Source organism: Rothia sp. CCM 9417 (assembly GCF_048513575.1).
GTDB lineage: Bacteria > Actinomycetota > Actinomycetes > Actinomycetales > Micrococcaceae > Rothia.
In genome coordinates this window covers 1-57,671 of sequence record NZ_JBLXXT010000006.1, presented here as the reverse complement: position 1 = coordinate 57,671, position 57,671 = coordinate 1, and the positions used below count along the sequence as shown (strand labels likewise).

General features: G+C 55.5%; 49 protein-coding genes and 1 pseudogene (1 of these 50 running past the window's edge). 34 read left to right on the top strand and 16 right to left on the bottom strand.

Annotated elements, in window-relative coordinates; genetic code table 11:
• On the top strand, positions 1-179 hold the 3' portion of the coding sequence (locus tag ACN082_RS07780) for a DUF1846 domain-containing protein (protein ID WP_419100293.1). Its footprint begins 1,315 nt before the window's first position; only the last 179 of its 1,494 coding nucleotides appear in the window; the start codon falls outside the window, past its left edge; its stop codon occupies positions 177-179.
• Between the two features lie 89 nt (positions 180-268).
• Here ACN082_RS07780 and ACN082_RS07775 read toward each other — a convergent pair whose 3' ends face one another.
• From ACN082_RS07775 to ACN082_RS07765, 3 genes are all read right to left on the bottom strand, one after another.
• Positions 269-652 (bottom strand): cupin domain-containing protein, encoded by a 384-nt coding sequence (locus ACN082_RS07775; protein ID WP_419100292.1) that lies wholly within the window; start codon positions 650-652, stop codon positions 269-271.
• Positions 653-758: 106 nt separating this feature from the next.
• Positions 759-1,376, bottom strand: a complete 618-nt coding sequence (locus ACN082_RS07770; protein ID WP_419100291.1) for a lytic transglycosylase domain-containing protein — start codon at positions 1,374-1,376, stop codon at positions 759-761.
• A gap of 137 nt (positions 1,377-1,513) precedes the next feature.
• Complete coding sequence (locus tag ACN082_RS07765) at positions 1,514-4,378, bottom strand: multicopper oxidase domain-containing protein (RefSeq protein WP_419100290.1); 2,865 nt, start codon at positions 4,376-4,378, stop codon at positions 1,514-1,516.
• A 97-nt stretch (positions 4,379-4,475) separates the two neighbouring features.
• Here ACN082_RS07765 and ACN082_RS07760 point away from each other — a divergent pair, with 97 nt between their 5' ends.
• The 5 genes from ACN082_RS07760 to ACN082_RS07740 are packed head-to-tail and all read left to right on the top strand — an operon-like array spanning position 4,476 to position 9,301.
• Positions 4,476-4,979: a DUF456 domain-containing protein gene (locus ACN082_RS07760; RefSeq protein WP_419100289.1), complete on the top strand. Its 504-nt coding sequence runs from the start codon at positions 4,476-4,478 to the stop codon at positions 4,977-4,979.
• 21 nt (positions 4,980-5,000) lie between these two features.
• Positions 5,001-5,483: a hypothetical protein gene (locus tag ACN082_RS07755; protein ID WP_419100288.1), complete on the top strand. Its 483-nt coding sequence runs from the start codon at positions 5,001-5,003 to the stop codon at positions 5,481-5,483.
• 6 nt (positions 5,484-5,489) lie between these two features.
• Positions 5,490-6,782: a glycosyltransferase 87 family protein gene (locus tag ACN082_RS07750; protein ID WP_419100287.1), complete on the top strand. Its 1,293-nt coding sequence runs from the start codon at positions 5,490-5,492 to the stop codon at positions 6,780-6,782.
• A gap of 46 nt (positions 6,783-6,828) precedes the next feature.
• Positions 6,829-7,977 carry a lysostaphin resistance A-like protein gene (locus ACN082_RS07745; RefSeq protein WP_419100286.1) on the top strand — a complete coding sequence of 383 codons (1,149 nt, stop codon included), beginning with the start codon at positions 6,829-6,831 and terminating at the stop codon, positions 7,975-7,977.
• Between the two features lie 10 nt (positions 7,978-7,987).
• Positions 7,988-9,301 carry a M18 family aminopeptidase gene (locus tag ACN082_RS07740; RefSeq protein WP_419100285.1) on the top strand — a complete coding sequence of 438 codons (1,314 nt, stop codon included), beginning with the start codon at positions 7,988-7,990 and terminating at the stop codon, positions 9,299-9,301.
• A gap of 295 nt (positions 9,302-9,596) precedes the next feature.
• Here the strand turns inward: ACN082_RS07740 and nadE are convergent, their stop codons facing one another.
• Complete coding sequence (nadE, locus tag ACN082_RS07735) at positions 9,597-10,418, bottom strand: ammonia-dependent NAD(+) synthetase (protein ID WP_419100284.1); 822 nt, start codon at positions 10,416-10,418, stop codon at positions 9,597-9,599.
• A 184-nt stretch (positions 10,419-10,602) separates the two neighbouring features.
• On the opposite strand from nadE, the gene ACN082_RS07730 reads away from it, so the two are divergent.
• Positions 10,603-11,325 (top strand): DUF4870 domain-containing protein, encoded by a 723-nt coding sequence (locus ACN082_RS07730; protein ID WP_419100283.1) that lies wholly within the window; start codon positions 10,603-10,605, stop codon positions 11,323-11,325.
• 203 nt (positions 11,326-11,528) lie between these two features.
• Here ACN082_RS07730 and ACN082_RS07725 read toward each other — a convergent pair whose 3' ends face one another.
• On the bottom strand, positions 11,529-11,954 hold the full coding sequence (locus tag ACN082_RS07725; protein WP_419100282.1) for a low molecular weight phosphatase family protein: 426 nt from the start codon (positions 11,952-11,954) through the stop codon (positions 11,529-11,531).
• 270 nt (positions 11,955-12,224) lie between these two features.
• Here ACN082_RS07725 and ACN082_RS07720 point away from each other — a divergent pair, with 270 nt between their 5' ends.
• Positions 12,225-12,566, top strand: coding sequence for a hypothetical protein (locus ACN082_RS07720; protein ID WP_419100281.1), 342 nt, complete (start codon positions 12,225-12,227; stop codon positions 12,564-12,566).
• Between the two features lie 352 nt (positions 12,567-12,918).
• On the opposite strand, the gene ACN082_RS07715 is transcribed toward ACN082_RS07720, so the two are convergent.
• From ACN082_RS07715 to ACN082_RS07705, 3 genes are all read right to left on the bottom strand, one after another.
• Positions 12,919-13,650 (bottom strand): CE1759 family FMN reductase, encoded by a 732-nt coding sequence (locus ACN082_RS07715; RefSeq protein WP_419100280.1) that lies wholly within the window; start codon positions 13,648-13,650, stop codon positions 12,919-12,921.
• 3 nt (positions 13,651-13,653) lie between these two features.
• Positions 13,654-14,817, bottom strand: a complete 1,164-nt coding sequence (locus ACN082_RS07710) for an LLM class flavin-dependent oxidoreductase (protein WP_419100279.1) — start codon at positions 14,815-14,817, stop codon at positions 13,654-13,656.
• 333 nt (positions 14,818-15,150) lie between these two features.
• Entirely contained in the window at positions 15,151-17,127 is a 1,977-nt protein-coding gene (locus tag ACN082_RS07705) for a M13 family metallopeptidase (RefSeq protein ID WP_419100278.1), read from the bottom strand.
• Positions 17,128-17,390: 263 nt separating this feature from the next.
• Here ACN082_RS07705 and ACN082_RS07700 point away from each other — a divergent pair, with 263 nt between their 5' ends.
• The 3 genes from ACN082_RS07700 (at position 17,391) to ACN082_RS07690 (ending at position 20,834) form a co-directional block, all read left to right on the top strand.
• Positions 17,391-18,182 (top strand): hypothetical protein, encoded by a 792-nt coding sequence (locus tag ACN082_RS07700; RefSeq protein WP_419100277.1) that lies wholly within the window; start codon positions 17,391-17,393, stop codon positions 18,180-18,182.
• Between the two features lie 158 nt (positions 18,183-18,340).
• Entirely contained in the window at positions 18,341-19,837 is a 1,497-nt protein-coding gene (locus tag ACN082_RS07695; protein WP_419100276.1) for an MDR family MFS transporter, read from the top strand.
• 10 nt (positions 19,838-19,847) lie between these two features.
• Positions 19,848-20,834: an aldo/keto reductase gene (locus tag ACN082_RS07690; RefSeq protein ID WP_419100275.1), complete on the top strand. Its 987-nt coding sequence runs from the start codon at positions 19,848-19,850 to the stop codon at positions 20,832-20,834.
• 25 nt (positions 20,835-20,859) lie between these two features.
• On the opposite strand, the gene ACN082_RS07685 is transcribed toward ACN082_RS07690, so the two are convergent.
• Positions 20,860-21,804 (bottom strand): Ltp family lipoprotein, encoded by a 945-nt coding sequence (locus tag ACN082_RS07685; RefSeq protein ID WP_419100274.1) that lies wholly within the window; start codon positions 21,802-21,804, stop codon positions 20,860-20,862.
• 422 nt (positions 21,805-22,226) lie between these two features.
• Here ACN082_RS07685 and ACN082_RS07680 point away from each other — a divergent pair, with 422 nt between their 5' ends.
• From ACN082_RS07680 to ACN082_RS07670, 3 genes and pseudogenes are all read left to right on the top strand, one after another.
• Positions 22,227-23,516, top strand: a complete 1,290-nt coding sequence (locus ACN082_RS07680; RefSeq protein ID WP_419100273.1) for an adenylosuccinate synthase — start codon at positions 22,227-22,229, stop codon at positions 23,514-23,516.
• Between the two features lie 215 nt (positions 23,517-23,731).
• The gene (locus tag ACN082_RS07675) at positions 23,732-24,223 is read left to right on the top strand and encodes a hypothetical protein (RefSeq protein WP_419100272.1); all 492 of its coding nucleotides are present in this window, start codon (positions 23,732-23,734) and stop codon (positions 24,221-24,223) included.
• Between the two features lie 48 nt (positions 24,224-24,271).
• Positions 24,272-24,628 (top strand): annotated as a pseudogene (locus ACN082_RS07670) (adenylosuccinate synthetase); the annotation flags it as partial.
• Positions 24,629-26,172: 1,544 nt separating this feature from the next.
• On the opposite strand, the gene ACN082_RS07665 reads toward ACN082_RS07670, so the two are convergent.
• Together ACN082_RS07665 and ACN082_RS07660 are read right to left on the bottom strand one after the other, a co-directional pair.
• Positions 26,173-26,400: a hypothetical protein gene (locus ACN082_RS07665; RefSeq protein ID WP_419100271.1), complete on the bottom strand. Its 228-nt coding sequence runs from the start codon at positions 26,398-26,400 to the stop codon at positions 26,173-26,175.
• 523 nt (positions 26,401-26,923) lie between these two features.
• Complete coding sequence (locus tag ACN082_RS07660; RefSeq protein WP_419100270.1) at positions 26,924-27,262, bottom strand: hypothetical protein; 339 nt, start codon at positions 27,260-27,262, stop codon at positions 26,924-26,926.
• 612 nt (positions 27,263-27,874) lie between these two features.
• Between ACN082_RS07660 and ACN082_RS07655 the strand changes: the two genes are divergently transcribed.
• Positions 27,875-28,906, top strand: a complete 1,032-nt coding sequence (locus tag ACN082_RS07655) for a magnesium and cobalt transport protein CorA (protein ID WP_419100269.1) — start codon at positions 27,875-27,877, stop codon at positions 28,904-28,906.
• Positions 28,907-28,916: 10 nt separating this feature from the next.
• On the opposite strand, the gene ACN082_RS07650 is transcribed toward ACN082_RS07655, so the two are convergent.
• The 3 genes from ACN082_RS07650 to treR all read right to left on the bottom strand — a co-directional run bounded on the left by ACN082_RS07650 (position 28,917) and on the right by treR (position 33,107).
• Positions 28,917-30,437, bottom strand: coding sequence for an MFS transporter (locus tag ACN082_RS07650; protein WP_419100354.1), 1,521 nt, complete (start codon positions 30,435-30,437; stop codon positions 28,917-28,919).
• A 124-nt stretch (positions 30,438-30,561) separates the two neighbouring features.
• Positions 30,562-32,217 (bottom strand): alpha,alpha-phosphotrehalase, encoded by a 1,656-nt coding sequence (locus ACN082_RS07645; protein WP_419100268.1) that lies wholly within the window; start codon positions 32,215-32,217, stop codon positions 30,562-30,564.
• 155 nt (positions 32,218-32,372) lie between these two features.
• Complete coding sequence (treR, locus tag ACN082_RS07640; RefSeq protein ID WP_419100267.1) at positions 32,373-33,107, bottom strand: trehalose operon repressor; 735 nt, start codon at positions 33,105-33,107, stop codon at positions 32,373-32,375.
• A gap of 187 nt (positions 33,108-33,294) precedes the next feature.
• On the opposite strand from treR, the gene ACN082_RS07635 reads away from it, so the two are divergent.
• The 3 genes from ACN082_RS07635 (at position 33,295) to ACN082_RS07625 (ending at position 36,975) form a co-directional block, all read left to right on the top strand.
• A complete protein-coding gene (locus tag ACN082_RS07635) occupies positions 33,295-33,471 on the top strand; it encodes a hypothetical protein (RefSeq protein WP_419100266.1) in 177 nt (58 codons plus the stop codon).
• Between the two features lie 258 nt (positions 33,472-33,729).
• Positions 33,730-35,568, top strand: coding sequence for a dihydroxy-acid dehydratase (gene ilvD / locus ACN082_RS07630; protein WP_419100265.1), 1,839 nt, complete (start codon positions 33,730-33,732; stop codon positions 35,566-35,568).
• A gap of 210 nt (positions 35,569-35,778) precedes the next feature.
• The gene (locus ACN082_RS07625) at positions 35,779-36,975 is read left to right on the top strand and encodes an RNase H family protein (RefSeq protein WP_419100264.1); all 1,197 of its coding nucleotides are present in this window, start codon (positions 35,779-35,781) and stop codon (positions 36,973-36,975) included.
• Between the two features lie 88 nt (positions 36,976-37,063).
• On the opposite strand, the gene ACN082_RS07620 is transcribed toward ACN082_RS07625, so the two are convergent.
• Positions 37,064-37,693, bottom strand: a complete 630-nt coding sequence (locus tag ACN082_RS07620) for a DedA family protein (protein WP_419100263.1) — start codon at positions 37,691-37,693, stop codon at positions 37,064-37,066.
• A 603-nt stretch (positions 37,694-38,296) separates the two neighbouring features.
• On the opposite strand from ACN082_RS07620, the gene ACN082_RS07615 reads away from it, so the two are divergent.
• From ACN082_RS07615 to ACN082_RS07590, 6 genes are all read left to right on the top strand, one after another.
• A complete protein-coding gene (locus ACN082_RS07615; protein WP_419100262.1) occupies positions 38,297-38,902 on the top strand; it encodes a type I-E CRISPR-associated protein Cas7/Cse4/CasC in 606 nt (201 codons plus the stop codon).
• On the top strand, positions 38,899-39,606 hold the full coding sequence (gene cas5e / locus ACN082_RS07610) for a type I-E CRISPR-associated protein Cas5/CasD (protein WP_419100261.1): 708 nt from the start codon (positions 38,899-38,901) through the stop codon (positions 39,604-39,606). Before ACN082_RS07615 ends, cas5e begins: the two co-directional genes overlap by 4 nt.
• A 356-nt stretch (positions 39,607-39,962) precedes the next feature.
• Complete coding sequence (locus ACN082_RS07605; protein ID WP_419100260.1) at positions 39,963-40,799, top strand: NlpC/P60 family protein; 837 nt, start codon at positions 39,963-39,965, stop codon at positions 40,797-40,799.
• Between the two features lie 200 nt (positions 40,800-40,999).
• The gene (locus ACN082_RS07600; RefSeq protein ID WP_419100259.1) at positions 41,000-41,824 is read left to right on the top strand and encodes a transporter substrate-binding domain-containing protein; all 825 of its coding nucleotides are present in this window, start codon (positions 41,000-41,002) and stop codon (positions 41,822-41,824) included.
• Positions 41,825-41,857: 33 nt separating this feature from the next.
• Positions 41,858-42,535, top strand: a complete 678-nt coding sequence (locus tag ACN082_RS07595; protein WP_419100258.1) for an amino acid ABC transporter permease — start codon at positions 41,858-41,860, stop codon at positions 42,533-42,535.
• The gene (locus ACN082_RS07590; protein WP_419100257.1) at positions 42,528-43,277 is read left to right on the top strand and encodes an amino acid ABC transporter ATP-binding protein; all 750 of its coding nucleotides are present in this window, start codon (positions 42,528-42,530) and stop codon (positions 43,275-43,277) included. The genes ACN082_RS07595 and ACN082_RS07590 overlap by 8 nt, the downstream gene beginning before the upstream one ends.
• 111 nt (positions 43,278-43,388) lie before the next feature.
• Here ACN082_RS07590 and ACN082_RS07585 read toward each other — a convergent pair whose 3' ends face one another.
• On the bottom strand, positions 43,389-43,910 hold the full coding sequence (locus ACN082_RS07585) for a hypothetical protein (RefSeq protein ID WP_419100256.1): 522 nt from the start codon (positions 43,908-43,910) through the stop codon (positions 43,389-43,391).
• 87 nt (positions 43,911-43,997) lie between these two features.
• Between ACN082_RS07585 and ACN082_RS07580 the strand changes: the two genes are divergently transcribed.
• From ACN082_RS07580 to ACN082_RS07535, 10 genes are all read left to right on the top strand, one after another.
• Complete coding sequence (locus ACN082_RS07580) at positions 43,998-44,417, top strand: GNAT family N-acetyltransferase (RefSeq protein WP_419100255.1); 420 nt, start codon at positions 43,998-44,000, stop codon at positions 44,415-44,417.
• 267 nt (positions 44,418-44,684) lie between these two features.
• On the top strand, positions 44,685-44,891 hold the full coding sequence (locus ACN082_RS07575) for a cold-shock protein (RefSeq protein ID WP_419100254.1): 207 nt from the start codon (positions 44,685-44,687) through the stop codon (positions 44,889-44,891).
• Between the two features lie 298 nt (positions 44,892-45,189).
• Positions 45,190-45,468 carry a WXG100 family type VII secretion target gene (locus tag ACN082_RS07570; protein WP_419100253.1) on the top strand — a complete coding sequence of 93 codons (279 nt, stop codon included), beginning with the start codon at positions 45,190-45,192 and terminating at the stop codon, positions 45,466-45,468.
• 135 nt (positions 45,469-45,603) lie between these two features.
• The gene (locus ACN082_RS07565; RefSeq protein ID WP_419100252.1) at positions 45,604-47,424 is read left to right on the top strand and encodes an RDD family protein; all 1,821 of its coding nucleotides are present in this window, start codon (positions 45,604-45,606) and stop codon (positions 47,422-47,424) included.
• An 806-nt stretch (positions 47,425-48,230) separates the two neighbouring features.
• Positions 48,231-49,511, top strand: a complete 1,281-nt coding sequence (locus tag ACN082_RS07560; RefSeq protein WP_419100251.1) for a hypothetical protein — start codon at positions 48,231-48,233, stop codon at positions 49,509-49,511.
• Positions 49,511-53,836, top strand: coding sequence for an FtsK/SpoIIIE domain-containing protein (locus tag ACN082_RS07555; protein ID WP_419100250.1), 4,326 nt, complete (start codon positions 49,511-49,513; stop codon positions 53,834-53,836). Before ACN082_RS07560 ends, ACN082_RS07555 begins: the two co-directional genes overlap by 1 nt.
• Before the next feature lie 30 nt (positions 53,837-53,866).
• Positions 53,867-54,649, top strand: coding sequence for a hypothetical protein (locus ACN082_RS07550; RefSeq protein WP_419100249.1), 783 nt, complete (start codon positions 53,867-53,869; stop codon positions 54,647-54,649).
• Positions 54,650-54,679: 30 nt separating this feature from the next.
• Positions 54,680-54,949: a hypothetical protein gene (locus ACN082_RS07545; protein WP_419100248.1), complete on the top strand. Its 270-nt coding sequence runs from the start codon at positions 54,680-54,682 to the stop codon at positions 54,947-54,949.
• Positions 54,949-57,171 (top strand): alpha/beta hydrolase, encoded by a 2,223-nt coding sequence (locus tag ACN082_RS07540; protein ID WP_419100247.1) that lies wholly within the window; start codon positions 54,949-54,951, stop codon positions 57,169-57,171. The genes ACN082_RS07545 and ACN082_RS07540 overlap by 1 nt, the downstream gene beginning before the upstream one ends.
• Positions 57,172-57,269: 98 nt before the next feature.
• The coding region (locus ACN082_RS07535; RefSeq protein WP_419100246.1) for a hypothetical protein at positions 57,270-57,671 on the top strand (402 nt) is incomplete at its 3' end.

Sequence of the window (57,671 nt, the reverse complement as noted above, 5' to 3'; positions counted from 1 at the left end):
CAGCGGCCCATGATGAGGATGCCCGCGCCGCCCTAGAGCAGCTTAAGAACCTGCGTGGGGTGGATGTTCACACCACCACGATTCTTGGGTCTGTGGATGAGGGTATTTTCCGTTCCTTGGGCATGCTGGTGACCAGCGACCCTAAGTTTCAGAAGAAGTCGCTCTACCAGAAGCGCTAGATTCTGAGCGCTCATAGAGTGAGATGGCCCCGCCCCTTATTCTGGCACCCGCACGGTGCAGAAGACCGGGCGGGGCCTTTGCTGTATAACTAACCCCGGTAAGTGGCGTCGTCCACGGGTTCACCCCAGGTGACGAACTCACCGGCCTGGTTGAAGGGGGTCACCGCAATGTGGGTCATGGGCCCTTCTGCGGTGGCCCCGTGCCAGTGGTTAACACCGGGTTCAAAGAAGAAGGCCTCGCCCGGGGTGAGGGTGCGGGGTTCTTGGCCCTCAAGCTGGTAGATGCAGCTTCCAGAGGTCACCACAATGAGCTGGCCAACATCGTGGGTGTGCCAGTTAGTGCGTGCCTCAGCTTCAAAGGTGACGGCTAGTGACTGGAGCTGGCTACTGGGGGCCAGCGGGTGCATGTAGGCTTTGCCGGTAAAAGCGCCTTCGGGTGCGGGCTTGCCCAGGGGGAAGAGGGAATCAGTCATGGGATCTCCTTACAGTAGGTTTAGCTCCATTATCCCGCGCTGACTTAGCCTAGGCACTCTATTTCATGCTCTGCTCAGTGTGTTCTGCAGGCAGGTGCGGCAGGTTTTAGCCAACCAGCCTGGCCTGTGTAAATTCAGGGGAGGGGGAGCAGGTCACTGCATATTTGGTGGCGGCCAGTTCATCAATTTTTGCCACATAGTTCTGGGTTTCAAAGTAGGGGGGAATACCCTCGTATTCTTCTACCGCGCCGGGGCCAGCGTTATAGCCAGCTAAGACGAGATCTTGCAGAGGAGTCTGGTCCTTAGCGTAAGGAGCTAGCCGCTCTGAAAGATAGGCCAGGTAGCGGCCCTGCGCGGCAATAGAATCTTCGGGGCTATCAATATCGCCCTTGCCCCAGATGTCCCAGGTGTCCTGGGTGAACTGGGCCAGACCGTGCGCACCCGCGTGGGAACGCGCGGTCAGCCGCCAACCAGATTCGGTTTCGAGCTGGGCCGCTAAAACACCCGGTCGCAAACCGGCTACCTGAGCGGCCCCTTCAATATCATCACGAAGCTCAGTGGGGGCGTAGGTCAAATCGGTGCGCCCGCAGTAGTCCTCGTAGGTAGCAGAAAGCCCCACGACACCGACACCCATCAGCACCGCTGATGAAAGAATGTGCCAGTGCGCAAGCAACCCCGCGCCGATGCGCAGGGCGATTTTGGGCTTGGTGCGTTCAGTAGTCATTAGTAACAGCCTACTTGAAAACCGACCCTGAGAGCGGGCCAAAAGCCCCCTGATACCCCCGAAGGTGACGTACCCAACCCCCACAAGATGCCCCCGGCTCTAGTAGAGCCGGGGGCATCAGGTTTCTTATCGAATGACTAGTCGGTGACCTTAATCTGACCGCGAGCGCCACGTTCGGCGGCCGCGAAGTCGTGGTTGACGAAGGTATAGGTGCCTGCCTCGGTGAAGGTCATCTCCACGAAGCCACCTTGGGCGGGGGCTAGGTCGAGGGCTTGGGAGGCCCCCTTGGTGGTGCCGAAAGCGTCCCTTCCGCCTTGGAGTAGGTAGCCGCCCTCCTTGTAGACGGTGTCGAATTGGCTACCGACTATGTGGAAGCTGAGGTCGCCTCCGGGGCCGGCGTTGAGTACCCAGATGCGCACGCGCTCACCGGTTTTTGCTGTCAGGGGGTCGCGTAGGTATTGGGTGGCGTGGCCGTTCCAGAGGGTGAGGGTGGGGGTGCCTGCTGCCAGGCCTTCGGGTGAGATGTTGGTCAGTATGCCTTCGGGGGTGTCACCGGCCTGGGTGAGCGCGACTTCGCTTTGGACGAGCAGGTATTCGCGGTCTACCGGGGGCAGGTCCGGTGGGTCGATGACTACCGCGCCGAACATGCCTGCAGCTAGGTGGGTGCTCATGGGCATGGTGGAGCAGTGGTAGAGCCAGATGCCTGAGGTGGCAGCCTCGAAGCGGTAGACCAGGGTTTCACCGGGGGCTATGGTGCGCATGGGCTGGTCGGGGGCTACGGTGCCGGCGTGGAAGTCGATGGAGTGCCCCATACTGCCCTTGTTGACCAGTGTAATTTCAAAAATATCGCCGACTTTGCCGTGCAGGGTGGGGCCCATGTAGGAGCCCTTGTAGGTCCAGGCGTTCAGGGTGGTGCCGGGGGCTATTTCGCGGGTGAGTTCTTGGACCTCGAAGGTTTGGCGGTGGACGGTGCGCCCGTCGATGTTTTCGCCCTCGGGGACGGGTGCTAGGGCGGCGTCCCGGCTCTGGTAGTTTGCTGAGATGTCGCCTTGCAGGTCAATGTCGGTGGGGGAGAGTACCTGGCCTGCGGCGGTGTGCCCGGCCTGCTGACCGCCGGTGCCCTGAGTGCTGGTAGCGCCGGTGGCAGTTACCTGAAAGGTCATGCCCATGGCCCGGTGGCCCATGACGGAGCACCAGCCTTCCAGATCCTGGGTGATGGTGCCGACCTCTACGGTCTTTGTTTCCCCGGGGTTGATGCGCCCGGTGGAGGTGCCGTTGGCAAAGGTCAGGTCGTGGGCGTTCTTGGTATCGGTGTTGTGGACTTCGATGACCAGCCGGTTGCCTGCGGGTACCTCGGCGGTGTTGGGGGTAAAGCGCATGTCGGCGGTTGCCTCAACGGTCAGGGTGGTGGTCTGGCCGGTAGCGGCGGAACCGGTCCCGCTTGCCGCCAGTCGTGCCCGTGCGGCGGGATCAGCTGCCACTCCCAGGCCTACAACCAGCACCACTGCCAGCGCACCGATGAGGGCATGGCGCAGGTGGGGTACCGGTTGGGGGTGCTGGGCTTCCGGGTCTGGGACGGGGGCTTCACCCCGGGCGCGGGCCTGAATCATGGCTTTGCGGATAGCTACTGACTGTTTGACCCCGCGTAGCATGAGCGGGATAAAAGCGAAGAGGGTGAAAGCTCCCAGCAGGGAGGCCGCTGTGCGTACCCATGAGCCGGTGATGTTCACGGGCAGAATAAAGACCAGAAGAGCCAGGTTAATCATGGTGACTCGGCCGGCTGAGAAGCGGTTGAACTCCCGGTTAGAGGCACGCACAGCCTTAGGCCCACCGCCCATACGCGCGGGGAGCAGGTAGCTCATGGCGCCCAACAGCACCTGGGCTAAGAAGCCTGCCACAAAGACGGGGGTGATGGGGCGTAGGCTCAGGCTCTCTAGGCCCTGGGTGAGTACCAGGACGGCGGCCCACAGGACACCCACCAGCAGCCACACCATACCGGCAGCCACCGAGAAGGTGGGGTAGTCAGAGGGTTTCTTGGCGGCGGTGGTTCCTACCATGAGCACACCCACCAGAATCAGGGCGGCGGCGTACAGTATCAGGCCGGATGTAGCCAGGGGAACATTCCCCATGAGGGCACCGGTGACGGTGAGCGTGAGCCCGGCGCACATGAGCACCAGCGCGCGGGAAGAACGTGCCACAGCATCGGGGAGCATGACGGTGCGGAGCATCGTGGGCCAGAGCGTCATGAGCGTGCCGACCACGGTGATGCCCACAAAGCCTAGGACGTTCACTGCCTCATGGGCTAAAAGTAGGCGGGAATGCCAGGTGGCACTGGTGCCGTCGTAGGCCAGGAGTGCACCGAAAGTAGCACCCAGGGGCAGGAGCCAGGAGGCGGCAATGTAGTACCTAATGCTGGTACCAAAACGGGCAGGCAGGGCAGAACGCATTTGCTGAAGTAGGGCCAGCCCATGCCAGGCCACCACAAGCCCCACCCCGGTCGAGCCAATCAGGGTCAGGGGGTAGAGGTTGAAGATGACCCCCACCATGAGCACAACTATCGAAGCGTTGAGCGTGTAGATGCGCACCAGCTGAACCGGGCGGGCGCTGTCGGGCAGCTTGTTTTTGAGCAGGGCCTCGGTAAAGTGCTGGGACCAGACCAGAATAGAGTTGGTTATCAGCCCCAGGGTCACCATGTGCACCATCAGCCAGAGCGACTCGGGAATCCACCGGTGGGTCATGAGCACCGCAAAAAGCGCAAACATCCAGAGGGAGACGGGTTTGGAGGCCTTGCGGTGCCATGTTGCTCGGCCGGTAGCTATATCGCGGGCCTGGCGCTCGCTGATAGGGGCGCCGGGTGCATCTACGGGGCGGGTCCCGATGCTGAGTTCCTGCCGGTAGCCACGGGTGGGTGCGGTGGGGGAGTTCCCTGACCCCTGCGGGCCTGGTGCCTGATGCGGCTTAGGTGCGTTCTCTGGTTGCTGGGGGGTGGGCTCCGCCATCATCACTCCAAAATATCGTATGCGTCATGCCGATTATAGCAAGCCGCTAGGTCACTCACCTAGGGCGGAGCTAGCCCCCAGCCCGACTAGACTGGAAGATATGACCCTAGCCATCATCATTACCCTCGGGGCCGCTCTGCTCATTGCCCTAGGCTGTATCGGTATTGTTTACCCGGTTCTGCCCGGCTCCCTGGCCGTCCTGGCAGGAATCCTGCTCTGGAGCCTCACCCTGCGGAGCCCCGAAGGGTGGTGGCTTCTAGGGCTGGGCGCACCCATCGTCCTTGCCGGTATGATGGCTCAAGCCCTCCTGACTGGGCGCACCCTCAAACGCAGGGCTATCCCCAACTCATCTATCCTCTGGGGAGTGGTCGGTGCTGTTATCGGTATGTTCCTTATCCCCGTGGTTGGCCTGTTCGTGGGGTTCGCACTTGCCCTCTTCCTGAGCGAAACCACCCGCAGCGGCGGTGACCTTACTACCTCGCTGGCAAGCACCTGGGCCGCCCTCAAATCTATGGGTCTAGGTATGCTCATCGAACTAGCCGCCGCCCTCACCGCTGGCAGTATCTTCACCGTTACCGCCATCATCTACTTCGTCACTGCCTAAAGAACGGTAAAGTAATCTCTCGTGAAAACTCTGCCTGCCTCCCTAATCCTGGCCGCCACCGCAATCATCCAAGCTCTCGGTATCTTCCGGTACACCGATGACACCATGGCGCTTTCTGGCCAAATCTTCTTCCCCGTCCTTTTTGCGCTCATGTCTATCTACATCAGCTGGCGTAACCGTGAGGGCACCGGTAAGTTTTCACTGGCCCACATCATTATTCTTGCCCTGGCCGTTGTTGCCCTGGGCGCAACGGTTGCAGGCTGGAACGCCAGCCTCTACTACTTCTACCCCTCCTACTACGTTTTCTACGCGGCCCTGGGGCTTCTGGTGCTAGAACTAGCCCTGCGCATAGCGGCTCTACCCAAGAAGGAAACCAGCACGAAAGAAGGGGTGGACAAGCGCCTACCCGGTAGAGCCAAAGCCCGCAGGGGAACCAAGCTGGTCGCCGTCCGCAAAGACTCGGCCACCAGGGACCGGGGAACGGCTGCGGACCCCCAGGAGTAGCTAGTTGTGAACATTCTTCGCCTGAGCGCCACGCTACCGGCTCGCCACCGTATCTGGCCGATCCTGACCGCTATTTTCTGCCTAGCGGTCATGCAGTGGCACATTCGCCACTCCATCTTTCTCAACGGCCAGGACTTCGAGGTCTACCGCACCGGCGCAGGCGTGGTCTTTGGCGACCTTTACCCGGGTAAAACCCTCTATAACTACTACCTGCAAGAGGGCAAGCCTATTGCCCTGCCCTTTACCTACCCGCCCTTTGCGGTCATGGTCTTTGCCCCCTTTGCTTTCCTGCCCCTGGGCGTCGGCGCTGGAGTGATGACGCTCCTGGCCATGAGTGCAGCCCTGTGGATTTCGGTTCTGGTGCTCAACTACGCCCGCTTACGCGGGGTAACCGTACCCGGTGAGGCCCTCCTCGGTAGCCGCTCACTGGTTCTTGTTCTTGCTACCTGTATCACCATGTTCAGCCCCTGGGACCGCAGCATCGGCCTAGCCCAGATTAACGCCCTGATTCTGCTCTTGGTCATGGCTGATCTGCTCCGCCCTGCCAGTCGTCTGCCACGCGGTGTCCTGATCGGTATTGCCGGCGGTATCAAACTCACCCCGCTGGCTTTTGGGCTGATTCTACTCATGCGCCGGGACATCAAGGGCCTGCTCACCCTGGGTGCTAGCTTCCTGGCTACGGTAGCCGCGGGCTTCGTCTTTATGCCCGCCGCCGCCCGCGAGTTCTGGTTCTACGCCATTTCTGACCCCTCCCGCGTGGGAAACATCAACTACGTGGACAACATCTCCACCCTGGGCTGGCTCCTGCACTTAGGTCTTAGTGAAGGCCCCCTGCTGACCGCCCTGCGTGGGGGCATCATCCTGGCTCTGCTGGTGGGAGTTGCCTACCTGATTCCGGTTCTTCACCGCCGGGGCATGGTGCTGTCACAGATAGCTCTCAACGGCTTCCTCATGCTGGCCATGTCACCGATTTCCTGGTCCCACCACAACATCTGGCTACCCCTGCTCATGGCGGGCCTGTGGCTGGACGCCTTCCCCGTCTTCTTCGCCCTAGCTACCAAACCGGTGCGCTGGCTGGCGGCAGGTCTAGCGGTACTGGGCTGTGCCGGTCTGATTTACGGGCCGATGCGCATCGGTATCCGCATGGACCCGGCCACCCACAACCTGGACGAGCTCAGCCACCTGGCGCTGAGCCTCTCCGCCCTGCCCATCATCTGCCTGAGCGCCCTGGTGCTGCTCTGGGCTCTGGTGGCCTTCCGCTACCGTCAAGAGTTAGCGAGCACCCAAACCAAAATCTAGGGTCAAGCCCCTACGGGCCTCCCCAAAAATGTCTAGGGTAGATACTATGACTAGTTCGCAGATGCCTCACCAATACGGACCCGACCAAGAAACCACACCCCCTGCTCAGACCCAGCAAGCGGTGCCTTGGCCTGCCCCCGTCATTCCGCAGACCCCGAATACTCAGCCACCGCCCTACCTACCCCCGGCAGGCTGGCGGCCCGGCTACCGGCAAGAGCCCCAAGAGCTGGGCTACCACCGCCTAGCCCTGACCGACCCCAAGAGCCGCTGGTGGAAACCCCTGGTTGAGGCAGTAATTGGTGCTCCCCTCTACCTTGTTCTGGCCCTTATCTTGAGCATAGCCCTGCTCATACCCAGCCTGATGAGCGCCCTCAAGGAGCAGGCCACCTCCGGGCAGATGACCATCGATGCCACCGCCACAGCCAGCGACATGACCGCCCAACTCCAAGCCCAGGCCCTTACAGACCCCCTTATCTTCACAGTGCTCTTCGGGTCGGTAGCGCTCATGTTCCCCTGCCTCTGGTTGGCTCGCCTCATCATGGGCCCCAAGCCCTGGGGTCTGATTCACTCCGTTGCGGGCCGTCTGCGCTGGGGCTGGCTCATGGTATGCCTGGGCCTGTCCACACTCATCATGGTTCTGATCCCCCTGGCCCTTGAGGCAGCTACCGGGAGCACCTACCAGCTCGCACCCCAAGCTCAGGGCACAACCCTCATAGTGCTCCTGATCTGTATTGGCCTCGTTGTTCCCTTTCAGGCCTATGCCGAAGAACTGGTCTTCCGGGGTTTTCTCATGCAAAGCATCGGCCGCTGGCTCAAACACCCCGCCTGGGCTATCGTCCTGCCCGCCCCACTCTTCATGCTGGGCCACATGTACGACCTCTGGGGTCAGCTGTCCGTCCTGACACTGGGGATCGCCGCAGGCTACATCACCTGGCGCACCGGCGGGCTTGAAGCCGCAATCGCCCTGCACACGGTCAATAACCTCGTCGCTATGACCTTCGGGGTCTTTGGCCTGGCTGACCCCTTCCTGCAAGAAGGCTCTAACCTAGCAGGCTTTACCTCATCACTGATCACCAACGGTATTTTCGTGCTTGCGGTTGTGCTCCTTGCCAAGAAGAAGAACCTAGCCCGCACCCGCCGCGCGCAGGTCTGGGTCAAAGAACAGCCAACACCCCGCCCCGCCCCCGTCCGGTAAAATGTGTCCCATGACTCTTCCGGCTGATACCCCGCTTGACCCCCGCACCAACATCGATGACCTGGCGGCCTTTATTACCGCCTCACCCACCTCCTTCCAGGCCGCCGCAGAAGCCGCCCGCCGCCTAGGCAGCGCCGGCTTCACCCCGCTTGATGAAGAAGCAACCTGGGATAGCTCCGCAGCAACCGGCAAACACTTTGTGGTGCGCGACGGAGCGATCATCGCCTGGGCTGGTACCCAATCCCATACCGGCTACCGTGTGCTCGGTGCCCACACCGACTCACCGGGGTTCAAAGTCAAGCCTAAGTCATCCATCCGCACCCTGACCTGGAACCAGGTAGGAGTCGAAGTCTACGGCGGACCCCTACTCAACTCCTGGCTCGACAGAGAACTGCGCCTAGCCGGACGCCTGACCCTACTGGTCGACGGTCACCTAGAAAACCGGCTGGTCGCCACCGGACCCATCGCCCGCCTACCCCAGCTCGCCATCCACCTGGACCGAGAAGCCAACAACGGTTTTAAGCTGGATAAGCAGGGCAACCTCTACCCGCTCTGGGGCTTCGGGGACTCCACCGGAGACGTCCTGGCCTACCTAGCAGAACACGCCGATGGCGGGCCGGTAGACCCCGCCACCATCGTGGGCTACGACCTCATGTTCGCCGATGCAACACCCCCCAGCGTTTTCGGCGAAAACCAGGAACTTTTTGCCTCGGGCCGTCTGGATAACCTCAGCTCCGTGCACGCCGGGCTGACCGCCCTCACCCGCTACGCCGCCCACCAGCCGAACAACCCCCAGCACACCGTCATGCTGGCCGCCTTCGACCACGAAGAAATCGGCTCAGAAAGCCGCTCCGGTGCCGCCGGGCCCTTCCTCGAAGACGTACTGGTTCGACTCTCCCAGGCCAGGGGAGAAACTGTTGAGGACTACCGCCGAACCCTGGCCGCCTCCATCTGCCTCTCATCCGATGCGGGGCACCTGGTTCACCCCAACTACACCGGCCACCACGACCCCACTGTTCGCCCCCTACCCGGTGGCGGGCCCCTGCTCAAAATCAACGCCAACCAGCGCTACGCCACCGATGCGGTGGGGGCCGGTATCTTCGCTCAGGCCTGTGCGCTCGCTGGGGTTCCCTACCAGGAGTTCGTATCGAACAACAATGTTCCTTGCGGCTCTACCATTGGGCCTATCACCGCCACCCGCCTGGGTATGCGAACGGTCGATGTGGGTGTTGGACTCTTGTCTATGCACTCGGCCCGGGAGCTGACCACCGTAGCTGATATGGCCTACCTGGCCCGCGCTATTGAGGGTTTCTACCGACTCTAAATTCTCTGTGCCCTTGGCTTCGCCAACACCCTTAACGCCAGCCCCGAGCCAGTTGGCTCAACCAAGGGCACAGAGCTTGAATACCAGGCCTATACCAACACCCTTGACGTCAGCCCCGAGCCAGTTGGCTCAACCAAGGGCACAGAGCCCAAGACACCAAGCTCTCCAACGCACTTAATGCCAGCCCCGAGCCAGCCGGTCCAGCCAAGGGCACAGCGCTCAAGGTTCCGCTCCGATAAGGCTTTAAAAAGTCTGCCCCGCACCAACCGGGCGGGGCTGACTTCAAGCAAAAGTGTTACCTGTACCAGGTATCAAAGACGGTGACGGGGGTGGTGCGTTTATGGCGTGAGCGCAAGAAACGGCCCTCAATATTCTCAGCAGCCGCAGGGTCAATCTCTTTACCCTCAAGATAGTCATCAATCTGGTCGTAGCTGACACCCAACTCGTCCTCATCGGTACGGCCCGGCTTGCTATCGAGCAGGTCAGCGGTGGGCACCTTCTCCCAGAGCCTCTTTTCAGCCCCCAGAACCTTGAGCAGCTCACGGTTTTGGCGCTTGTTGAGGCCAAAGAGAGGCATTATGTCGGCCCCGCCGTCCCCGAACTTGGTAAAGAAGCCGGTCACAGCCTCCGCCCCGTGGTCGGTCCCCACCACGAGCAGGTTCCTCTCACCGGCTAGGGCGTACTGGGCGATCATACGGGCGCGCGCCTTGACGTTGCCCTTATTGAAGTCCGAAATCGGCTGGCCGGTGGCATCGGCAAATGCCGACTCGAAACCATCAACAGCCGCCGCAACGTTATAGGTCACGGTCTGCTGGGGCATGATAAAGCGCAGGGCGGCCTGGGCGTCCTCCTCGTCGGCCTGCACCTTATAGGGTAGGCGCACGGCAATAAACTCGGCCTGGATATCCTCAAGTTCCAGCGCCTCCACCGCGAGCTGGCAGAGCCTGCCCGCCAGGGTGGAATCTAGTCCCCCGGAAATGCCCAGCACGAAGCCGCGGGTCCCGGTAATTTTGAGGTAGTCAACCAGGAACTGCACGCGTTTGCGGATTTCCTCGGTGGGATCGATAGTGGGTTTAACACCCAGTTCTTCAATAATGTGAGCCTGTAGTTCGCGCATGACTCCATGCTACTCGGGAGCCCTCTCCTTGCGCCTTATCTAGCCCCAGAGAATGAGAAAGAGGTCTTATATGCTCATCTGTGAGAATGATTTCAGAGCAGATGAGGCCCCTCAACGGTATAAACCTGTCGGGGTTGACTTAGAGTATTAGGTAGAAGTAAAAAATCCCGCGAAAGGCTTCAGCGTGACTGAGCAGAACAATCCTCACCTGCCCCACCAGAACAGCAATTCATCAATCGGCCCTGAGGGTGAGGCTCCCCAGTCACCGAACCACCGGGCTGAGCCGGAACCAGTCGAGCAGGCCCCCAATGCGCCCCAGCAGGACACCCCGGTGTACGGTCAGCCCAGCCAGCAGACACAGGACTACACCGCTCGGCAACCCGCTTCTGCCCAAGCTGACCCCTACGCACCGCAATCATCCGGTTACGGCCAGCAGCCTTCCGGTCAGGCTGGTGCCTACAGCGCACCTGGTTACGGTCAGTCCGGCCCCAGCCAGCCGGGCGTTGGTCAGCCAACCTTTGATGCCTACGGCAACCAGATTCCTTCTGATGCCAAATCTATGGCTTTGTTCGCCCACCTTTCAGGTCTGATTGGGCTGGTAGTTACGGTCTCATCCCTTAATTTTATTGGGCCTCTGATTTTCTGGTTCATTTACAAGGACAAGCCCGGCTACCAGTTCGTGCGTTACGCAGCGGCTGGGGCCTTTAACTTCTCCTTCACCATGTGGCTTATCAACGTGGCTGTCTGGATTCTTACCATTGCCACGCTTGGTATAGCAGCGGTATTTACCTGGATTATCCTGCTTGCTGTTTGGGTAGCCCTCATTGTTCTGCACATTATTGCCGCTGTTAAGGCAAATAACGGGCAGGTCTACGACTACCCCATGGCCATCAAGGTCCTGAGCTAGTAGGCCTTTAACGCTCAAAGGGACTGGAAGCACCGGGCTAATGCGGTGCCTTCCAGTCCCTTTCCCTTATAAGGGGTAGGCCAGACTAATGCTCCTTGCTGACCTTCTCACCTGGTTCGCTATCGCTCACACGGCGATTCACGCCCGCTCCGAGCCAGCAACTTCGCTGTGAGCCTTCTGCTACCACGGATGAAAGGTAGGTATTAGCCGGTCAGCTCGTCCAGCAGGGCCAGGACACGCTGGTTGATGTCATCACGGATCAGCTTCATGCGCTCAGCTCCCTCAATCCCGCGCAGGGACGGTTCATCGGTTTCCCAACGCTCGGTCTTAGCTTCAATCTCGGGGCTGACCCCTTCAAGGTGGGCGGCGGTACCAACAATAATGATGCGGTCGGCCTCCTGTAGCTCCTGCTCGCTCGCGTACTTGGGGTAGCCGGTGCTCATATCGGCCCCTAGCTCAGCTAGTGACTCAGCAGACTCAGCGTTTACAGCACCACCAACCGCGGCCTGAGTTCCCGCTGAGGTGGCGACCACCTGCCCCTGGGCGTGCAGGTTCATCAGGGCCTGCGCCATCTGTGACTTTCCCTTGTTGGACTGGCAGACAAAAAGGACGCGGGGTGGGGTTGCCATAGCTCTCCTCAGCTTGAGTTTGGTGACTAAAGATAAGCCTAGCGCCCAGGGTGGCTGGCCAGCTGTACCCTGCAAAAATATGCACAAGTGAACCTGGCTGGGTCCGAAAGAAGAGGAAACTTCTCCAGGCAGGTTAGACCCTGCCTAGATACCGTGAATACCATTTAGCTGGTGTTGAAGATGTCGCCGCCTGCACTGACGCCATGGAAGAAGCCCCTGCCCTCCAGGCGTGCGGTGACTACCCTACTGGCCGGGCACCTGGACTAGGGAATGTTTGGTCCTGAGGTTGGCAAGCTGGTGGATAATGCCGGCATGTACCATGCCTGGGCCGAGGAAACTGAGCCAGGCAAGTCGCACAACCACCTGTCCATTATTGGGTGCAAGTTCAACGACAGTATCCATAACGGGCAGATGGACACCTCTGAACTGCGCGGTATGGGGCTGGCCTTGAAGCACCCCGCCCCCGAGGATGAAGAAGAGAAGATTACAGTCTACTCGGTGGGAGGTATACCTATTAAGGATATTGCCTGGGGCACCGTGGTCTACCGCAAGGCGGTCAAGAAGGGGATCGGCACCGTGCTGAACCTGTGGGAAACTCCCGCTATGAGCTAGTTCCCTGGGGGGTGAGCAGCTATCTTCTCGCTGGGACGAGAGGGCAGGTGCATTTTTATGGGGCGTGAATCACACAGAATTTGGATAGTATAAAACTATGCTTTCACATGATGCGGGACACTGGAGTGGGTACAATCAAGCCCAGGTGGGCAGACCTGTGCGCTCTTTACTGACTGATGCCCTCTCACTCCTAGATGTTTGCGGGGGCAAGGCTCTTGATGTGGGGGCTGGAGCTGGCACACCTTTGAGCTAATAGCCCAGAGACCGCACAAGCCCTTACCTACTGCTGCAGAAGTGAGATAAGGGCATATGTGGCAGTTGCCTTCACAGGCTACAGATGAGCACCAGAGACCTAATCCGCTCTCAGGAGCTCTTCAAAAGGGGTGACAGAGAGCCCAACTGACCCCTGTGGCCGAGTTACCTGAGCGGCTTGAGGCCCGGGTCTTTTCTGACCTGCGATACCAAAGAAGGACCCTGCATTGAGGGTTTCTTGGGTATTTGGCTTATTTGCTTTTTCTGTTAGCTGGTTTCCGCTCGTGGGGCGGTACCCGTACGTGCCCGATAGGTAGTGAGCCAGCTCTTGAGCGGCCCGATTAATACGGGGTTGAAGATCAAGATCTGCCCCATAATCATCTGTGGCCGCAAAAACAGCGGTAGGCATGATGTGCATCCGCAAGTAGGCAAAGAGCGGTCGCATGGAGTGTTCTACCATGAGAGAATGACGGGCTGTTCCACCGGTTGCCGCCAGAAGAACTGGTTTACCGTGTACATCCTGGTCATCGACGATGTCCCAAAACATCTTGAATAGCCCAGAATAACTTGCTTTGAAAGTCGGGGTAACGGTGATGACCGCGTCCGCTTTCCTCAAGTGATCCAGAGCCACTGCGAGTTGGCCACTGGCGAAACCCAGCGAGAAAAAATCGGTCAGAGGCTTGGCTAAATCACCAAGAGACACCTGAATTATTTCTACCTGCTCACCTTGAGCAGCAAGGGTCTTCCGGGTGGCATCTGCTAGCTGTTGGCCTAAAAGTTCTGTGGTGGAGGGGGTAGTAACCCCGGCGGTTATCGTGATTATTTTCAGCATGACTTAGGCCTGAAGCTCTCCGATAGAAGCTGGGTCAACGGCACCTTGGTAGGTGGGGTCGGTCATCTTACCACCAGGAACCGGCTTATAACCTGCCCTATCACGGGCCAGTAAGGAGGCGTGGGTGGGAGCCTGCGGCACATGAGCTGGCTTGAGCAGGGCAAATTCCTTGCGAAGAACTGGTACTACTTCCTCGCCCAGGATTTCTATCTGATGGAGCACCTCTTCATGGGGTAGCCCCGCATGGTCGATGAGGAAAAGCTGACGCTGGTAATCGCCTGCATAGTCCCGGAAAGACAGGGTCTTTTCAATTACTTGCTCGGGTGAGCCAACGGTTAGTGGGGTCTGCTCCATGAACTCTTCTAGGGAGGGGCCGCCACCGTAGACGGGGGCATGATCAAAATAGGGGCGGAAGTAGTTGATCGCCTCTTGGGAATTCTTCTTCATAAAGACCTGGCCACCTAAACCTACGATAGCTTGGTCGGCGCGGCCGTGGCCGTAGTGTTCGTAGCGTTCACGGTAAAGGTTGATCATCTGCTGGGTGTGTTCTTTTTTCCAGAAGATGTTGTTGTGAAAGAAGCCGTCGCCATAGTAAGCGGCCTGCTCAGCAATTTCTGGGGTGCGGATGGACCCGTGCCAAACAAACGGGGCCACTGAATCGAGAGGTTGCGGGGTGGCTGTAAAAGCGTTGAGTGGGGTGCGGAATTTACCGGACCAGGTAACGCGCTCTTCGTTCCAGAGGCGCCGGAGTAGCGCATAGTTTTCAACGGCTAGGTTCAGGCCCTGGCGGATATCCTTGCCGAACCAGGGGTAGACGGGGCCTGTGTTGCCGCGCCCCATAATCATGTCTACTCGACCGTCTGTCAGATGTTGCAGTGTTCCATAGTCTTCTGCGATGCGGACAGGGTCGGTTGTGGTAATCAGGGTTGTCGAAGTGGAGAGCTTAATGTTCTTGGTTTGCGCTCCAATATAGGCGAGGGTGGTGGTAGGAGAGGAGGCTATAAAGGGTGGGTTGTGGTGCTGGCCTACTGCGAAGACATCTAGCCCTACCTCTTCGGCTTTTTGAGCCATTTCGACGATATTGCGTTGGCGCCGGTACTCGCTGGGGGCCTTGCCGCTGTGGGGGTCTGGGGTGATGTCGCCTACTGTGAAGATGCCAAATTGCATGATGGATGCCTTTCTTTTTGAGTTTTATCTCTTGTATAGCCCCCACTCTAAACCTAAATACTTTCCTTGTAAAGTAATTTCTTGTTTTGGGTCGGATGCCTAGGGCAAGTACTTACCCAAAAAAAGAGCCCTGGCTCAATTGAGCCAGGGCCACAGACCGGGTGACATGACAGTAGAAGTAGAAAAGACCCCATAGGAGACCGGGGGTGAGAATAGACCGAGCTACAAGGCGCTAGATACAGCAGGTATAGTCTCTGCGCGGTTGGCTAGTTACCAACCGCCACCTGAGGTCAACCGCTATCGTTCTAGCACCAAGCATTCATGGCAGTAGCTCTACCAGATCTTAACCCGCTCTTCGGGGGCCAGGTAGAGGGCATCACCCGGCTGAACATCAAAGGCCGTATAGAACTCGTCAATATTGCGCACTACGCCGTTGACACGGAACTCCTCGGGGGAGTGCGGGTCAATAGCCAGGAACATCTCGGCGGTCTGGGGGCGGGTCTTCATACGCCAGCCCTGCGCCCAGGCCACAAAGACACGCTGGGTGGCGGTCAGGCCGTCAATCACCGGGGCAGTCTCCAGGGTCAGGCCCTGACGATCAAGCGCAATTTTGTAGGCCTTCAAGGCAATAGAAAGACCACCCAGGTCACCAATATTTTCACCCAGGGTCAGCTCACCATTAACCGTGAACTTTTCGGGGTCAAGGCCGGTAGGGGTGTAGGCGTTGTACTGCTCCACCAGGGCCTTAGTGCGCTCGGTGAACTCTGAACGGTCAGCGTCCGTCCACCAGTTATTGAGGGCACCGGTGCCGTCGTACTTAGAACCCTGATCATCAAAGCCGTGCCCAATCTCGTGCCCAATCACACCGCCGATTGCACCGTAATTAACGGCATTATCAGCCTCAGGATCAAAGTAGGGTGGCTGAAGAATGGCCGCAGGGAAGACGATCTCATTGGCCGGTGGCATGTAGTAGGCGTTGACGGTCTGCGGGGTCATCAGCCACTCGTTCTTATCGACCGGTTCGTTGATGCGACCCACCTGGAACTCGTGTTCAAAGACCGCCGACCGGCGCAGATTCTCAAAGAGATCATCGGTCAGTTCCAGCTCAGAGTAATCCCGCCAGGTGTCGGGGTAGCCAATCTTTGTGACAAAGCTACCCAGCTTTTCCAGGGCGCGGGCGCGGGTCTCATCGGTCATCCAATCCAGGGTGCCAATCGACTCGCGGTAGGCCGCCAGCAGGTCATTGACCAGTTCCAGCATCTTAGCCTTGTGGGCTGGCGGGAAGTGGATAGCAACGTATTCCTTACCCAGCTCCTCACCCAGGGAACCTTCTACCAGACCAACTCCGCGCTTCCAGCGCTCGCGCAGTTCTTGGGAACCCGAAAGGGTACGCCCGTAGAAGTCAAAGTTCTCAGCCACAATCGCTTCGGTTAGGTAGGGCGCACGGGAATGAGCCATATGCCAGATGTACCAGAGCTTCCAGATAAACAGCGGGGCAGTGGCCCACATCTGGGCGGCGGCCTCAAAGTAGGAGGGCTGGTTAACCACCACGGTACCCGCTTTCTCCAGAGAGATGCCCATGCCCTCAAGCCAGCTGCTAAAGGGGAAGCCTGGGAAACTGGTCTCTAGCTCCGATGCCTGAATTGGGTTATAGCGCAGATCGGCATTGCGGGACTTAACGTTATCCCAGTGGTGGGAGGCAATCTCGGTCTCATGGGCAAAGACAGCTTTAGCGGCATCGGCGGCTTCTAGCCCAAAGTTCTCGGCCAGGCCGGTCAGCTCAAACATGCGGGTGATGTGCTGAAGGTAGGCATCACGGATCTCGGCGTACTTTTCGTCGCGATAGTAGGACTCATCAGGCAGGCCCAGACCGGTCTGGGACAGGTAGAGCACATATTTCTCGGGGTTCTTAGCGTCAATGCTGGTGTACCAGCCAAAGGGGCCGCCGTGGCCCTGAACATCGAGCGCTGCCATGACCCGCACCATGTCATCGGGGGTGGCGGCGGCCAAAACCTGCTCGACTTCGGCCAGTAGGGGAGTGAGGGCGTCCTGCTCAATTTTCTCGGTATTCATGAAAGATGAGTAGAGCGCACCGATACGGGAGCCGGGCTGTTCGGCGGCGAACTTTTCGACAATCTCACGCACATGCTTTTCGGCGGCATCGCGCAAGAAGTACATGCCACCGTCACGTGAACGGTCGGCGGGAATCTGGTGGGAGTCGTACCAGGTGCCGTTGACGTAACGGAAAAAGTCGTCGGCAGGGTTGGTGGCGGGGTCAAGGAAGCTGGTATCAATACCTGAATGTGTCATGCTTCTCAGTTTAGAGGTCTGCTGATATCTTCTTGACCTGATTTAGTGGGTTTGGCTCAGGGCGTGACCAGCCTATCAACAGAACTACCTACAATGCCCACTCTTATCGCCACAAATCATAGTTTCCTCTAGTTATCAGCACTTTTCTGGAGAAAAATGATGTGTGAGCAAGCGAGCTTAGGACCCTTCAAACGGTACCTGCGCCCCAGCCTCACCGCACCCATACACGTGTGACACACCACTATTTCTCTAGGGAGAAAATCATGACTCTTTCTACAAATCGCCGTACGGCTCTTAAAGGTCTGGCTATTGCAGCACCCCTGATGGCAGTAGCCCCAGCTGCATTTGCTGATAGCACCACCCCACCCGGTGGACAACCCCAGCCCACGCCCACTCCTCACCCCGGTCACCCCCACCCCACCCCTAACCCCGGTAACCCCAACCCCCCCAGCACCGGCGGTGGCGGCCAGGTACCCCTGCCCCCGGGCTGCCACGACGGTAACTGGATGAGCCAGATTCCCTGTGCACACTTCACAGACCAGAGCAACGGTGAAGGCTGGTGCTTTGGCAACACCACCACCCTGACCCTAGATGCTTCCGCAGGTAGCGCAGGCTACGACGTTCAGTGCTACCTGGTGCCCGTGTGTGGCGATGGCTCACGCGCCAACACCCACGGTGACGCCGCCGAACGTTTCCGCTGCATCAGCCGTGGCTACTACAGCAGCGGCAATTTTTTTGCCGGTAACTGGACTAGCCCCTGTGACGTCAGCGGGCTTACTATGCCTTACGCCTTCGACGGTTGTAGCTCCGGGCCCTGCACCATCACCCTACCCCAGGGGTCCATCATGGTTCAGTCCAACAACGTCTGCTTCAGCAACACCCACGGGGTCGGCAAACTACAGATTAAAACAGCTAACCGTTGGTTTAGCTCCTGCCAAAGCTGGATCAAGGCTATCTGGGTTATCAGGAACAAGGCTACCGGCCACTGGCACGTACTAGATACCGTTGGTATTGCCGGTAACACCTGGCGTAGCGGTTACGACGGCAAGTTCTAAGGTTTTTCTACCTAGATACCCGCAGAAGGCGTTAGGGCTAGTGGCAAAAGCTACTAGCCCTAGCGTTTTTTCTTGTACCTACCTGACCTCAAGGTCAGCTGGCTGTGAGCAAGATTTTATAGCTAACTAGGTCATCCTTTAGGTAGGGTTAGTAGCCTATGCCTTCATCTCAGCCTGCCCAGAGCAACCCATCAGAACATCTAAGACCCCAGGCTAGTCCTCAGACTCAGTCGCTTGAACGTCATGAGTTCCTACTACTTGCCATCATGGTTCTATCCGCTTTTGTTCTGATTCTCAATGAAACCCTACTGGGGGTGGCTCTTCCCAACATCATGGAAGACCTCAACATCGCGGCAGCAACTGCCCAATGGACCTCCACCGGCTTTATGCTCACCATGGCTGTGGTGACCCCCGCATCGGGCTTCATTATTTCCCGCTACTCCATTCGAGCGGTCTTCCTGGGAGCTATGGCCCTCTTCTCGCTAGGTACTCTGGTATCGGCTACAGCCCCCGGCATTGCTCTACTCCTGGTAGGGCGAGTGCTTCAGGCGGGCGGAACCGGCATCGTGATTCCCTTGCTGATGACCACCATGATGCGTCTGGTTGCACCCAGTAAAATCGGCCAGGCTATGGGCATCATCGGTATGGTCATTTCAGCGGCCCCTGCTGCTGGCCCCACCGTCTCTGGCCTGATTCTGAATGTTGCGAGCTGGCGTTGGCTTTTCTGGCTCATTCTGCCTATCGGTTTGATTGCCCTTGCTGTGGGTTCCCGCCTGGCACCTGCCGGTAAGCCCCAGGGCAAAAGCCAACGTCTTGATCTGCTCTCCATCGTTCTATCTACCGCAGGCTTCGGCGGCCTGGTCTTGGGTCTCTCCTCGCTTGGCGGGGAATCAACCCACGGCGGTGCCCACCTGCCGGTTAGCCCCTGGCTGGTCACTGGTTTTGCCGCCGTCATTATCGCCGCTTTTGTGGTGCGCCAGATTAAGCTCCAAGAACGCGGCCCCTTCATGGACCTGCGTATCTTCAAGGCACGGCCTTTCACCCTCACCGTTATGATGAGTTCGGTGGGTATGGGTGTCATGCTGGGTACCGCTATCCTGATTCCGCTCTACACCGTGAACGTCCTGGGCCTGACCCCGCTGGAGACCGGTATGATGCTCCTTCCCGGAGGCCTGCTCATGGCCGTACTCAGTCCCTTTGTTGGCCGCCTGGCTGACCGTCTGGGCGCTCGTACCCTGGTGATCCCCGGTGCGGTTCTCTTTATCGCATCTATCTGGCTGATGAGCACCTTTAGCCAGAACACCGCTGTCTGGTACGTGGTAGCAACCTACATGCTCATGAGCTTCTCGCTACCCCTCATTAACACACCCATGATGTCGGTGGGCCTGGGGTCGCTCAACGGCGAACTGCAGGCTTTTGGCTCATCGGCTATGACTACCTTCCAGCAGGTTTCGGGCGCTGCAGCTACCGCCAGCTTTGTGGCCCTGCTCGAGCTAGGAAAAGCTACCAGCAAAAAGACCGATCTGGCCGCCTACATGGACGGCGTGCACCTGGCCTTCTTCGCTGCCGCCTGCCTGTCACTGGTCTGCCTGGTTGTTGCTCTTCTGGTACCTGCGGGCAAGCAATCCACCGGAGCCGCACCCGCAGCCCGCTAAGGTAGAGGCTATGAGTATTGAATATCGCCAAGTGGGTAAGAGCGGGCTAACCGTATCAGCGGTCGGCCTGGGGTGTAACAACCTGGGACGCAGTAAAACCGCAACCGAAACACAGGCTGGCACTAACGCCGTCCTTGCCGCTGCTGTAGCCGAGGGCATCACCCTCTTCGATGTTGCCGATATCTACGGCGCCGAGCCCGGGGTTTCCGAGACCATGTTTGGCCGTGCCCTGCGTGAGACTGGGATAGACCGGGACGACATCGTGATTGTCAGCAAGTTCGGCATGGATATGGGCGGTGTGAATGGGCGCGACTACGGTGTGCGCGGGTCCCGCCGCTACATTATGCGCGCTGTTGAAGCGTCACTGACCCGCCTGGGCACAGACTATATTGACCTCTACTTCCATCACACCCCCGACCCCGCCACCCCGGTTGAGGAAACCCTCTCTGCTCTGGGCACCCTGATTGAGCAGGGCAAGGTGCGTTATATTGGCTCCTCTAACTACGCTGGCTGGCAACTAGCCCACGCTGAGCACTTAGGTCGCGCCCTGGGCCACCGTTATATAGCTGCTGAGAATCACTACAACCTACTGGACCGCAGGGCTGAACTGGAGGTTCTACCGGCAGCCCGCGAGTTCGGGCTGGGCCTGCTGCCCTACTTCCCCCTAGCTAACGGTCTCTTGACCGGTAAATACACCCGTACCCAAGCTCCTGCTGATGGCCGTTTGACTCGCATCAAGCCCGCCCTCTTAGAGGGCGCCAACTGGGGGCAGTTGGAGGCTTTCTCTGCTTTTGCCTCCGAGCGTGGTCTTACCGAGGTGCAGGTTGCCTTTAGCTGGCTGGCCCAGCAGAACCCGGTGGCGTCGGTAATCGCGGGAGCAACGAGCCAGGCACAGGTCAAAGCGAATGCGGCGGCCATCGTGACCCGTCTGAGTGACGTCGACCTGGCGCAACTCGACGCGATCTTCCCGGCACCTCCCAAGGTCGCGCTGTTCTAATCACGTCACAAGAGGGGCTTCCCTGTTAGAGGTGGTCGATAGCGTACTGGGCCTGTTCGGGGGTGAACTGTTCACCGTGCTTGCTGGTGAGCTGGTCGTAGAGACTGTCGGTGCTCATGTCCATCAGGTCCATGTAGCTCCGGGCTGACTCTAGTGCTTCGGCATTCCAGTCAACCTTGACCTGATCCACCGCGTACTGGGCCTGTTCGGGGGTGAACTGCTCACCGTATTCATTGGTGAGCTGGTCGTAGAGCCCGGCATAGGAGAAGGACATGATGTCAATGTAGTTCTGTGCTGCTCCTAAGGCTTCGGCATTCCAGTCAACCTCCAGATTATCCAGAGCGTACTGGGCGGCCTCTGCCGAGTGCTTTCCGCCGTATTCACTGGTGAGCTGGTCGTAGAGCCCGGCGTAGGAGAAGTCCATAATTTTGACGTAATTGCGTGCTTCTGCCAGAGCGTTCTCGTAGCCGTCAGGGACGTTGCCCTTTGACTGTGATTCTGCCTTTGAGGGGGTTGTGGTTGTGCTTGGCTGAGCCGAAGATGAGGCAAGGCTGGAATCGGCGGGTTGCATGAGCGCCGGTGCTGACAGCGAAGATGAAGCGACGGGGGATTCTGCCTCAGTTTCGCTTGCTGGCTGTCTAGCTGCTGGCTGATGCGAAGCGGAAAGGACCGCTGTAACCAATAGTACGATGCCACAAATGACGGTGCCCAGAAAGGAAAGAACAATCGCCAGAATTGAGGTAACTCTTTCCTTTGATTTTTGGAAGAGACCTGCGATTCCGGCACCAAAGCCGGCGGGTAGCAGGATCCAGCCCAGGACCGAGGTTGCCGGAAAAATGCCGAAGATGAGCCCCGACACGGAAAGTGTAAGGGCTATAAGTCCTATGCGGTTTTTAGGTTTATGAGTCTCCGGTTGTGGGGGTGCTAGTTGGGGGGAATCTGGGGCGCTATTGGGGGGAAAGCTGCTCATGCTACCCATTCTAATTTATTAAAAATTACTGGGCGGTATTGCTTGGAGATTTATGGTGTTTGGCGTGGAATGGTGATTAGTTTTATGTGACTTGTAAAATTTACAATTTTTAAATAAATATAGAATATTTTACTTGTAAAACATCTTTCTTGGAGAATTGCGATGTCCTATGATTTTTTAGGCTTCGCATAATGGGTTCTGACCCACTGAGCACTGTATGAGTCCCTGTATATAGGGTGCCTACCGAGGGAGCCTTCTACTTTTGTTCTTGCCAGAAAACCGCGCCGACCCTCTCAATACTGTGCCACCTTGGTATTCTTAAAAACGGTGTGCTCTGCGCCAAACCGCATACACAGCTAGCTCAGCGCCACCCCACCGCCGTGAAACCCGGCAGGTGACACCTATTCAGGAGTAAGACTTTTATGCCAGCAATCGTGATTGTAGGCGCCCAGTGGGGCGACGAAGGTAAGGGCAAAGCAACCGACCTGCTTGGCGGTCGCGTTGACTATGTCGTCAAGCCCAACGGTGGCAACAATGCCGGGCACACCGTCGTCGTCAACGGCCAGAAGTTTGAGCTCAAGCTCCTTCCCGCCGGTATCCTCTCAGAAAACGCTGTCCCAGTGATCGGTAACGGTGTTGTGGTGAACCCCGAGGCCCTTTTTGAAGAAATTGACGGGCTTGAAGCGCGCGGGGCAGACACCTCCAAACTCAAGATTTCAGCCAACGCCCACCTGGTGGCTCCCTACCACCAGACCATGGATAAGGTGACCGAACGGTTCCTGGGCAAGCGTGCTATCGGTACCACCGGTCGCGGTATTGGCCCCACCTACATGGATAAGGTGGGCCGCCTGGGTATCCGTGTGCAGGATATTCTCGATGAATCTATCCTGCGTCAGAAGGTTGAAGGGGCCCTGCGCCAGAAGAACGAACTGCTGGTCAAGGTCTACAACCGCCGCCACGTTGAGGTCGAAGAGATCGTTGACTACTTCATGAGCTTCGCCGATCGGCTAGCGCCTATGATTGTGGAATCAACCCAGCTCCTTAACAAGGCGCTGGATGAGGGTAAGACCCTGCTCATGGAGGGCGGCCAGGCCACCTTCCTGGACGTTGACCACGGCACCTACCCCTTCGTGACCTCATCGAACCCCACCGCAGGCGGCGCTTCGGTTGGTTCCGGTGTTGGACCCACCCGCATTTCCCGCGTCATCGGTATTCAGAAGGCCTACACCACCCGCGTGGGTGCTGGACCCTTCCCCACAGAACTCTTTGACGAGATGGGCGAGTTCTTGCAGAAGACCGGTGGAGAGTTTGGGGTCAATACTGGCCGCCCCCGACGCTGTGGCTGGTATGACGCGGTGTTGGCTCGTCAGGCCGTACGCATTAACGGCTTTACCGACCTCTTCATCACCAAGCTGGATGTGCTCACCGGGTTGGAGAAAATTCCGGTCTGTGTGGCCTACGATGTGGACGGCGTTCGCTTTGATGAGATGCCTATGACTCAGTCGGACTTTCACCATGCAAAGCCTATTTATGAGTACTTTGACGGTTGGGCTGAGGACATTACTGAGGCTAAGACTCTCCAAGAGCTGCCTGTCAATGCCCGTAGGTACCTGGAGAAGCTCGAAGAGATCTCTGGCTGTCGTATCTCGGCGATTGGTGTTGGCCCGGGGCGCGAGCAGACTATTGTGGTCCGCGATCTGATCGACGAATAAATTTTTTTTCTAGGTGGATGCAGGTCTTAGGTATAAAGAAATGGCGAGGGTTTCTGGGGGTAATTCGGGTGTCCAGAGCTACCAAACAAAAAACCTTGAGTGGTACTGTAAGAACAGTAACTCTTCGAAATTTCAGCAACATACTGTAGGAACCATAGTTCTTGGCGGAAGGGTTTTGCAAACTTGTGTTCACACTATTAAAAGCAATTTAGATTGTGGATATTAAAAATCTTCAAAAAGGTGGACCACTTTATGTGGTTTTTAGGGAATCTGATGAGATTGCAGCAGTGTTCACTAGCCTTCAGCGAGCGGAAATTTATGTAGATCTCCATAAAATCTACTTTCCTGATATTCCCGTAAATTATATTTATACTAAAAATAGCTTGAGAATGTATAATTTATACCCAGTTCAGGAAATGGATCTGCTGAATGTTGAAAAAATAGCAAATAATATTCATCTAAAAAATTTTCATAAAAAGGTTGAGTGCTTTTCTGAAGAAAAATTTGATGGCTATATCTTAGTTCTCGAAAATTTTTATCATACTATCCTGGGTGCATTTGATGACATACAAAGTGCTAACATTTTCACAGATGAATACTTAGCTGTATTTCCACATCATGTTGTTGTTTTTATTGAATACCGTAAAAATATTGTTTTTCAGAACCTTTGGGAAGAGGAAAATGGAAAAATTAAATTTCTGTTCTGAGGGCACTGCCACTGTCTTGTAGTGGGCGTGCATTGACCTATTTGCTATAGAAATTGTGGTACCTATTTTGGTGATTCCAGAGTTTCTGCCACTGTTCCATTACTTCGAGTGCTCACCGGGTTGGAGAAAATTCCGGTCTGTGTGGCCTACGATGTGGACGGCGTTCGCTTTGATGAGATGCCTATGACTCAGTCGGACTTTCACCATGCAAAGCCTATTTATGAGTACTTTGACGGTTGGGCTGAGGACATTACTGAGGCTAAGACTCTTTCTCAGCTGCCCGTCAATGCCCGTAGGTACCTGGAGAAGCTCGAAGAGATCTCTGGCTGTCGTATCTCGGCGGTTGGTATTGGCCCGGTGCGCGAGCAGACTATTGTGGTTCACGTTCTGATTGATCAGGACTAATCACCCATGAGATGGGGCCCGCTCCTGGTAGGGGAGCGGTCCTCACCTTTTAAGAGATTTGTTGACTTTTTCAAAGGACAACACCTCAAAATTTTTTCTGACCGCGGTGGTTCAGTGACTGGCTAAAGTGGAATAATTCGGCGTAAGCCCGGTTGTGGTCGGCGATGGGACGGGTTATTGCTTAATTAATATCTGGCTTATCTTGCTTATTGGGTTTGGCTATCCGCAGGTGCAGGGCTGTATATGAGAGCTGGGAAAAGATCGTAGACCTTGAAAAGTTACCCAAATTTTTTTTTGGGGGTTTTAACTCTGTGGAGATATCAGTGTCTTGGTTAGTTCCGCAAACTTGGAGGTTGGCTGTAGATTAATACTTACTTTTTAAAATATTTTATTAATATGTATATATTTGCGATTAGTGTAAATAATATTAAAACCGCAAGAAAAAATCCCACAGGGGTTTTTAGGTAAAAATATGAAAATCCTAAAAGTGCTACCAGGTAAAAAGGGATCCGAGTAGTAGAAGGATTCTAGAGTATTTTTTACGACTCGTATATTTTTCTTTTAGAGACATGTTAAGCCTGCCATTCCTAGTGCTCCTAAAAAGACTATGCCTGAGCCAATAGCTGTTAGAGTTGTTGCTACAAAAGTCTTGGGTAAGGCAATAATGCTGCCCGCAAAAACAAGCCCAGATCCCACAAGACCTATAACGCTAAGTATACACATGCCCTATTATAGTCAGGCGGCGAACCATCATCCTTCACCAAACGAATATCAGAATCAATCAGATCAGAAATATATATAGGAACACTGGCCCTATCCGTATCGCGTAGAAAGAGAGGGTCACCAGTTGCATGGGGTGTTCAACATAAGCAGTTTACCCTCATGATGAATCTTCTCAACATGAATGTCAATTATTTTTTGTGTTTCGAAATATCACAAAATGGTTTCGATATTTCTACTTATTTTTCTTTTTGAATGTAAATAAAGTAGAAAGAATCCTAATTCCATAAACCAGAAAAATTAAATAGGAAATTGCAGTAAAAATAAATAGCATATAGAACACAAAAGATTTTTCGTTTTGAAAAAAGGGTATCAATGAAGTGGATAAAAATCCTATTATCCATGCAGATAGAAAAATTTTATAATCCCTCTTCATGGTTTTTTCGTCAATTCACTAATAATCCATACGAGCCCCATGAGCCCAAATCCTAGTGATGACCCTATATACCACATTCTATCTATAAATGATCCGGCTTCTACGCCGGGCAGAAAAATACCTCCCCGCTTCCCACTTTCCCGATCTGGATATACTCTTATTCGATATATAGAAAGTATTGTCCCCACTATAAAAGCCAATGCGCCGACTATAATTACTAGATTATTCATTACTACATACCCCTACTTTGCAGGCCAAAATTTACCATACGTACGAGACCAGCCCGCCCCAATACCAAGCGTTACTCCTCCATATAAGTCGTTATCTCCCGGTTAATAGATACGGTTTAGGATGTCCATGTATGCTTTTTGCGCTCATTTCTTTCTTCTTACTCATGCGGGTCAGATTCCCTGACGATATCTTGCTTTCTTCGCGCAAAAGCTTTCAAAACTTGATACCAAAAGATGATAAGAAAAACAATTGAAATTGCGATACTAATGAAGAACCATACTCCTTTGTCATGTGTTACCGGCGGAAGGAATACGCCAAAAATAGCAAAGCCAATCCACGAAGTGATAAATGCGGGGAGGTTAACATGCTCGAATATATTAAACATAAGTATTTCCTTTGTTGCTTTAGTGCAATCAATGTATAGAAAAAGGTGAAAATAAAAAATTTTTTATAAAGGGATTTTCTTCATTGCTAAATGAATGCCTCCGATAAATACTTCTATAGGGGATACAGTATATAAAATTTTATCCGCAAGGGACCCTGGTGGGATTCCTGGAATGAATATTCCTTTTTGGTTTCTTACCCGTGAGGGGTATTTCATTATTCGGTAGATACTAAAGGAAGCTCCTAGTAGGGCACCAAACATTCAAAAATACATCAACACTATTCATCGGTATCATTTCACTCCCCAGTCCCATGAAAAACTTTGAGAACACCCTACTCCGACACCGAATAAAAACCCATTGGAGGTTGATCCAGGGCTTCCATTGATAGGTACCTGCATTCCGCTCTTCCAACCTCCTCTGTGCGCGGCCTGGCAAGAACTATTATATGCTGTGCTGTACTCAGGAGTTGGGTCCCCGGAGGTTCTTCCAATAAATGTATCAGCGCTAAGCTCCCACCAGCACCTAATTCAAAACCCAACGATACATCATCGCCGTTATCTGAACTAGTGATCTTAAAAGAGAAACAAATAGCTCCACATAGGCCAAAACTAAATTGCCAGGCATCCCTACCTGCGCAGCCACCTGCTCTACCACCGCCCGACGTAAATTAATGAACCTGTTCACCGCCTTCACATCCGCAGGTGTCTTGTGGACTTTACTGTCTCTGACTAAAATGACTAGGCCTAGCTCGATATAACCCTTAGCAGCCAAGATAGATGAATCCGGCCCCCGGTCCAGCCCATGATCTTTAAAAGTGCGCGAATCATGCTTGGCCCTGGGTATAGGGTCAGTGATAGTCAAGAGTTCCCCCCAGGGGCAAATGACATGATGGTTGAACCAGCCTGTTTTCCCTTACAGAAGAAGTTTTGTTGTACCTTGGGAGCACCAATTCCAAGTAGGAATCAGGGTTCTGCCAATCGCCAAAGGCCCCGTGTTTTGAGTGAGCTGGTTTAAGGGTGGATTGAGCGGGGAAAGAGATTTTGGGGCGCTTTCTTAATGCTGTTGATGGTCCGCGCGATGGTGGGGTGAGAGGTGTCGAAGAGTTCAGTAGGGAGCTCTTCAGTGAGATTGCGCCGGTGGTAGGTTAGCGGGGCTTTGAGGGCTTGGGCGAGGGTGAATGCTGGTGGTTGGCTGCTTGGTTTTGCCCAGATGTTGGGGGTGGTGGGGCTCTTGGTGGTGTGGTGAATTGTTGAGGTGTGAGTCCTCTTGCGCGCTGGTGGAGTAATGGTTCTTTCGGTGGGTTTGAGATTATTTGTGATGATTTATCCTCATTGATTGTCATTTGCTGGTGCCGTTATCTAGTTGGTGGGTATGGGGTGTGTTCCTACTTTTGAATAAGCCTCATGGCACCCCTCAGGCTGAGTTACCCGGCAAGTTCATGTCGGTGGGGCAGGCTCCTATAGCATGGTGAGCATGGCTCTTCTCCTCAGCAAAATTGTGCGCGCCAATGGCGACATCGAAGAATACGGCACCCTGAAAGACTTCGCGGAGCTTCAACCACAGGTGGGCGACCGTACATTTGTTGGCCTTCTTGAGGCCAGTCACCAGGATCTAGAGGTTCTGGCGGCTCTCTTTGACCTCCACCCGCTGGCTATTGAAGACTCAGAGCACGGCCACCAGCGCGCCAAAATAGACCGCTATGGCGACACTTACTTCCTGGTTCTGCGGCCTATCGTCTACCTGGACGACACCGAGGAGCTTCGGCTGGGGGAGACCCACCTCTTCGTTGGTCCTCACTTTATGATTTGGTTGGTCAAAGACTCACTGCGGTCAGCCGAGAAAACCCGTGCCGCCATGAACCAGAACTTTAATGAGCTGGTAATGCAGACTTGCGCCACCAGTGCCCAGACCATGTTTTTCTTGCACGGAGTCCTGGATAGCCTGGTTGATAGCTACTACCCGGTCATAGACGGGCTAGAAAATGATGGGGACGAAATCGAAGACACCCTCTTCTCTTCCGGCGGGGAAGCCTCCGAAATCTCCCAACGCATTTACGGCCTGCTCAACGAGGTAGCCGACTTCAAACGCGCAGTAAAACCCCTGGTGCCCATGCTGGACCTGCTCATGGGCCGCCTCCGCCTGATGGAAACAACCGGTCGCACCACCGGAACCGAAGAGGGCGTAGAGCTCATTCGCCTCTTCCGCGACGTCCACGACCACGTCCTACAGATTAACGAACGGGTCGATGACCTAAAAGCATCGCTTGAAAATGCTCTGGCTGTTAACTCCACCATTGTTGCCGAACGGCAGAACGATGACATGAAGCGTATCTCCGCCTGGGCGGCGATCCTGGTCGTCCCAACGGTCATTGGGTCTATCTATGGAATGAACTTTGATGAGATGCCAGAGTTACACTGGGCCTGGGGCTACCCTGCCTCTTTGGGGCTCATGGCCCTTGTCTCCCTGATCCTCTGGGTGGTCTTCCGCAAGAAGGGCTGGCTCTAGCCCTCGGCCTTTACCTAGGGGCTGTCCGTAGGGTCTGAGTGACTAGCACAATACACAGGAGCATGAGCACACCACCGATCCCGGCGGTATAGAGAACACCCGCGTCAAAGGCCTGCTGGGCTGACTCTAGGAGCGCGCTGCCGGCCTGCCCGCCAACCTGATCCGCCACGGCAACGGCACCGCCCAGGGTTTCGCGGGCCAGTGCGGCATCAGGCTCACTGACACCTGCGGGTATGACAAGGTGGGCGAGATAGGCGGCATTGAGGATAGAACCCAGAACCGCGATACCGAGCACAGCCCCGCTTTCGTAGGCGGTTTCAGAGATAGCGGAGGCGGCCCCCGCTTTTTCAGGCGGGACTGCTGACATGATGATGTCGTTGGTCAGGGTCTCAGCGAAACCTATGCCGGTTCCTAACAGGGCGAAAGCGATCAGAATACTGGTGTCCGAGCCGGTGTGGGCGGTGAGCATGACCAGTGCGAAGGCTATCACCATGAGGCCCAGAGCCATGCAAATCATGACCCAGAGCCGCACGAACTTGACCAGGTAGACCACCACCAGGCCCGCGATAACGGAGAGCGCCAGACCGGGGAGCAGAACCAGGGATGCTTGGAGCGGGGAGAGCCCGCTCACCAGTTGCAGGTGCTGGGAAACGAAGTAGAGGAAGCCGACCAGGGAAAATACCGTCATAAGGTTAGTCAGCGCCGCCCCGGTAAACCGCTTGTTGGTGAAGAGCCTCACGTCCAGCATGGGATTCGTGCGGGTTAGCTGGCGGCGGGTAAAGATGAACCCGCAGAGCAGGGCCAGGATGAGCATACTGGCGGTGAGTAGGTCCAGGCCCTTGTGGGCAAAGTGCTTGATGGCGTAGACGGCCGGGGTCATGGTGGTCATAATGAGCACGATGCTGAGCGGGTCTATGGCACCGGGGTTGGGGTCCTTGGAATTGGGGATGAGCCAGGGCCCGAGGATGAGCAGGGGCAGCATGATGGGTAGGGCTATGAGGAAGATGGAACCCCACCAGTAGTGCTCAAGCAGGATTCCGCCGGTGATGGGCCCAAGGGCCGCGCCGGCGGCGTAGCCAGATGCCCAGATAGCTATGGCTGTGCGCCGTTCGGTGCTGTCGGTGAAAATGTTGCGGATGATGGAGAGGGTGGAGGGCATGAGGAGTGCCCCGAAAACAGCCATTCCTGCGCGGGCGGCGATCAGCCATTCTGCGCTGGGGGCAAAGGCTGCTGCGGCTGATACGAGGGTGAAACCTGCACTGCCTATCAGGAGCATGGTGCGGCGCCCGTAGCGGTCGCTGAGACTTCCTGCTGGTATGAGTAGGCCGGAGAGCACCAGGGCGTAGCTGTCGTTAATCCAGAGAAGCTGGGGGCCTGTGGGTGTTAGGTGGGCGGAGATTTCGGGCAGGGCGAAGGAGAGCACCGTGTTATCGATGGAGACCAGGAGGACCGGGAGCATGAGTACAGCGAGTGCTACCCACCTGCGGGGGTAGGGGTGCGCTGAGGGTGAGGGGTCTGGTAGGGCGGCCATTTGGCCGGTGACGGGGTGCATGCCTGCTCTTTCGCGGTGGCGGGCTACCTGGGGTCGGTATCATCGGTAGCGTGTAGCTTCTGGCCTAGAGCAGAGCCACAGCGCCTATTTTACCGTGGAAGGTTTAGTCCACCAGTACCGCTACGGTTTCGTAGGGGCGCAGGGTCAGTCGGCCTTCTGCGGTGGTGAGGTCAGGGCAATTCTTGTAATTACAGACCAGCACCTTCCCCGCCGCGAATTCTGCGGCTAGCTCCACAGCGGTATCTGCCCCGTAGAAGTTGCAGAGCACCAGTAGCTTCTGCCCCTGATATTCGCGGATAAACCCGTAGACGCTCTGGTGCTCGCGGGCAAAAGGCTCGTAGCTTCCCTCCGCAATCAGCGGCATCTGGTGGCGCAGCTCAACCAGGCGGCGGTAGAAAGGCAGAATCTTGCCATCGGCCTCCTGCCGCTCCACACTCATGAGGGCCTGGGAGGTGGGGCGTAACCAAGGCTGGACTTCGCTAAATCCAGCAAACTCAGAAGCATCCCACTGCATGGGGGTGCGAGAATTATCCCGCGACTTAGAAGCCACAACACGGAAAGCCTGCTCGGAGCTCAGCCCCCTATCCACCAGCGTACGGTAGGCCTTGTGGGACTCAATATCTACATAGTCGTCCATAGATTCATAGGCAGGGTCGATCATGCCGATTTCCTCGCCCTGGTAGATGTAGGGGGTGCCCCGGCTTAGGTGGATAGCGGCGGCCAACATGGTCGCTGATTCTTCCCGGTACAGCCCTGGATCGCCAAAGCGGTTGATAGCGCGCGGCTGGTCATGGTTATTCCAGAAAAGGGCCTGCCAGCCCCCACCCGCTTGAATACCGACTGACCAGTCGGTCAGCACCCCCTTAAGGGCCATAAAATCGAAGGGTACATCTGACCACTTCTCACCCCGGTCATAGTCCACTTTCAGGTGGTGGAAGGAGAAAACCATGTCCAGCTCCCGGCTGTCGGGCCGGGTGTAGCGCACGCTGTTCTCGATGGTGGTGGAGGACATCTCGCCCACGGTAAGCAGCCCCGGGGTGTCCCCGAAGGTCTGCTGGTTGAGTTCCTTAACCCAGGTGTGTACCTGTTCTGTGTCGGTGTAGAGCAGTTTCTCATTCTCGTCGGGGGTGGCATTACGCAGTACCTCGCTCTTGCCGATGACATTGAGAACGTCAAAGCGGAAGCCCCGCACGCCCTTGCTCTTCCAGAAGTTCACAACCCGGTGCAGTTCAGCCCGAACCTGCGGGTTGTGCCAGTTCAGGTCAGCCTGGGTGGTGTCGTAGAGGTGCAGGTAGTAGAGGTCGGTGCCCCCGAAAGGTGACCAGGCAGGCCCGCCGAACTTTGATTCCCAGGTGGTCGGCAGGCTCCCGTCGGGCTGGGCCGGGCGCAGGTAGAAGTAGTCCCGGTACTTTTGTTCACCGGCCAGTGCCCGCTGGAACCATTCGTGCTCCGTAGAGACATGATTGAGCACCATATCGACCATGACCCCGATACCGTATTCACCGAGGGCAGCTACCAGTTCCTGAAAGTCCTCCATGGTGCCCATATCCGGGTCTATGTGGTAGTAATCGGCAATGTCGTAGCCGTTATCGTTCTGGGGTGACACATAAAAAGGGTTGAGCCAGACCATATCGACCCCCAGTGAGGCAATATAGGGAACCTTCTCAAGTACACCGCGCAGATCCCCCACACCGTTACCGCTCGAATCGCGGTAGGACTTGGGGTAGACCTGGTAGATAACCTGATCATGAAAGCTCATGGTGCGCTGCTCCGTTGTGTGGGTTCCGGTAGTCGTCTGGCTAGCTGGTTCTGTGCATAGATAGCAGAAAGGGGGCGTGACAGCCTGCTGGCTGGCACACCCCACTCTACCTGTCTGACAGGTTGCCCTGTTTGGGTTATAAGAGATTTGGAACTTTATTCAGAAACTGGAATTCCCCGGCGCCTGTGGGCGAAGTCCAGGTAGCGGAACTTATCTGCCCGGTGACGAGAAATGGTGTACTGAAAGGCCGTGCCGTCGTCCAATGCGGTAATGGACGTTGTCACCGCAACGTATTCCCCAGCGTGCAGATTCAGGTACTTGGCATCGTTGGGTGTAGCCGGCTCAACCGTGATCTGCCTTGAGGCTGAGGCGATGTTCAGCCCCAGCTCCTGCTCAAAATAAGTGTAGAGCGAGTCCCTGGCTACCTCCCCCGATATATTGGGAACAACAGCTTTGACAATATAGTCATGGTCAATAATCGCCGGTGCGCCATCCATGTGGCGTACACGCATCACATGGGTAACTGGCACCTGCTCAACAGTGCCTTCTGCCAGTGCCTGGAAGGGAACCGGAGGCAACACAGCATCTTCTAGCTTAATAAGCTCGGTGAGTGTGCTGCGGCTAGCTGACTCAGCAAATTCCTTATAGCTCAACAACGATGAAACGGGTATGGAGTACCGTTTGTGATCAACCACCAGCGAACCCTTCCCCATAATGCGCTGGATATATCCCCGGTCAACCAGAATAGCCAGGGCTTTGCGAACGGTCTCACGGGATACCTGATAGCGCTCAGTCAGCTTCATCTCACTGGGCAACAAATCCCCGACACCGTATTTACCCTCATCAATGTCACGAGCCAAATCGTGGTAGATACGTTCAAATTTTCCCATTGGGTTCCCCTAAATAACATGTGCGATAGCACTCTGTGCCAAATAAAGTGAGAGCTTTTACACGGCGGTCGTGTTTCCCTATAGTCTAGGGGGCTTATCCAGGGTTTTCGAGGGAACCACCCATAAATAAATGTCACACGTTTGATGGGAATCTGAACTGAAGGAGTAGAGAAAAGTATTCCTGGGTTTGACCTACTGGAACAGTGGTTTGAGCGAGCAACCCCAAGGGGTCTGTCTAGCGCGAAAGGCACCTGCCTGGCGCGGGGTGCGCTTCGAGCCTCTGGCCCGTGAAATGCAAGAGAACCAGCCAGAGGATGCCTACCTCAAAGAAGCGGAGGGCTGGCAGAGCGATCCATGGAGTTAGCAGAAGTTCGAGGGGGAGAACTCCGGTGGGCGACGCCTGAATACTACCGTTGGCCGCGAGCAGGCGGGGCGTCCCCCTGTGCTTGCCGTGAGTAACTCTTCCTAGACAAGGCTTATTCAACAAAATCTGGGGAGAAAAACCTATCACTGTCTAAAACTCCACTATCTGAGAACACTCAGCGGTTGCATCTACCCTCACCAGCACCCGGCGTAAACTAGATACCCAAGACGACTACCACCAGTTATCAAGGGGAACACGATGCCAGAACTGCGCTCGCGCACATCCACCCACGGCAGGAACATGGCAGGAGCCCGCGCGCTCTGGCGGGCAACCGGCATGGGAGAAGACGACTTCGGCAAGCCCATTATTGCTATTGCCAACTCTTTCACCCAATTCGTTCCCGGCCACGTGCACCTGAAAAACATGGGTGAGCTGGTGGCCGGTGCTATCCGCGAAGCCGGCGGTGTAGCCAAAGAATTCAACACCATTGCGGTCGATGACGGTATCGCCATGGGCCATGACGGTATGCTCTACTCCCTGCCCTCCCGCGACCTGATTGCGGACTCGGTAGAGTACATGGTCAACGCCCACCGCGCCGATGCCCTGGTCTGTATCTCCAACTGCGACAAGATCACCCCCGGTATGCTGCTGGCCGCTATGCGCCTGAATATCCCCGTCATCTTTGTATCTGGCGGGCCCATGGAATCGGGTGCCGCCATTGACGGCGTAGTAGAGCACCGCCTGGACCTGGTAGACGCTATGGTCATGGCCGTTGACGACTCCGTGAGCGATGAGGCCCTAGCCCAGGTCGAACAGAACGCCTGCCCCACCTGCGGATCCTGCGCCGGTATGTTCACCGCCAACTCCATGAACTGCCTCAACGAAGCCATTGGCCTAGCCCTACCCGGTAACGGCACCACCCTTGCCACCCAGGTAGCCCGTAAGCAGCTCTTCCTAGAGGCCGGTGCCAAGATCGTTGAGTTGGCCAAGCGCTACTACGAGCAGGACGACGAGAGCGTCCTGCCCCGCAGCATTGCCAGCAAAGCCGCTTTCGAGAACGCTATGGCCCTGGATGTTGCAATGGGTGGCTCCACCAACACCGTCCTGCACATTCTGGCGATTGCCCACGAGGCCGGTGTGGACTTTACCCTGCGCGACATTGACGCGATTTCCCGCAAGGTGCCCTGCCTGGCTAAGGTTGCCCCCAACTCCACCCAGTACCACATTGAGCACGTCCACCGTGCCGGTGGCATCCCAGCCCTGCTGGGCGAACTTGACCGGGGTGGCCTGCTCAACCGCGACGTCCACTCGGTTCACTCCGATTCTTTAGAATCTTGGCTTTCTGACTGGGATATTCGTTCCGGCGCGGCCACCGAAACCGCTAAGGAACTCTTCCTGGCTGCCCCCGGAGGTGTTCGCACCACCCAGGCTTTCTCCACCGCTAACAAGTTCGACTCGCACGAGACCGACCCCGAAAAGGGCTGTATCCGCTCGGTTGGGCACGCCTACACCAAGGACGGCGGCCTGGCGGTGCTCTACGGCAATATCGCTGAGGACGGCGCAATCATCAAGAGCGCCGGTATCGACGAGGAACTCTTCCACTTTGTGGGTAAGGCTTTTGTCGTGGAGTCTCAGGACGAGGCCGTGTACGAGATTCTCTCCAAGAACGTTAAGCCCGGGGATATCGTGGTCATCCAGTACGAGGGCCCCAAGGGCGGGCCGGGCATGCAGGAAATGCTCTACCCCACCTCCTACCTCAAGGGCCTGGGCCTAGGTAAGCAGTGCGCACTGATTACTGACGGTCGTTTCTCGGGCGGCACTTCGGGTATCTCCATCGGCCATATCTCACCCGAGGCCGCCGCTGGTGGCGCCGTGGGCCTGATTGAGCACGGCGACGAAATTGAGATTGACGTCCATAACCGGATTCTGCGCGTGAATGTACCCGATGAGGTCCTAGCCGCCCGCCGTGCCGCTAAGGGCCCTGCCCCCTGGAAGCCCACCAAGCCGCGTGAGCGCCAGGTGTCCAGTGCCCTGCGGGCCTACGCTTCGATGGTAACCAGCGCCGATAAGGGTGCTGTGCGCATCGTACCCGAGTAAGGGGTAGCTTCTGAGGTTTTCCGGTAAAGCCGGGGTGGCTTCAAGCCCCCCGGCTTTTTCGTCTTTTGAGTTACCGGTGAGTAGGAGTTTTACTGTTGAGAGAAGGGCTGCTCTGTCCAGTGGGTGGGGCGCCGGTAGCAATTAGTCAGTCTCCTGAGATAGCTTTAAGGGGTAAGCATAATACCGACAACCCCATAGGAGATGAATAATGTGGACATCACGCCCGCGCATATTAAGAAATGCCAGTTAACCTGGGAGCCGCCAGATTACACCAGCTCTTACCCGGCGGGCTTCACTGAACAGGGTGTAGCCGTCATCGCCGTGGTCATGGACCAGATACGGGTTGCCGGTGACTGCCATGTTGGGCTCACGGCTTTTGTGTTTATCTCTCGGGAGAACGGGGACCGCGAAGTTCTAGAGTGCGAACCTATCGCGGAATCTCTCACTCACTGTCTGATGGAACCCTGCGATACGGTACACACCGACATGCTGGGTCGCGCCATCCTGGCCGCTATGGATGTTATCCCCGAGGAATACAAACAGAACCTGATGACCGTAGCTGCAGATAAGCACTACCTTAAACTGCTCTTCCGTAAGTTCACTGCCTTCCGCGACTTCATGGAATACCGTTCCTTGGATAAGGTGATGAACCCCTATGAGTCTCACTCGCTGGGGGAAATTCACGTGAAACTTCTGGGCACCCCGGCGGCAGAACTTATGCCTCACTTCTTTGATGAGGCTTCCCGACTAGCCCACCGTGAACTTGAGCAGAACACCGCCCAGCTCCCCCTGGAAAAGCTGGCGGAGTACAGTGTCTTTACTGACTGCTCTTACCGCTCTACCAACAACAAGCGCTACCATAAGGGTGGCCGCATGGGTATTGGTGGGGTGAGTGAGGACGGCTTCTTCTTTCACTCCCACTACGATGCCACCAACATTATGACCGGGGAGCTCTCGGCCATGCTGGCGGCTTTCAATATCTTCTACCACGGCGGTCGGCAGCTGATTATTCACACTGACTCCCTGGGGGCGCTTACCTTTGTGTTGCGTCTGGCCCATAACCGCTGGGTCTATAAGACTTGGACAACCGAGGGTGTGCAGAACCAGCAGGTCTTAGACGAGATGGAGCGGCTCACTGCGGCTATCCGTGAGCGTCGGGTGCTGGTTAAGCATGTCCCTGGGCATTCAGGGCACGGGCTTCAGGAGTCATCCGACTCGGTTTCTAAGATGCACCGTCATTTCCCCGGGCAGATCGTGGAAAAGGGGTACGTTTCTGAGTTCAACCAGCGGTGCGAGTCGATTATTACCGCGCTCTCCGGGTGCGAAAAAGCGCTCCGGCTACCGTGTGCTGAGTGGATTCAGATTAAACCCTCGGTTGTTCACGCCCGTAACCGGCTCTGGAAGTAGGTAGGGATCCACAGCAAAGAGGCCACCTGTTTTTACCTTCATTGGAGGGAGAAACAGGTGGCCTCTTGAGGCGCGGTAGGGGAGAGCCCTAGAGAGCTTTTGCCTTCTTATCTTTCTGGGCACGGAGGATGAGCCACACGAAAGTGCCTACCAGGGCAAGAGCGACTAGGGCGTACACTACCTTGGAGTACCGATCAATGAATCCTTCAACAACAGGCCAGTTTTCACCGAGTATCCAGCCGCAGTAGATGAGCAGGGCGTTCCAGATAGCTGAACCCAATAAGGTGTAGAGGCCAAAAGTTATGGGGTTCATGCGGTGAACACCGGCAGGAATGGAAATAAGGGAACGGATACCCGGGATAACACGCCCGATGAGGATAGAGGCCTTACCGTACTTGTCGAACCAGATAAGTGCACCATCGACGTCCTCCACTTTGACCAGCCACATCTTATCTGCGATACGGCGTAGGCGGTCAGCTCCGATTGCCGCCCCCAGGTAGTAGAGGAAGTAGGCTCCTGCCAGTGAACCGATGGTAGCCCAGATAAAAGCTGCAAAGATATTCATGGACCCCTGGGATGCAGTGAAACCGGCCAGCGGCAGAATCACCTCAGAGGGAATGGGCGGGAAGACGTTTTCAAGGAAGACGGCCAGGCCAACACCGGGTGAGCCGATGGCTTCCATGATAGAGATAACCCAGTCGATGATGTTCTGGAGCACAGGGGCCCTTTCGTGGGGTGGCGGTGAGGGGCGTTTAAGCAATGTCCCCCAGTTTAGCTGAGGGTGTCTGACTTAGCATAGGCGCTAGGGCCTTAGGCCTCTTTCCCCCCAAGGAACTGTGATAGCGGAACCTACTTTTAGTTTCTTCTTACCGGGGCGGGTACTTCCGGTGGTGAGGGCGGTGTTGGTGCTGTGCCTAGCTACGGCAAAGACTTTTTGGGTGTCCCCGCTTAGGCGGGGGGGGGGGGAGCCTATCCCTACGGCTGGTAAGGCGGGGGACACAGAAATACCCCGCCTACGCGGGGAAGAGCTCGCGCGGACTATCCCATTGACTATCCCAGGAAATACCCCCGCCTACGCGGGGAAGAGAGCACATCGCGGTCCTGTGCTGAGATTTCTTCGGAAATACCCCCGCCTACGCGGGGAAGAGAGCACATCGCGGTCCTGTGCTGAGATTTCTTCGGAAATACCCCCGCCTACGCGGGGAAGAGGAGACGACTGCGTGATTGAAGCGGGTCTTCGTGGAAATACCCCCGCCTACGCGGGGAAGAGCCGGGTTACCAACAACATGCCCCCACACCTTTGGAAATACCCCCTGGCCGCATGTTTGCCAACGCTCCCCAGAAGAATACAGAGGCAGCTTTAAGTGTTTCACCCGGGGTAACGACCCATGCAGCCACTATCGAAACCGACTACTTCTCAACGGTAGACGATGTGAAGGAACGAGAAGGTAAAACCGGCGCTACCTTCCTCGGTGTGGCCCAATACACCAACGGTATCTTCTACCGGACCATCAGCATCGATAGAGCCCAGCTCAAAGAGTCCTGGACTGGCTTCGGGCAGGAGAAGGCAGAGGGTAACCTCCGTGATCTTATTACCGCAATCATCTATGGCCTGCCCCGCGGTAAAGAAAACAGCACCGCCCCCTATATCCAGCCTGCCCTCGTTCTGGCCGAAGAACAGCAGTACCGTACTGCCTACGATTTTGAGACCCCTGTTCGCAACGCTCAGGAAGGTGGCTACCTGGCTCCTAGCATTGAACACCTAGCAAAGCAGTACAAGCAGGCGCGCAACTTCGACCCCGATAACTTTGGACCCCTTGAGGCGCTGACCGGCACCTATGAAGGTCTCAACGGTAAGTTTGGCACCCTTGAAGCGACCTCTCTCAAGGAATTTATCGATACCGTTGTCGAATGGATTCAGCAGTGAATGACTCTATTTACATCCGACTGGCTGGCCCCCTGCAGTCCTGGGCAGGGGCAGCCGTTACCGGCAACATTGTGAGGACAGAGGAAGTGCCCTCCCCTCGTAGCCTACGGGGCCTTCTGGCGGGTGCCTTAGGGTATAGGCGAGATGAAGTCCCTGAATGGTTGGAAAGTGTCCATTTCACCGTGCGGCAGGACCGCCGTGCAACATTTGTTGATGATTTTCACACTATTAACCAGCGCACAGGTGAAGAGAAGTTCCGCCGCCGTTTGCTTCTCGCTCAGGGGATGAAGGCCGGTAGCGCAAAAAACCTCGTATTTACCCCTGACGCTCAGGGAGGTACGTCCATTGTGAACCGCACTTACCTGGCCGATACTGAGTTTATTGTGAGGATTACTGCGGAAGGGCGTACGGAGGAAATTGACCGGGCCTTACGGAGCCCCAGGTTCTCAACTTACATGGGGCGTAAAGCCTTCCCGGCTGTCTTTCCCTTCTACTTGGGCGTAGGAAATTCTGAGCTGATCTACCAGCTCCCTGCGATTTCCTCCCACGGGGACCAGGGAAAAGCGCGGGTAACTATTCATGAGTTCGTGCAAAACCACCTCATGGCTCCCTCCGTTAAGGAGGTGCCTACGGTTCCTGACCGCCAGGCATGGCTCAAGGCTGTGGGACGGGATCTTAAACGTCGCAAAACGGTAACGACCTAACCCTGCTTTGTGGAGACGGTGTGCATCAGTGCGGTGCACACCGTCTTTGTGTCAGCTGGATTGAATTACTATTCTGCTCCCATCAGTGAATGCAGGGGGCTGATACTAAGCGGCCTGTGGCGGGCGGTCTTACCCAAAAACCGGTATCTGGAACCTCACCTTGACGAGTTGGTAATTGGTGCAAAAGTAACTTTTATAACGATATGGTATACATCGTTACCAAATCGTTATAAAATTATTCGGGTCCAATCAGCTTCCGAGGGAAGCATGGGAGCTCCGCTTAAGAAAGGCGGGCCGCCCAGCACGTAGCAGCAACCCGGCTGCGAAGATCTCCAGAAGAGACGAAAGGTACAACATTGCGTCGTTCACTCTCCGTAGGTGCGGTAGGTGTCATCATGTCAGGTGCTGTTTTTGCAGCAGCTAACGCAACCAACAATGAAGCCCCGCAGACCACCGTAGACAACGGTGCAGTAGTTACCACCCCCCAGCTCAAGGCATTCGACCTTGCCGACGAGACCAAAATTGGGCAGTGGGGTGTTCCCGAATACGTTGTGGCTCCCGAAAAGCCGGTTGAATCCACTCCCGCACTTGAAGAAGCACCCGTTATTGACGAGCAGGCTCCTACAGAGGCAGCACCTCTTGCAGAGGCTCCCGCTCTTGAAGAAGCAGCCGTCACTGTACAGTCAGAAACTGTAGAGGTTCTTGAGGACGCGCCCGCACCTGTAGAAGAAACACCTGTACCGACAGCAGAAGAGCCAGCCCCCGTTCAGTCGGCCGCACCTGTTGAGGTCGCAGCTCCCGTTCAGGAGCCCGCACCTGCCCCCACCCTTGCTGTGGCTACTAACCAGGCAAAACGTGATGCCGTTGTTGCGGCGGCTCTGGCAGCCGCATCTGTCAACGCGCAGACCGACTGCACCGCGCTGGCCACCAATTCCCTGAGGGCCGCTGGCATTAACTTCCACGGTTGGCCCATGGATTACATGTCACTGGGTACCGTGACCTCCAACCCCCAGCCCGGTGACCTGGTCATCTACGCCTCCAATGGCTTTGGCCAGCAACACATCGCTGTTTACATTGGTAACGGCCAGGCTGTTCACGGCGGCTGGAACGGTATGGGCACCAGCGTCTTCTCTGTGAACCTGCCCAACGCATCAGCACCCATTTTCGTGTCCCCCGCAGCTTACAACAGCTAATACTTACCGGCTACCGAGCCAATAAATAAGTCCTGATAAACCCCACCCTTCTAGGGTGGGGTTTATGCCTTGTGGGTGATGATGTGACTGCCTCCCCTAGAAGTGCGTAATAAAGGCGTAACAATAATTCTTTGACTTGTTGCCAGCGGGTATAGGCTCAATGGGCGTAAGATCAAGCTCCTCGAAAGGAAAACCAACCCATGAAGGCCCTCACCCGCCGTAGCGCTCTGTCACTGACCGGTGCATCTTTGGTGACGCTTGCCCTGTCTGCCTGCGGCTCATCCTCTCAGGCCAGCTCAACTGATGCAGGAGATAAACTCCAGGCCATCAAAGATTCCGGAACTCTCCGTGTCGGCCTAGAAGGTACCTACGCGCCCTGGAACTACCACAATGAATCCGGCCAGCTGGTCGGTATGGAAAAGGATCTTGCCGACCTCATCGCCGCCGATCTGGGTGTCAAAGCCGAATACATCGAAACCCAGTGGGATTCGCTGATTGCCGGTGTGGACTCCAACCGCTACGACCTTGTCATCAATAATGTCTCCCCCACGGAAGAACGCAAGCAGAAGTACGATTTTTCTACCCCCTACCTTGCTTCTGAGGGCAGGGTCGCTGTTCTGGAGAGTTCTTCCCTACAGAAGATTGAGGACCTCAAGGGCGCGACTGCCGCATCGAGTGAAACCTCCAACTTCCGCACCCTACTAGAGGCTGCAGGCGCAAAGATGACCATTGTGACCGGCTTCGACGAGGCCATTGAGCAGGTACTCACCGGCCGTGTAGATGCCGTAGGCAACGATGCCGTCACCTTCGCCTACTACAAGGAACAGCACCCCGATGCCCCTATTCGCCTGCTTGACGGGTTGCTGGGGGAGGCATCCCAGCCGGCTATCCTCATGCCCAAGGGCGCGCTCAGCCTCCAGAAAACCATCAACGACTCCATCACCAAGAACCTGGAAAATGGCAACCTTAAGGCTATCTACCAGAAGTATGTAGGTCTTGATCTCAGTCCTTCGGCTAAAGCCTAACCGGCCCGCCCGGAGAAAGATCTCTAGGACATCATGGACCGCTACCTAGAACTGTGGGCAGAATCTCTGCCCTCCCTCTTGCTGGCTACCGTGCAGGTAACAGTACCTCTTACCCTGGTTGCCTTTGTGCTTGCGCTGGTGCTAGGTCTGCTGGCGACAGCCGCCCGCAACCTGAGCCGGTATAACCCCCTCAACTGGTTGGCTACCGCCTTTGTCTGGTTCTTCCGGGGTACACCACTTTTGGTGCAGTTATTCCTGGTCTTCTACGGGCTACCCAGGCTGGGCATCACTCTTGATCCCTGGCCTGCTGCGGTTATTGCCTTGAGCCTGAATACCGGGGCCTATGTGGCTGAGACTTTCCGCTCGGCTTACGCTTCTATACCGCGTGGCCAGTTTGAGGCCGCCCGTACCCTGAATCTGACCCGCAAGCAGACCCTGCGCCACGTGGTGATACCTCAGGCTACCCGCATCGCCCTGCCGCCCCTGGGAAACGACCTGATTGATCTGGTTAAGGGAACCTCACTGGTGTCGGTCATTTCTATGGTTGACCTCTTTCAGTCCGGTAAGCAGGTCGCTGCCCGTACTTTTGAGCCCCTGGCTATGTACCTTGAAGTTGCTCTTATCTACCTGGTTATTTTTACCGTCCTGTCGATTGCCCAGCAGGCCCTCGAAAAGCGCACCAGCCGCTATCTAAGGAGCTCCCATGCTTAGTGTGCAGAACCTGACCAAGAGCTTTGGTGAGCAAACTGTCTTGAACGGGGTTTCCCTAGAGCTCACCAGTGGTGAGACCACGGTGATTCTGGGCCCCTCAGGCTCCGGTAAATCAACACTTTTGCGTTGTTTCAACCTGCTAGAGGTACCGGAGGCTGGTGTACTGGATCTTGCGGGGGATTCGGTTGATTTTTCCAGCAAATTGACCGATGAGCAGGTGCGGAGTATCCGCAAACACTCGGCTATGGTCTTTCAGAGTTTCAACCTTTTCCCGCACCTGACCGCTGTTCAGAACGTGGCTCTTGCCCCGGTCCTGAATGGGAAGGTAGGCAAGGGCGTTGCCCATCAGTATGCCGTGGAGCTCTTGGACAAGGTGGGGTTGGGAGATAAGGCTAGTTCTTACCCAGATAGTCTTTCCGGTGGTCAGCAGCAGCGGGTGGCTATTGCCCGCGCCCTGGCGGTGTCCCCGGACTACCTACTCTTTGACGAACCTACCAGTGCCCTTGACCCGGAGCTAGAAGCCGAGGTCATCCGGGTTCTGATTGATCTAGCGCGAGAGAAGCGCTCCCTGGTGGTGGTCACTCACAACATGGCTTTCGCCCGCCGGGTTGCGGACCGCATCATCTTTTTGGACGGAGGGAAGGTGCTCTATAACGGTGCGCCCGAGCCTTTCTTCCAATCCACCAATGAGCGTATCGCCCGCTTCTTGCAAATCTTTGAGATGACGGACTACCGCATCTAGCTATTTTCGTCACCTAGCGCCCTATTGGGTCTGACCCTGGCTGGTTATGCGAACCTGCACAGGCCGATATGGCTAGCCGCTGGGTGAGTGCGCTTGGGTTAGAGTAGCTTGCTAATGCGTCAGCAGGGCCTTGAGTAGGGCCACTACTAGACCGAGGCTGGCGAAGAGGATTCCACCAAGTAAGGTCCGGAAGCTGGCTGCTTGCTGCTGGTAGCGCGCTACTACAAACCCCATGGAGGCCAGCCGTAAGAGTAGCACTGTGACCGCTAGGAACCAGGCTGTGGGGGGAGCGAGAAAACCCCAGGAACCTAGGGCAATAAAGAGAGCCGGTAGTAGTGTCGAGCTCATGATGGGCACTGCGTTGCGTAAGGCTTTTATGATGTCTTGACCTGTGAGTGCCTTGCCGTGCAAGAGGCGGTGCTCCTGGCTTTCTGCTAGAAAGTGAGCCAGGTAGGTGGTGAGCCCGGTTGCTAGCAGAACGGTGAGTGTGTGGCCCTGAGCAATCTGACCGGGTTTGGTGAGGATGAGTGCCCCTAGGGCCAGGATATTGCCGTAAGTATAGGCCGAAACACGGTGGGCTACGTCTTGGGGTTTTAGTTTGCCCAGCTGGTCTATCTGTGATTTTTTCTGCATAGTTTAATACTAAGGTGATTTTCTGGCGGTACAGTTGGCTGCTGTTCCCCAGACCTAGCGAGCGGCCCATATCGGTGAGGGGGCAAAATGTTTGATCTAGTGCTGGGGCTTGTCCCTGCCAGGGATGAGCTTGAGGAGCTTTACTCTTCGGTGGGCTGGTCCGCCTACACTGAAAAGCCTGAGAATCTGGTGGCCATGTGCAGAGGGTCGCACTATCTGGCCTGCGCGCGTGACTTTTCTGGCCGGTTGATTGGCTTGGTGAGAACGGTCGGGGACGGCGTGACGATTACCTACATCCAGGATCTATTGGTGCACCCGGACGCCCAGGGGCAGGGCGTGGGTAGCTCTCTTCTCGATGCCGCCCTGGAGGCCGTTGGTGGGGTGCGTCAGGTTTATATTTCTACAGATGCCCATGAGGGTAACAAGCATGTTATTGACCTCTACCTTTCCCGTGGTTTTAGGCCCGTGGGTGACTATAACTGCCTGACCCTGGCCTCCTTTAAGTAAAAACCGCTAGATTTTCTTGGCTTTCATCAGGGGCTTGGCGCCTAAGAGTCAGGGTATTGAGCTGCATTTGCAGCCACAAAGGAGACCTGCGACACATAATGCATACAAAGCCGCCGGGGTGCTGTAGAGTCAGAGACGTGCCCACCGGTTGGTGTAGTAAGAATTTAGAATTTTGTTTTTAGTTTTGCGTTTCATCTCCTTGGGAAAAGAGAGGGCACACCTTAAGCGTTCGAGGTTTGGACGCATTTTCCAGAAGGAATAAAACACATGGCTACTGGCACTGTAAAATGGTTTAACGCTGAAAAAGGCTACGGATTCATCCAGCCCGACGACGGCTCAGCAGATCTTTTCGCTCACTTCTCAGCGATTAACTCAAACGGCTACCGCTCACTCGAAGAAGGCGACTCAGTTGCTTACGATCCCGAGCAGAGCGATCGCGGCATGCAGGCCGCGAACATCAACGTTCTCAGCTAAGCATTGCGCTAACTGATAAAGGGTTCGGCCCCCGTCCACTATGGACGGGGGCCGAACCCTTTATATCCCCAAAGTTTTTACGGCTTCCGGTAGCTGTTCAATGGTGGGATATCTTCACCCGGTATTTAGCTGTGGATAATCCCGTTAAGTGCTGGATTTAAGGTCTTGAGTTGGTAGGATGAATCAGAGTGAGTGATTCTTAAGATTTACTCACTACCGTAATATGACTATTCGCTGCAGATGAAAAGCCTGGTTCCAGCCAGGGGAGTTTGCAGGCTAAAGAAAGGTAGCACCTTTAATGTCTATCAAGATTGATTATGCGGCCATGGAAGCCGAAGCGGCCAACCTGCAGTCTGCAGCAACGGATTTTGAAGTATCGCTGTCCAACCTGCTTAACCGCATCAACAACCTGACTTCACCCGAGGGTGGCTTCTCCACTGAGGTATCCAGTGGTGCTTTCGGGACTAACTACCAGGACTTCAATACCAAGGCTCACCAGCTCATTCCTGCCCTGCAGGCTTTCCAGCAGGATCTCAAGAGCACTATTGAGCGCTTCAAGGCAGCTGACGGCGCCTAATATCTTAGCGGGATATAACCCCATATCAGCGCTTATATAAGATGTTTGCCAAGTTGGCGGAGATAAGGATGAACTTATCTTCGCCAACTTTGTCTGTAGTTTTACTTTTCTTCGCGCTTCGAGGGCACCTCACCTATGAATAGTTTTTTGCTTGTGCCTGCCCCCTTGTACAAGCGGGCTCTTGCCTACTTTGTTGATCTTTTGATTGTGGCAGCTCCTGCTGGGTACGCAATGTGCTTTGCTATCAGTTTTTTGTTTGAACCGTCCCCATTAGTGGGCTGGTTAACCTGTTCAGCTCTAGCGCTTATTGTTCTCGCCTACACCTTGATCCTTGCCGCGCAGAACGCATCTTCCGGGCAGACTGCGGGTAAGCGTTTGGTAGGTATCAGAACCCTTCGCGCTGAGTCACTTAGGCCGGGCGATTTTTCGGATGCTTATGCACGTGGTTTCTCTTTCTTGCTTGGGTTACTGGGGCTTGGTATCAGGCCCTTCCTGATGGCTTATAGGTTTAAGACCCAAGTTGAATCTGAGTCCTGGCCCCATAAAGCTGGTAATACTAGGGTTCTTGATGTGAGAGCTGGTAAAGACCCTCTGAATGTGGAGAAACGTTTTTTCCCTCTTTACCCTGAAGAGTGGTCTGGCAAGACTGCAACACCTGTGGAGCAGGTATTTCCACCTCGAGCTACGGGCCAGTCAGCAACCGCCGACATTTCCTCCGGGCAATCTGATTCTGGTGTGGCACGGGTGACTGTTTCAGACCACCTAGAAGTGGCTCGTAAAAGACGTCGGTCTGAGGGTTTTAGATCAGCTGGCCAGGGGCTTATAACCATTGGAGCAAGCTGTTTAACGGTTGCGGCGCTAGTCTTCGCTGCCAATGAACTTAACCCAGAGATGCCTAAACCCCAAGATCAACGAGAGGTCTTGGCGGCATCTCTGACGCAGAAGCTTCCTGTGGCTGGCTATAGCGGGCAGGGTTTTCCCGGTTATAAAGAAAAACCTGATTGGAGCGAGTCAGTAAGTCCCGATGCCAAAGTGTTCTCCACCGTGGCGAACGTTTTCTCTTTTGAAAGCCGTAGACTGACGGTCTTCTCGGTGGATACAGGTGAGCAAGTAGCTAACTTCCCACTTGACCAGGCTGTTGAGGTGTCTGCCCAGACAAGTTTTAGCGGCACCCCTGGAATTTACTGGTCAATCGGTGATACTGCTTTTGGTTGGAGCTCAGGTACGGGGGCAGATAAGCCTTTTAGCGCCAAAATTCCCGCTGGGGCACAGCCATATGCTGCGGGGAATGAGCTTCTCTTTGCGGCTGAGGACGAAAAGAACGGACAATACAAGGCCTGGCGTTTTAGCCCCGATGGTTTTCAAGAGATAAAGATTCCTTCGGGCTTCGTTCCGGGGTCTTTTTCCGGGCAAAATATGGTCAGCTATAGTCTGGGTGGAGAAATTAAGGTAACAGACAGTCAAGGCCAAGAAATTTCGGCCTATCCTCTTGCATCCCCCAAGGACTCTTTGCCTTTCGACAGTATCGTTTCTGTTGGACACCAAAGGATTGTGGCGACTTGGTCTCCTTACCCCGATAGTGTTGCTCCAACTACGCCGGTTACAGTGGCTTTTTACGATACCGAGTCGGGGAACCTCCTCTCCTATATTGAAACAACTCAGGAGCGTATCTCTGCATACCCAGATTTGTTATGGGGCCCCGATGGGCATTCCGCTCTTTATGCCGGCTACCTATTCGATGTCGAAAAAGGTAGAGCAGATGCTGATCTCATCGCGCAGGGTATTGAGCCGATCACCGTTATCGGTCAAGGTGCTCTGGGCAGCAGTAATCTAGGTAATGTTTACATGGAGCCTGACGAGGTACAGTCAATTTCAGGTATCACACCCTTGTTGGCTAACCAGGACATTGCCATAATCAGAACTCACAACAATAAGCTTGAAAAATACACCAAATAAAACACGCACTTGTAGAGGACAACATGAGAGCACAGAGGCCGAAGCAGCTGATATTTAACACTGGGACAGCTACGCTGGCACTTCTCCTGGCTTCAGGGATGCCAGCATCGAATGCTACGTCTCTTCCGGAGGCAACACCGTCTACTCTTTCGCATTCAGACTCACCGGCTGACCCCGCACCTGTCGCACCTACACTGAGTAAAACTGAGGTTGTCACACCGAGGGAGGTAGCTGAACCAGTTTTTGCAACTGACCCTGCAAAGCAGGATGCTTCTGTTGCCAATGATTCTCCGGGAGGTACTACCGAGACACCTGTGCCCTCAACGACGGTAGATAACCAACCTGCGAGCCCATCTGAAACTACCCCCTCGCCGAGTGCGAGCCCATCTGAAACTACCCCATCGCCGAGTGCGAGCCCATCTGAAACTACCCCATCGCCGAGTGCGAGCCCTACTGAAGCTCCCGCAGATCCTATTCACTTATTAGTTAAGGCTGATACATCCGAGCTTAAGCCTGGTGAGATTTATAAGGGGTCAGTAGAAGGCATCCCTGAAGGAACACACGTTAAAGCATCTCTAACTCCTGCCAAAGAACTTGAGACAGACCCCGTACAGTGCTCTGTTAGTGGGAAACCCCCTGCACAAGCTTTTGAGTGTCATGTTCCGGAGGACCAAAGGACCGGTAAGTACACCTTAGAAATTAGGCTTTTTGATGAGAAGGACCAACCGGTTCTTGCTGACGGTACCGAGATCCTTGATACCTCACAGAGTGTAGTCATTGCCGATGGCACAAGAGAATATAACCCTATGATTGTAGCCCGGTATCCGATTACTGCAGCTGGGTATGTCATGCCTATTGCGGGTGGCGGGTATGAGCCCAATTCTGAAGTTCAGGTGAGCGCTCTTGATGAAAACAACAACCCCATCCCGGGTATTACTTTTGCGACCTGGGCTGCAGAAAGCACACCTTCAGCCGGTGACCTTGATAATGCAGCAGGTACTCTCAAAGTCACCACCGATGCCGATGGCTTCTTCAGCGCCTACCTCATTACTAGCCCATACATGTCGAGCGCTAGCGTAAACCTTGTTGCGCAGGATGAGCAGACTCAGGTTTCAGCGTCAGACCGGCTCGGTATTTTGGGCGAATCTGTGGCTAGGCTGGGTACCTCTGTAGGCAGTATTGTTGCTGGGGAAGATGTCACTGTTGAGATTTCAGGTGACCAGTTTGCTCCATCGTATAAGGATTACCCCGTGACCCTGCAACTTGTTCGTGGTGGGGAAGTCATTACAAGCCAAGATATTGAACTGTCACGTCCCACCGGCGATAGCCTATGGAGCTCATTCCAAAAAGTGACTCTGGAGCAGACTGCTTCTCTTGAGGTAGGGGAGTACTCACTTCAGGCTATTGTGCCTACCCAAGATAATATTCCGGTAGATTTTCAGGGCCGGTTGTTGGCCTCGAAGGCATTCAGCGTGGTGCCTGCTAAGACTCAGCCCCCAGTTATCACTGACCCAACTCTTCCCGCAGAACCGGTCCCGGGTGACCCCGCAGAACCGGTCCCGGGTGACCCCGTAGAACCTGATTTGCCTGCCGAACCTGATCCGGCAGAAACGGCAGAGCCCACAAGGGAAGCTGAAGAGAAACCGCTTCCTGACCCTTCGGAGGATGCAGAAACTGTTCCTGCCCCCAGCATCGTACCCGCTGAAGCGCAGGTGAGACCTGTTATCGAGCAGGAGAAAGAACCTGAGCCCACGGAGACTCCCATCGACCAGAACCCCACATGGATTCAGACCAGCTCAATTAAAGCTGAAGACCCGCGCGTCGCACAGGAACCGAACAAGCAACTCAAATCAAGTGTTCTAAACGCTCAGGGAACCAAGAATGTTGAAGGTCGGATTAACCCTCGGTCAGGTGTAGCCGCCCCAGAGGGGACTAATACCGCGGAGGGTGCAACTGCGGTGGTGAACCTGAACAAGTCGGCCCCTAAGTGGCCTGTGCTACTGCTCATTCTTGTAGCACTCGGCGTTGGGGCTTTCACTGGCGTATCCATCGCAAAAACTGCTAAAGCAACTGATAGTAAGAGATAATGACATCGATCCGTCTCTCCATGGAAAACGCTCAATCCGCAGTCTCACACCTGGTCGTTGACGCGGACCCTCAGTCACCTATTAGTTCAGTCGCGTCAGCCATTGAAACGACGGTGGGTGAGCCTGTTCCCCTCTTGGCCGAGAAGAGGGGAACATGGGGCGAACTTGAACTTACTGAGGGCGTAGTGCTAGGTGCTAAAGCCTTGGAAAGTAGCTCCCTAGAGGAGTCCCTTAAGGTTTCACCCTTCTTCTTGATTGAGCAGGTGAGTGGCCCTGGCGCGGGTACTATTCGCTCCTTGGCACCTGGGAAATACACTTTGGGCGCTGATCCCTGTTGCTCTATCGTTTTAGAAGGTGCTGGTCTTCCTCAAACAGCTGCTTTGCTCAGCTTCAATGAAGCCGGTCAGTGCACTGTTGAAAATACTACTGAGGAATCGGCTCTGCAACTTGAGGGGCAACTTGTCACAGAACCTCAAGAGTGGCTTCAGGGCCATTCCCTGCGGGTTGGTGGGTATGTTTTTGAGCTTCTTACGGAGGCTCCTTTGGTCGCTTCGGTAACACCCTCGGAGAGATTTGGGTTGCTGGATTTTAACCGGCCTCCCAGACTGATGCCGAAAGATCGTGCAAAGGAGTTCAAATATCCGAGTGAACCCGAGATGGGTTCGCGTGGTGCCCTGCCGATTATTGCTATGTTGGCTCCCCTGTTGCTTGCTATAGTCATGGCTACTGTCATGAAGCGACCTTACTTCCTTATTTTTGGGTTTATGTCACCTGTGATGATGCTGGTGAGTTACCTGAGTAACCGTAAGAACGGTAAGGTGACCCACCGAGAAAAGAAAGCAAAATACCGTAAGGTGAGAGCGCAGATTGACGGGGATCTTCACCAGGCCGTCGTGGATTTTGCGAATGAGCAGCGTTTGTATAGTCCGGATCCTGCAACAGCCGGGCTCATTGCGAGTCTGCCCAGCCCCAGACTGTGGGAGCGTCGAAGAAGCGACCCCGACCATCTGAATATTCGCCTGGGTGTATCTGAAGTTGAGTCCGATGTGAGTATCTACCGGCCTGAAGAGGTCGATCACCGTCGTAATCAGCTGATGAAAGCTCAGGAAGTCCCGGTAACAGTTTCTCTTAAACAGTTTGGGGTTATCGGATTTTGCGGTGAGAAGACCGTGGTTCACCGAAACGTTGCCTGGGCGATTGCGCAATTAGCTGTATCTCAGAGCCCACGAGATCTTGGAGTTGTCGTGCTTACTGATGGGGCTTCTGCTCGGGAGTGGGAGTGGGTGAGGTGGCTTCCTCACGCAGCAAGTTCTAAGGGTTCTATCGCTACTATCGGTAATGACACCCGTACAGTGGGACAGCGCCTTAATGAGCTGTCCCAGATGATTGAGCAACGGCAGGAACAGGGAACTGAGAAGGACACCGATATCTTTCGCTCTATTGTCGTGGTCTTCGACGGTGCCCGGAAACTCCGTCAATGGCCGGGTGCTTCACGAGTGCTGGCCGAAGGCCCCTCTGTGGGCATTTATTCTTTATGTATCGACAGCGAAGAACGATTCCTACCTGAAGAGTCACGGGCTGTTGTAACTGAGGCGGGTGGGGACTGGACCCTCAAACGGGACCGCGAGAACTCTCTCGGGCATATTACCCCTGATCTGCCTGAATGGGATTGGTTTGAAGGTATTGCCCGCCCGATGGCTCCTCTGCGAGATGCTACAGATGAGGACGATTCCGCGATTCCTACCAGTGCTCGTTTCTTGGATACCGTCATGATGCAGGACCCTGAGCCGGAACTCGTTATGCAACGGTGGGCACTTTCGCCTCGTTCCACGTCCGCTGTTATCGGTGAGTCCTTTGATGGGGCTTTTGAGATTGATATGAGGAAAGACGGCCCTCACGCTCTCATCGCGGGTACAACGGGCTCTGGTAAGTCGGAGCTCTTGCAGACCCTGATTGCATCGCTGGCTTTGCGTAACCGACCCGATGAGCTGTCTTTTGTGCTGATTGATTATAAGGGCGGTGCGGCGTTCAAGGATTTCGTTAATCTGCCACACACGGTTGGTATTGTTACTGACTTGGATAATCACCTGGTGCAGAGAGCTATGGACTCCTTGGCAGCCGAACTGCGCCGCCGTGAGCATCTGCTGGCTACCGTGGGCGCTAAAGATATTGAGGATTTTACCTCTGCCCGTGAGCGCGGTGAGACAGAGCTCTTGATGCCTCGCCTTGTCTTGGTGATTGATGAGTTTGCTGCTCTAAAAGCTGAGCTCCCTGACTTTGTGGCGGGTATCGTCAATATTGCTCAGCGTGGTCGCTCGTTGGGTATTCACCTGGTGATGGCGACCCAGCGCCCACAGGGTGCTATTACAGCCGATATTCTGGCTAACACTAACTTGCGTATTGCCTTGCGTATGGCTGATTCGGTGGAGAGCAAGGACGTCATTGGTACTGCTGATGCGGCTGAGATTTCTACCTCTACTCCCGGGCGTGCCTATGTGAAGTCCGGGTCAAGCCCCCTCTTGCCCTTCCAGTCTTCGCGTATTGGTGGTGCTCGGGTTGAGAGCACTGTGCAGGATATTCCTGACCCGGTGGTGCATGTGGTTCCTTGGCCTCAGGTAGGGTATGCCCTCCCGGTTCCTCCTAAACAGAAGCAGACCGAATCTGCTGTGACTGACTTGCAGGTGCTGGTTGGGGCGATGGAGCAGGCGGCTGAACAGCTCAAGATCCCTGCGCAGCCTAGCCCCTGGCTACCGTCTATGGGTGATGACGTGGTTCTTACCGATATTGTGGCCCAGGTGCCTTCTGATGCAGGGAGCGACATCCCTAAAATTCCTTTCGCCCTTCAAGATTTCCCTGCAGACCAGAGCCAGAGGCCTCTCTGCCTGGACTTCGAGGATTTTTCGCACCTGTTTATTGTTGGCTCACCGCGTACCGGTCGAACCCAGGCGCTACGAACTATTGCCGGTGCAATAGGTCAGAACAGCTCTCCTCGTGATATTCACCTGTACGGTGTTGATTTTGGAAACGGTGGTTTGCGCGGTATTTTGCAGCTTCCTCACTGCAATACGGTGATTTCTCGAACGCAAGGGACTTTGCTGACACGTTTTATTAATCGGATGGAAACCGAGATTAACCGCCGTCGTACGGTTCTTTCTCAAGCGGGTTTCACCTCTGTCGCCGAACAGCGTAGGAACTCTCCCGAGGACCAGAAGCTTGCGCATATTGTCATTTTGTTTGACCAGTGGGAGGGGTTCCTGAACGGTATTGGTGATAACTGCCAGAGTGGCGTGGGCCAGTCTGTCCTGGCTATTTTGCGCGAGGGCGCTTCGGCCGGGGTTCACCTGATTATTACCGGTGATCGTTCCCTGCTCTCAAGCCGCACAAACACTTTGGTTGAGCATAAGTTGATGCTTCGACTGGCTGACCGTACGGACTACACTATGGCGGGCTTGTCCCCTCGTGAGCTGCCCGAGAAAATAGGCCCGGGGCGGGCTTTTGCTTCTGGTACTTCGCGGGAAACCCAGATCGCTCTGCTCAATGCAGACACCTCATCGCAAGCCCAGGTCAAGGCGCTGGGTGCTATTGGTGAGCACGCTACTCAGCGTCATAGCGATATTCCGGAGTCGCAGCTTCCGCTGGCTCTGCGGGATCTGGCCGCTAAGGTGACCTACAGTAGCATGGTTGCGGCCGGTGCGTCGGCGCTCCCGTGGAAACCTCTGCTAGGTATCGGTGGCGACGAGGTACTTCCGGTTCCCGTTGATTTGGTTGAAATCCCCACCTTCGTGATTGGTGGTGCGAGCAGGAGCGGTAAATCTACCGGGCTTAGGACGCTGGCCCAATCATCGTTGGACGCTGGTGTGCAGGTTGTCCTGTTGACTCCTCTCCGTTCTCCTGTACGTGACCTTGCGGGGCATGAGAATGTTGTGGCGCATTATGCGGGTGCCGATATTACAGCCGAATCCGTTCGTGAAGTGTTGAAGATGCGAGACATCCTACTGGTGATTGACGATGCTTCTGCTATCTCTGACTTCACGGTTATTGATGAGCTGAAGAAGATTGGTTCTGCCCTGAACAGCCAGGGGGTTCGTGTGGTGGCGGCTGACGGCCTTGACGAGCTAGACCGTGTTGGCGCTATGTCGTGGATGAATGAGCTGGTTAAGCGCCGCCACGGTGCCGTTCTTAACCCCGCGTCTATTTTTAGCGGTAAACCCGTAGGGCTGTCCTTAACCCAGGAAATTTTGGCGCAACCCCGCCCTGTGGGCCGGGCTTTAGTAAATCTTGGTGATGGCCGGATAACAAGTGTGCAGATTGCGTGTGAAGGATAAGTAGGAATGAAGAAAATAGCTCTTGTATGTATGTCTAGTGTGGCAGTTCCCCTGTTGCTTGTTGGCTGTTCTAATGCCTCTCAGGAGGCATCTGCTACGGATGTTGAGCAGGCCGCTGTTGTCGCTGTGAGGGGAACTTACCAGAAGGAGTCCCAGGTGGACTGCGGGGATAAGACCTTGCAGGTTGAGGCTGGGGCGAGCGTAGATTGCACGATTACTTTGGCGGGTGAGTCGGTTAGCCGTTCAGCATCGGTGCAGGTTGCCTCCCTCACGGATGAAGGCTACACCGTGGATGTGACTATTACGCCTGAAATCGAGGAGCCTTTGAGCGATATTTCTGCCGATGAGGTGCGGTCACAGGCGTTGCAGGCTTTGACGAATGAGGCTCAGGTTGAGCCGGCTGTGAATTGTTTGCAGGGACTGGAACGTGTTGTGGGGGCGAGCGTGACCTGCTCGGCCCGGTTTACCGGTGAAGATCAGGCCCGCTCTGCTCAGGTAACGGTGAAGAGCGTTACTGCCGATGGCAAGGCAGAGCTGGGGACGACTCTTAGCCCCAGCATTAAGGAAAAAGCGCTTTCGGATTCTCGTGATTCTGTGGCTACAGTTGTTGCCTCAGCTTTGGAGGGGCAGCTGGGAGCAAAACCTGATGTTTCGTGCGGTGATGGCTACGTTGAGGTTAAGGACGGTTCTGCTCTTACCTGTAGCGTTACTTCAGCTTCGGGTCAGGTTCTGGGGGATGCCCAGGTTAAGCTCCGTGATGTTTCTGGCGGTGCCTACGGTGTTGATGTCGCCTTGGAGCAGGCTACCTCGTAGGGGGAACGTGGAAGGAAGGATGAATCTCTGATGGCAGATATTAGGTTAAGTTATGAGCTATTGCAGGACCTCATCGATACCTTTAGGGAGGTTAAGGATTCTTTCACTACATATGCGTCAAGTACATCCGGCTCGATTGCAAGCGATGACCCGGTAGCCCATCACCATTCCGATGCTGTGATGGGCCAAGAAGATCAACTGTTGACGGCTACGGTGACGGCTTTGGGCAACGCCCAGGAGGGCGCTCAATCTGTTTACGATGATTTTAAGACTGCTGATGGTGCTGGGGGGAGTAAATAATGGTTGGTGTACGTCCTTTTGATTGGTCTCCGCTGACTGGCGGGGATCCTTGCCCTGGTAGCCCGGAAGCTTATGCTTCTGTAGCGGAGCACTGGGGAACTCGTGCCGGTGATGCTACGGTTGCTGCGGGCAAACTGGGTACTATCGTAACGAATGATGCGGAGTCTTTGCGGGTCTGGCGTATTGAAAAGGTCGCTTCTGAGGGGAAAGCTGTCTTGGAGGAGATGTCCAGGACGTTTACCACCGCCCAGGAACTCCTTCTGGGGTGGAAACAGGACTTAGAGGGGATGCAGGAGAGAGCTGATGAGGCTTTGCGTAAGGCCAAGGCTGCTGAGCAACTGGCTGTTGACGCTAGGCAGGAGATCGGTGCGCTGGGAGCTTTTGCTGCGCAGGTAAAGGAGAATGAGGAGCCTAATATAGCTCGGAAAATTTTTCTGGAGGAGGAGCTTTCGGCGGCTCGTACCCGTATTGCAGAAGCTCAACGGGTAGTTGATGAGGTCCGCTCGGAGTACGGGACTAAGTCCGCAGATGCGGTCGCTAAGTATCAGTTGGCTGTTGCGGGTTTGTGGTCTGTGGACGCTGGCTCTGCGGGTGGTGGGCTCTTTGGGTCTTCTATGCAAAGTATTAGGGATATTTTGGTGGGTGGGCTTTCAGAGCAGCAGATGCGTGATTTGGAGCAAGCTGCGGCTCATGCTGGTGACGGTCCTGCCGAGTACGAAGCCTACTTGAAGCTGCTCAGTGACTTGGATGCCCGGTCTCTTGAAGAGTTCTTTGGGACGCACCCTGATCTTGCCCGGAACCCCTTAGCAAGTACAGGGGATGTTGTGTGGGAGACAACCTATACCCGTCAGTGGTGGGAGAATCTTCCAGATAACTTTAAGGAAGCTTTGACTACTTATGCGCCTGGCCTGGTGAGCAATTTGAACGGGGTCTCCTATAAGGAGCGTGATAAGGCGAGCCGCAAGTTGATTGATGATTTGTTGGCTGACCCCGATATTTCTCAGGAGCATAAGGATGACTTGCAGGAGATCAAAAAGGCTGCAGAAGGCAAAAAAGGCGAGGAAAGGTATATCCTCTTCCTGGATATTTCCCATATGGGGGATAAGGACGGTACAAGGGAGAACGACTTTTTGACTGCAATCGCGGTGGGGGATGTGGACGAGGCTACCTCCACCACGGTCATGGTACCCGGTATGGATAATAACGTGGGCCGTAGTATCAACAGCTTGGTCATTAATGCTCGAGATATGTATGTGACTCAGGATGGTATAAAGAAAAAGGATGAGAGGGTTGCTGTTATTGCCTATCTGGGCTATGACACCCCGGACCTTGGGGCCACTGCGGATCATTACATGAAGAATTCGAATCGGTACCCGGACCAGTCGTGGGGTGCCGCTCCTTATATGGATTATTCGTCTGTGCCTTTTACCGAGAGAGACACCCCGGACTACCCCGAGCAGAGCGTATTGTCTGGGGACCTGGCTCGAAAGGGTGGGCAACAGTTAGCTGACTTTTATGATGCCCTGAACGTTACTAAGTCAAGTAACCGGGACATCTCGGCCTTTGGGCTTGCTACCACGGATGAATACAATGACCCCCATATCTCGCTGAACGCCCATTCCTACGGGACAACGACTACGGCCGAGGCCCTGAGCCTTTCGCAGACCGCTGTCAATAATGTGGGTTTCTACGGGTCAGCAGGGCCAATGCAAGAGGCTGTCGATGCGGCTAATGCTGGGCTTTGGCGCATAGAGCGGAATCAGAATAACCAGCAAGAGCTCTGGTATGTTCACTCACCTGATGACCTGTTAGCCCCAGCGGGTGCTTCTGCAGCCGGACGACCGTTACCGGGGGAGATCACATTTGCCCAAGAGCTGCAAGATATAGCGGTAATCGACAGCAATGGGACCTACTACGAAGATGTTGATTATCACCCCGTAAGTACCTCGGGCTCTCAGCAGGGCTACTGGTCACCGGGTGCTTACACCCAGTACCAGGGGGCTCAACATTCGCTGGGTAGCCACGGTAACCCGTCAGGTGCCCGCTACCTTAAAGCCGTTTACTATGTAGAGGAACCGCGCACCGGTACCAAGGTTCAATTCACTATTACCTCTGAAATGTGGAACAGCGCCTCGCCGGAGAAGAAAGAGAAATGGCTCAATATTCTCTTGCAGCAGCAGGGGATGACCAGGGAAGAGTTTGACGCAGGCAAAAACAAATAAACTCCGCAGTGCAAACGGATAAGGTGCGCTTGTGCCTCAGCGGAGTAATGATTATAGGCTCTGGAGTGAGGGCTGAATAGTAGAAAGGAAGTCTGGCTATGCGATGGTGTAGGTTGGGTGCTTTGGTAGCAGTTGGTGCTTTGGTGGTGGGGTGTTCTTCGGGGCCGCGTGCGGTGTCGGCTCAGGAGCAGGCTGCTATTGAGGATGAGTTTTGGGTTCTCTTGCCTCAGGTGGTGGAGGATACGGGGTTGGAGCCGTCCTTGTTTGCCTATGGTAATGGGGATGTTTATGACACGCAGGAGGTCGCTGACCGGGCTTTTGACGCTAAGGATGCGTGTGATTCGAGTGGGGATGGGACCCTATATCAGATGTTTGTTGCTTTGGATACTTTTGATCAGGAGGAAGATAAGGCTGATCGTCCTGCTTCGGAGTACACTGCGAGGTCTGAGCGGATGCGGGCTTTGTGGGAGTCTCGTGGGTTTGAGGTGAAGAATGTTGGG

What these genes read in the sequence shown, in the direction of transcription:
- ACN082_RS07575 (WP_419100254.1), top strand. Translation starts at nt 44,685, where the DNA reads ATGGCTACTGGCACTGTAAAATGGTTTAACGCTGAAAAAGGCTACGGA.
- ACN082_RS07665 (WP_419100271.1), bottom strand. Translation starts at nt 26,400, where the DNA reads ATGTTTAATATATTCGAGCATGTTAACCTCCCCGCATTTATCACTTCG.
- ACN082_RS07585 (WP_419100256.1), bottom strand. Translation starts at nt 43,910, where the DNA reads ATGCAGAAAAAATCACAGATAGACCAGCTGGGCAAACTAAAACCCCAA.
- ACN082_RS07560 (WP_419100251.1), top strand. Translation starts at nt 48,231, where the DNA reads ATGATTGTAGCCCGGTATCCGATTACTGCAGCTGGGTATGTCATGCCT.
- treR (WP_419100267.1), bottom strand. Translation starts at nt 33,107, where the DNA reads ATGGGAAAATTTGAACGTATCTACCACGATTTGGCTCGTGACATTGAT.
- ACN082_RS07725 (WP_419100282.1), bottom strand. Translation starts at nt 11,954, where the DNA reads ATGGCAACCCCACCCCGCGTCCTTTTTGTCTGCCAGTCCAACAAGGGA.
- ACN082_RS07550 (WP_419100249.1), top strand. Translation starts at nt 53,867, where the DNA reads ATGTCTAGTGTGGCAGTTCCCCTGTTGCTTGTTGGCTGTTCTAATGCC.
- ACN082_RS07715 (WP_419100280.1), bottom strand. Translation starts at nt 13,650, where the DNA reads ATGCTGAAAATAATCACGATAACCGCCGGGGTTACTACCCCCTCCACC.
- ACN082_RS07595 (WP_419100258.1), top strand. Translation starts at nt 41,858, where the DNA reads ATGGACCGCTACCTAGAACTGTGGGCAGAATCTCTGCCCTCCCTCTTG.
- ACN082_RS07555 (WP_419100250.1), top strand. Translation starts at nt 49,511, where the DNA reads ATGACATCGATCCGTCTCTCCATGGAAAACGCTCAATCCGCAGTCTCA.
- ACN082_RS07695 (WP_419100276.1), top strand. Translation starts at nt 18,341, where the DNA reads ATGCCTTCATCTCAGCCTGCCCAGAGCAACCCATCAGAACATCTAAGA.
- ACN082_RS07655 (WP_419100269.1), top strand. Translation starts at nt 27,875, where the DNA reads ATGGCTCTTCTCCTCAGCAAAATTGTGCGCGCCAATGGCGACATCGAA.
- ACN082_RS07740 (WP_419100285.1), top strand. Translation starts at nt 7,988, where the DNA reads ATGACTCTTCCGGCTGATACCCCGCTTGACCCCCGCACCAACATCGAT.
- ACN082_RS07580 (WP_419100255.1), top strand. Translation starts at nt 43,998, where the DNA reads ATGTTTGATCTAGTGCTGGGGCTTGTCCCTGCCAGGGATGAGCTTGAG.
- ACN082_RS07700 (WP_419100277.1), top strand. Translation starts at nt 17,391, where the DNA reads ATGACTCTTTCTACAAATCGCCGTACGGCTCTTAAAGGTCTGGCTATT.
- ACN082_RS07720 (WP_419100281.1), top strand. Translation starts at nt 12,225, where the DNA reads ATGTTTGGTCCTGAGGTTGGCAAGCTGGTGGATAATGCCGGCATGTAC.
- ACN082_RS07600 (WP_419100259.1), top strand. Translation starts at nt 41,000, where the DNA reads ATGAAGGCCCTCACCCGCCGTAGCGCTCTGTCACTGACCGGTGCATCT.
- ACN082_RS07540 (WP_419100247.1), top strand. Translation starts at nt 54,949, where the DNA reads ATGGTTGGTGTACGTCCTTTTGATTGGTCTCCGCTGACTGGCGGGGAT.
- ACN082_RS07545 (WP_419100248.1), top strand. Translation starts at nt 54,680, where the DNA reads ATGGCAGATATTAGGTTAAGTTATGAGCTATTGCAGGACCTCATCGAT.
- ACN082_RS07745 (WP_419100286.1), top strand. Translation starts at nt 6,829, where the DNA reads ATGACTAGTTCGCAGATGCCTCACCAATACGGACCCGACCAAGAAACC.
- nadE (WP_419100284.1), bottom strand. Translation starts at nt 10,418, where the DNA reads ATGCGCGAACTACAGGCTCACATTATTGAAGAACTGGGTGTTAAACCC.
- ACN082_RS07770 (WP_419100291.1), bottom strand. Translation starts at nt 1,376, where the DNA reads ATGACTACTGAACGCACCAAGCCCAAAATCGCCCTGCGCATCGGCGCG.
- ACN082_RS07690 (WP_419100275.1), top strand. Translation starts at nt 19,848, where the DNA reads ATGAGTATTGAATATCGCCAAGTGGGTAAGAGCGGGCTAACCGTATCA.
- ACN082_RS07645 (WP_419100268.1), bottom strand. Translation starts at nt 32,217, where the DNA reads ATGAGCTTTCATGATCAGGTTATCTACCAGGTCTACCCCAAGTCCTAC.
- ACN082_RS07775 (WP_419100292.1), bottom strand. Translation starts at nt 652, where the DNA reads ATGACTGATTCCCTCTTCCCCCTGGGCAAGCCCGCACCCGAAGGCGCT.
- ilvD (WP_419100265.1), top strand. Translation starts at nt 33,730, where the DNA reads ATGCCAGAACTGCGCTCGCGCACATCCACCCACGGCAGGAACATGGCA.
- ACN082_RS07710 (WP_419100279.1), bottom strand. Translation starts at nt 14,817, where the DNA reads ATGCAATTTGGCATCTTCACAGTAGGCGACATCACCCCAGACCCCCAC.
- ACN082_RS07685 (WP_419100274.1), bottom strand. Translation starts at nt 21,804, where the DNA reads ATGAGCAGCTTTCCCCCCAATAGCGCCCCAGATTCCCCCCAACTAGCA.
- ACN082_RS07680 (WP_419100273.1), top strand. Translation starts at nt 22,227, where the DNA reads ATGCCAGCAATCGTGATTGTAGGCGCCCAGTGGGGCGACGAAGGTAAG.
- ACN082_RS07765 (WP_419100290.1), bottom strand. Translation starts at nt 4,378, where the DNA reads ATGATGGCGGAGCCCACCCCCCAGCAACCAGAGAACGCACCTAAGCCG.
- ACN082_RS07760 (WP_419100289.1), top strand. Translation starts at nt 4,476, where the DNA reads ATGACCCTAGCCATCATCATTACCCTCGGGGCCGCTCTGCTCATTGCC.
- ACN082_RS07570 (WP_419100253.1), top strand. Translation starts at nt 45,190, where the DNA reads ATGTCTATCAAGATTGATTATGCGGCCATGGAAGCCGAAGCGGCCAAC.
- ACN082_RS07705 (WP_419100278.1), bottom strand. Translation starts at nt 17,127, where the DNA reads ATGACACATTCAGGTATTGATACCAGCTTCCTTGACCCCGCCACCAAC.
- ACN082_RS07565 (WP_419100252.1), top strand. Translation starts at nt 45,604, where the DNA reads ATGAATAGTTTTTTGCTTGTGCCTGCCCCCTTGTACAAGCGGGCTCTT.
- ACN082_RS07590 (WP_419100257.1), top strand. Translation starts at nt 42,528, where the DNA reads ATGCTTAGTGTGCAGAACCTGACCAAGAGCTTTGGTGAGCAAACTGTC.
- ACN082_RS07615 (WP_419100262.1), top strand. Translation starts at nt 38,297, where the DNA reads ATGTTTGCCAACGCTCCCCAGAAGAATACAGAGGCAGCTTTAAGTGTT.
- ACN082_RS07650 (WP_419100354.1), bottom strand. Translation starts at nt 30,437, where the DNA reads ATGGCCGCCCTACCAGACCCCTCACCCTCAGCGCACCCCTACCCCCGC.